This is a genomic window from Faecalibacterium sp. OF03-6AC (assembly GCF_003478175.1).
In the GTDB taxonomy this organism is placed as follows: Bacteria; Bacillota; Clostridia; order Oscillospirales; family Ruminococcaceae; genus Faecalibacterium; species Faecalibacterium taiwanense.
Window position 1 is genome coordinate 66,362 of record NZ_QUEN01000004.1, and the last position, 57,252, is coordinate 123,613.

A 57,252-nucleotide genomic window follows, 5' to 3' on the forward strand; every position below is an offset into this window, starting at 1 on the left:
ACCATTGGCAAGGAGGACAGGCTGTACCATATCGACCCGGAGACGGCTCCCATCGTGCAAGAAATCTTCACCCGGTACGCCGACGGCGAACCGGCTGAGAAGATTGCAGCATCCCTGAATGAGCGCGGCCTGCGTACCCGCACCGGGAAGCCGTTCGTAAAGAACAGCTTCTTCCAGATCTTCCGCAACCGCCGCTACATCGGCGAATACCGCTACAAGGACATCGTGACGCCGGGCGGCATTCCGGCCATTGTTGACAAGGACTTGTTCGACCGGGTGCAGCAGCGTTTCGAGCAAAACAAGATCGCCCACGGTCGGCCTGCAAAAGAGGATGTGAGCTATCTGCTGACGACCAAGCTGTTCTGTGGCAAGTGCGGCACCCTGATGGGCGGCGAAAGCGGCACCAGCCACATGGGAAACACCTACTATTACTACAAGTGCGGCAACGCCAAACGCCACGGCAAGGCGCACTGTGACCTGAAAGCCATTCGCAAGGAGCCGCTGGAACGGTTCGTGGTGGATACCGCGATCAAGGTGATTTTTAACGATGAAATCATCGAACGGCTGATAGATTTGGTCATGGAAGCCCAGCAGAAGGAGAACACCCGGCTGCCTGTCCTGAAAGACCAGCTCAGGGACACGGAGAAACGACTGGCAAATCTTCTGGAAGCCATTGAACAGGGCATCCTGACCCCGACCACCAAGCAGCGATTGGACGAGCTGGAAGCCCGGAAAGAAGCCCTGAACACCAGCATTCTGGAAGAAGAGCTGAAAAAGCCCGTCCTGACCCGTGAGTGGATTCGGTTCTGGCTTGAAAAATTCCGCAAGGGTGACGTGGGCAGCACGGAACACCAGCGGCAGATCATTGATACCTTTGTCAACTCGGTCTACGTCTTTGATGACCGGGTCGTACTCAATTTCAACTTCACGGACGATGCCAAGACGGTTACCCGTGAAGAGGTGTTAGGTTCGAGTGCTGTGGAGAATGCTCCGCCAAATCGAATGGACAGATGAATTTTATTCGTCTGTCCATTCTTTTTTGCCGGAACATCGCCCGTCCACCCTGTCTTTGGGGCGTATGGCATCATGCTGACGCATTGCCATAGGCCATTTTATCACCCCATGGCAGATTTCAGGTAGTGCAGACGGTATTTCAGATACTGGCGGATCGCGGACGCTCTTTTTTCGCTCAGCAAGGCAAGAATCGGAGAGATTGCCTGAAGAATCTTCTGATAATCTGCTGCCCCCGGCCTATGAATTTTGCGTTTTTTCACGCAAAAGGGGCCACCGGTCTTCAGGCAGAAGGAGCGTAGAGATTGCACCGCCCCACCACCAGAAAAGCCACAGCGGAACAAGTCCACTCGTCAATTATGTACATACCTTAAAATCGTTTTTATAACTTCATCCATCACAATCGGCTTTGACAAATGTGCGTTCATCCCTGCATCCAGTGATGCCTGAACATCTTCTGCAAATGAATTAGCTGTCATTGCTATAATAGGAATGTTTTTTCCATCCGGTCTGTCATTCATTGCCCTGATTGCTTTTGTCGCTTCATAACCATTCATTTCAGGCATCATGACATCCATCAGGATTACATCAAATGTGCCTTTCGGATGATTTCTGAACATCTCAACAGCATTCTTTCCATCCACAGCTCTTTCTACATTCATCCCGAGCTCTTCCAACTGCACGGCAGCAATCTCTGCATTCAGTTCATTATCCTCTACAAGAAGGACCTTCACACCTGTAAGATCTACCTTTTCAGAAAAACCTGTGTCTGACTTATTACATTCCTTATCTGTAATTTCCAAAGGAATATCCACAGTAAATGTGGTTCCCTCATGCTTTTTACTCTGCACAGAAATGGTTCCGCCCATCATATCCACATACTTCTTTACGATAGCCATCCCCAGTCCAACTCCGTGGTACTGCGTTCTCACATCGGAATCTTCCTGTGTAAATTCCTCAAAAACTTCTTTTGTAAATTCATCACTCATGCCAATACCAGTATCCGAAATGCGGTAACGTATATTTATATATCCATCCCCGCCCTTTTCCTGACACTGGGCTTCAAATGTAATCGTCCCTCCATCCGGAGTGTATTTTACGGCATTGCTCAGAATATTGACCAGCACATCGCGCAGGCGTGCAGGATCCGCAAGTACATTTGGAATCTTTGCGTCTTCACGCTGAATCTTAAAGTTGATATCCCTGTTCGTAAGAAAGCCTTTTATAATATCCAATGCAGAATCTGTAATGTTTTTCACATCCGCCGGTACCGGATCGTATTTCACTTTTCCACTTTCGATATGGGTCAGATCTAATACATCATTGATCAGCGACAGTAAATACTCTGAGCTTTCGTCAATCTTTTCCAGACAATTTTTCACTTCGTCTGACGGATTGTTTTTCATTGCAATACCGGTAAATCCTATGATTGCATTCATCGGTGTCCTCATATCATGGGACATATGTGACAAAAATGCTGTTTTTGCCTTGTTTGCAGCCTGTGCATGCTCTGCCAGTTCCGCCATTTCCTCAGCTTTCTCCTGAGCCGCCTTCTGAGCTTTTTTTCTTGCACTGAGACGCACCATTATCACAGCCATAGCAGTCAGCAGCCATCCAAAAATAAGTAGAGCCCAAACAGTAACAACAGGATACAGACGGATCCAGTCAACAAATGTCAGCTCTGTTGCTTTGTATGTGGTATACTGTGCTGCAAGATCTTCAACAAGATTTTGGGGCATGGCATACATTGCTTTCGTCAGAATACCAGCCAGCGCATGGTTCTCAGTTGATGAAATCACCATGCGGTAGGTGAATGTAGGCTGTTCCAGCAGAGTATATGTCATTGTGCCCGTAGTGTCACTGTTCACAAACGCCTGTGCCATGTAATAGTAGACGAAGGCAGCATCTGCTTTACCCTTACGGACAGCTTCCATCATTTCCTGTCGGGTACTGCACATCAGTTTTTCTGCACCGGGTGCCATTGCATCTTCAATTGAATTAGATGCTGTCTGGTCAACAGTAGTAACAACATTGATTTTTCCATCAAAGTCACGCCGTGTCACCCTTGCCAGCTGCATCGTAATGAAAGGTGCAGTAATCCCCCATTTTTTCGTCTCAGCATAGTTATCTGTTTCCAGGCGCGCATCGATGCTAATATCTGTAGTTTCCTTATTTTTCTGATAAGCAATATACTCATCTCTGGTGGCAGGTGTAAGAAACTCATAGGAAATCCCGACATAGTCTGCAATTTTCCGGAAGTAATCCGGGATAATACCCTTCATCTCACCATTTTCATTATAAGAATATGGATAACGGGTCGGATCACACAGAACATGAAGCGGGTTTTCCTTGGAATACTGTGAAATTATACTTTTTTCTTTCTCCGTATATTCCAGATTCTTAGTTTGTATGCTTTCATAATTTTTATTACGAAGCGTCGTTTTCCAGTCACCCTCAACTGCATTCATCTGGTCGATTGCATAATTGATCTCATTCAGCAATTCTGTATTACCTTTTTTAACAATGACATAGAAATCGCTGCTGTCAAATTTATCCACGATACGCTCATTGTTTGTTTTTCTCATAGAAGTGGCAGCAATCGCATCAACATTTCCGCTCTGAAGAGCTTCCTCCATCTCTGCTGTCGTATCAAAATAAAATGGATCATATGTAAATCCTTTATTGTCTGCAAAATCCGCAAACTCTTTATCTCGTGAGCTTCCGTTCAAAAATGCCACACGCATACCGTTGTAAGTACTGTAATTGCCATCCACAATCGTGCTGTTGTCACTGCGGACGGTCAGAATCCCATTATTGGTTCCGATCGGACGTGAAAAATCAAACGTTTCTTCTCTTTCCGGTGTTTTGCGGGGAGATGTTACCATATCAATCTCGCCATCTTCAAGCATCTGCTGCATATCATCCCAGCTCTTATCATATCCGACATATTCGTAATCTACATCCCAATAACGGGCCATCAGCCGAAGAAAATCATAGCCATACCCACTGCGGTTGCCTTCTTCATCCATCACATGATAACCATCCATGGCAAAGAAACCGACTTTGACAGTTTCATGCTGCGAACTGTCCTCGGCTGCATATGCAGTCAGGGGAAAAAACATCATACACACGCATACAAAAACCAGTAACACTGCCACATATTTCTTTGCTCTCAAAATCATATTAAATCTCCTGTCTGGCAAATATATTTCTCTATGTGTCCTTTTCCTGCTTCGCGCATGTACGGCAGGACCGCCTTGTTCCCATTGACTGTGCCGAAGAAGTTCACATCGAACTGTGCCTTTGCCTGATCAAGCGGTGTAATGATACAGTGGAACAATTAAAACAAAACGGTTCGTCCGTTTTGTTGCGGTGCATTCATAGCAAATCGCACGGCATCACGGTCGGTCATGGGATCTACAATGCCAATCGTCAGGTGCTCCTTGTGAAGCAATAAGAGCGCCCATAGATCAACTTCCTTCAGAACAACCTCTACGGTCTGCGTTTCGCCGGGCATCAATTTCGGAAGAGAAAGAGGAAGCTGCACCGTGCTTAGCGTGGTACCGTCTGCGCTCTCCAGATAAAGATTCGCTGCCCAATCCCAATAAAATGGGGCGGCACCCTCATTTGCCACAGTCAAGCTGACCACAGCTTCTCCGTCATGCGGCATCAGCTTCAGTGTTGTCACACGGAGCCGGTAGCCCAAACGCTTTAAGACCGCCTGATATCCCTGTGAATATGCAGGCTGTGCTGCTTTCGGACCAAGAAAGCTCATGTGAGAAGCATCCAATAGTTGCAGTGTGCGGGAAAGCTCTGTGTCCAGCAGCTCCTCCATCGGCAGGCTGCTGGTAAACTCGCCGCCTACGGGCGCATCCTGCCAGAAATTCTGCATAGCAGAAAGTCCATTCGCTTCTTTGCCGTACCAGCCGCCGTTTTTGATCCAGTTCAGCCACTCATTGGTGTCCTTTTCGTGGCCGGTCATATCGTTGTAAAGACCAAGCCGGTTACTTACAGCGATGTTGAACGGTCGCCGCATCAGGAGCTTTGCATTGGAAAATGCATTCAGATAGTCTGTTGCATATTGATCCCGAATGGTTTCGTCCGGCATAGGTACAAGACCATCGCTGCTTTTGATATGCCATTCGCCCCAGTGGCCGAGACTGCCCAGTTCTACATAAGTCACAAAGCCATCTGCGTCAAAATGCTCGGCCAAGGCTGAAACAACTTTATGGTGTGCGGCACGAAGGATATCGTTTGCATAATCCGGGGAATAACCTTTGCCGTACGAGGTACTGTACCAGCTGCCATCGGCAGTCTGAGCATATAACCACTCCGGAATATCAAGGTGCTTCTTCTGGCCGGGTACGTCACAAACGAACCGCAGTACCAGATGGATGCCCTGCTCGCGCAGGGCGGCAAGTCCGTACCGCTGTTCGATAGCATCCCACGCATACTGGCCTTCCGTTGGTTCCACCTCTCGCCATGTCAGCTCCAGATAGCGCAATGTGGCATTCGGATGGTCCGTACTGCCTACCATTGGAGCGTAGCCGATCTGTGCGTTGGAAAAGGCAGACGGATCTTCCTGATAGGTACGCGTGCAGATCATATTCCGAACCATACCAAACCCCACCCCAAGCAGACAAACCGCAGATACGAAACCTTTTGAAAGCTTATCCATGGTATTCGCCATTATATTGGATCAGTGTAACATCCTGTACGCCATTTACGGCGCGCAGGCGATCTGTAAATTCCAGATTCGGGTCTTTGCTGAATACCTCTACCGCCATTTCGGTGCTATCCTTGCGCATGGTCTTGGACTTTACCACAAATTTGCAGCGGCCAAAGGCACGAACGATATCGTCTTCTGCGTCTGTACCAAGATAGTGAATGACCGCAATGTACACTCTGCCTTTGGCCTGCCAGTGGTAGAAAAAGAGGATCATCCCGATCATGACAACGGCTGTTACAAGGCCCAATGCGTACATACCGGCACCGGCTGTAATGCCGGTAGTGATCGACCAGAACAGGTATAACAGATCCAGAGGGTCTTTGACGGCAGTACGGAAGCGGACGATAGACAACGCACCGACCATACCAAGGGAGATGACAACGTTGGTACTGATGGCCAGTGTTACCATGCAGGTCAGCACACACATGCCAACCAACGTGACAGCAAAGCTGCGGGAATATACAACGCCGGTATAAAACTGCCGATAGACAAGATAGATGAGGATTCCCAATGCCAGTGCAGTCAGCAGGGCAAGCGCCAGTTTGGGAGCATCGTATTGGGTAAAGGTGTTCAGGACGGATTTTTTGATAAAGTCTTTTGTGCTCATGGGCGAAAGGTTCCTTTCTATAGGGCTCAGGTCTCCTGCCAGTAAGCAAATCCGTTCATATAGGCGGTTTTGTCACAACAGAGGACATATTTTGATACAGCCGTAAGCTCCTGCGCACGGGGCGGCAGAAGATTCCGGACGATTTGGGGCAGATATTCTGTAAATTTTACTTCCATTACCAGCTTACCCGGTTCCAGCACCGGAAGCGCAGGAAGCGTGGAGTCGAAGATATCCCGGCTGCCAACCGCGGCGCGTACATCCGTATCAAAGGTGATGCGTACCGTACCGGCATCCATGATCCATGGCTCGCGGTCGTAGTCTACAATAACACGGGGACGCAGCATGTTACAGATACACTCGGTATAGAACTCCTGACACAGGCGGTAACGGCTATGCAGGAGAAAATCATAGTCCCCGGCGAGAATGGAATCAAACTCTGCGTGGGTCAAAGGCGCGGCTTCTTTATAGATATAACTGCCAAATTTTTTCTTTCGCTCCAGCTTGATGCTGCGGTCGCTGCAGTTATAAATGCGGATGCGGTATTTCTTGCGCAGCAGCACGCCGGCATCCTTTTCTTCATAAGCGGTGTTCCAGTAATCGTCAAAATATAAGCTGCGAATGAAGTAGCCGCCGTTCGTTGCATGGGGGTCCAGTTTGAGGATAGGGGACATCCGCGCGGTCAGCTCGGCCTTGTCGGCCCACGAGATAAGATACTTTAGTTCATGACGATAGTGCTCTGTGCCTGTGCATCGTGGAGGGGCCAACAACTGATGATACAGCATCGATATCTGAGGCTTAGACATCTTCATAGGTGTCCTCCGCAATGCTGCCGTCCGGCTGGACGTAAAAGCAGAGCATGCCATAATGCTTGCCTGCTTCGGTAACATAGTAGTCAAAGGCATCCTGCGTATAACCAGAGGCATTGGTCGCTCTTACGCGCAAAAAATACTGCCCGGCCGGGGGCGTATCCATGGTAAGCTCTGGCAGGATCAGATTCTCCTGCCGAAAGAACGTAGTCGTAAACAGATAATCCTTTGCAAGCTCAACAGTATAGTAAATGTTTTCAATCTCGAAGTTATAAGAGGGGTCCCAGGTCAGCAGAAGGGAGCCGTTTACCACCTGCGGCTCGCCAATATAAAATGGCATGGGTTTGCGGTAGCTCTCCCAATAGTAATTATAATTTTCATCAATTTCCGGCCAGATACTTTTCAGGACCTCTTCGTATTCGTCATGTGTGATGGGAACGTTCATTCGGTCCGGCATCTGCCAGACATATTTTTCCGTTACGCTTCGGTAATGCTCCATCATGGACTGAATGCGTTCCTCATTCATGTAAGCATAAAGCTCCTTCATGGCGGTATCCAGCAGATCGCGGTAACTTTGCGTTTGCAGACAGCGCCGGAACAGGACATTGCCCCAGTAATTGCTTACACCACGTTCCCAACTTTCGGAGTCGGAGAAGTTAATGATCTCACGTTCCCGGCGGCGGAGCATACCGTCATTGTCCCAGTCCCACAAGTACCATTTGCTGGAGTTTTGAGGGCTGTACAAGTAGACGTTGCGATTTTGGGTGTCCGTATTGCCGGTTAACAACTGAAATGCCATCCAATATGCAATGTTTTCTTTATCAAAGTACGTTACAAATAGCTCATCGTCCATAGAAGAGGATTCATCATTGAGAACATCCAGCATTTTGATCAGTTTGGAATGGTCGCTGTCTCCTTTTATCTCCAAGTGCTTTTCGAACGCAGTTTGGTCATATGCTGGGTCTGTTGTAAGACGAATGACATCTTCATATCGGTAGAACTCAAAAGAATTGATTTTATACAGCTGTCCGTTTGGATCCACACCGTGCGCCTTAAGGGCTGTTTTATTCAGCTGTTCTACCTGCGTGTACAAACCATAATCCTCAAAAACACCGCTGGCGCTATCGGTCAGATCCTTCACATAAAGATGAACGAACTGGGTGCGCAAGCCCATCATCTGGTCGATGCCTTTAATAAGGTCATAGGCCATTTTGTTACGGAAGCGCAGTCCCTCACCCTGATGCTTATTCAGTGCGATCGTGCGCTGGCCTCGCCAGCTGCCTTTGTTTTTCTTTAATTTGACCTTGTAGTTTTTCTGAGTATAACGGCTGGAAGTCTGACCGCGTATTTGTACCGTGGCATTTGGGGCAAGTGTATCGTAACCAACTTCGCCGGCAAGGGGGCCGTTTTCATCGCCCACCTGCAAAAGACCATTCACCTGATAGCGTGCTACGCCCATCGCCGTGTAGTCGTAAGCGGAATAATGGTTGATCTCTGCCCAGCTGTGGTTTGTATTTTCGCTGTCATTGCCGCGGCTCACGGTAAGATACATCGTCACAATGCCGCTGTCATCGTAGACGTTGTACAGCTCTGCGTTGTCGCGCAGGTGGACACTGTTGATTTCAGATGCGGGAGCCTTTTCAATGGACTGGTTGCTTTCTGCACTGGCGGCAGCGGATCCGGCGCTGTCACTTTCCACAGGTAAAACTGCGCAGCCTGCGCACAGACCAGCCAGCGCAACGCTCAACCCCAGAATCCTGCGGCGCGAAATCAGAAACTCCTCATTCATGTGATCGATTTTCCCTCCTGATGGTCTGCCTTGCTGTTTTTGGCATCCTGTTTTTCAAGAAAAATGCCAAGGCGTGTAAAAAGATGTTCTTTGGTTTCGGCTACGATAGGCTGCTGACCCAATACCCGATAGGGCAGGTTGGCGGTAAAGGCATCCAGACGAAACAGAGCAACCAGATAAAAAAGCGCTGCACCTGCCAGAAATCCGAAACCATAAAATGCTGTGTTGAAGAGCAGTGAGAGCAGGGTAAAGGCAGTGGTGCTGGCTGCAAACACAGCTGCCGCCAGAACAGCACCCAGATAATCTGTAAAGTAAAGCAGGATCAGCAGCACCGTATTACCAACGGCGTATAAGCCGTATCCCACGCACAATGTCCGGAAATAGCCATGCATCAGATCATTGAAGCCAAGCGGTAAAAGATTCAGCAGCGTGCCCGCCAGTGAAATGACCCCTGCCGTACAGAACAGCTGCTTGAGGGCAGTGAAGCGAAGCTCCCGGTTGAGCACTGCCAGCATTTCTTCTTCAGCGGTAACGATATCGCCCACAACACCGCCATCGTTGAACAGGCTGTAATAATCCCGGTATTTCGGATAGAAGTTTACCTCTACAGACACCACAAAGTTGATGCTGGTGATCAGGATGCTTAAAAAGGCGATCAGAGCCGGAACGTCGTAGTAAGGTGCACCGTAAAACAGGCCTTTTACCTGCACGCCGATCGGCCCGGACCAATACAGGACCAGATGGGAGAACAGGCCGAGGTTTGTGCACAGGCCGGTAAACGCCAGAGGCAGAAACCGATCGACCCAGCGCAGAAAGGTCCATGGGCTGTCATCGCTTTGCGGGAAATAGCGGTAGAGCAGCACCACATCCCACACCATCATCAGGCCATACCCCATCGTAATGGAAAACAGCATGCCTTCCAGTACAGGAGCACCCAGAATAAAGACGAGCAGATATCCCAGCCCGAAAGACAGCGCGATCGCCGCCAGAAAGGAGCACAGGATGCCCCGGTAATCCTTGATAGCGGTCAGGTAGCTCATGCCGTTCCAGTTCAGGATCATCTCGGCAAACAGCCATAAACATAACAGCCCCTGCAGGAGCGTTGCTCCGGAGAACAACAGAAAGATGCCGTACAGGGTGCAGCCAATCAGCAGCATCAGGACGCTGGATCCCCAGAAAGAGGGGAGAATTGCATCCTCGCGTTCTTCGTACAGCATATCGGCCAGATAGCGGGTCACAGGCATGGAGAAAAAGCTGGTGACAGTCAGCGAGGACAGCAGCGTATAGGTGACCATACACACCAGCAAGTCCTGCTGGGTACGCTCGGCCCCGGCCCAGCTGCACAGCAACAGAATACCAAGCTGCAGCGCAATACCCAGCAGCATCGGTCCGGTGCAGATGATGCCGGCATAGCCGTAGGCGCGCAGCCATGCAAACAAACCCTTGCGCCGAAATAACTTTTTTAATTCAAATCCGATTCCTGCCATTTGTTACTCCAAATGAAAATGCTCTGCAGTTGCCTGGTACATCTTCCGATAGTTGTCTAACATTTGTTCGTGATGAAAATATCGGTCTACGCGCTGCTGACCGATGCGCCCCATTTCTTCCCGACGGGCACGGCTGGCACACATCCGCTCCATGGCATCTGCCAGACCCTGCCGGTACATGGGCGGCACACAGTACCCCGCTACACCCAGATCATCGCCGGGCGCGCCTTCCAGCAGTTCCCGACAGCAGCCCACTTCAGTCGTCACGCAGGGGCGGCGTGCAGCCATGGATTCCAGTACGGAAAGTGGCTGACCTTCCGAGATACTGGTCAGGATAGTAAAGTCCAGCTTTTGCATGTACTGCACCACGTCCACACGGCCGGTAAAGATCAGATTGTCCAGCCGGAGCTGCTTCACCAGGGCATAACACTCCTGCGCATAGTCCTCATCGTCCACGCCGCCCATGATGTGCAGGCGAACCTGCGGAACCCGGGAGGAAAGCTCAAAGAAGGCGTAGATCATGGTTTTGATATCCTTGATAGGGGCCAGACGCACTACAGCGCCAATATCGACCCAACCGTCCTCAGGCTTGAGCGGGATGTCGCAAAAGCGCTGATACTGCACGCCATTGGGGATAACGATGCATTTGCTGCCATCACAGCCCATTTCGATCTGAGTACGGCGGGCGTTATAGAACAGACTGCTTACCCGGAACGCTCTGCGGTAGATATCCTCGGACAACATATAAAAGAAGCGGATCCAACGGCTTTTGAAAGAGGGAACGACCCAGTCGGCACGGATGATCTCTTCTTCACGCTCGCGCGTATAGATGCCGTGCTCTGTCAGAAGCACCGGCGCATGGTTCATGCTGCCGCCCAGACAGGCCAACAGGCCGCCATATCCGGTAGAGATCGCATGATAGATCTGCGCTTTTGGCACGCGTCCGGTCAGCAGGTACAACACCGGCAACAGCATGGAGCGCATGGTGTGAAAAGCGTCGGCATAGGGGACATAGGGATATTCCTCCAAGCAGATATCGGTAAACAGTTTCATAAACTCCCGGCTCTGCAAAAAGGAGAGAGGATGCACCTTTTTCTGCTGAAACAGCCGGAACAGCACGTCCCAGTCCGGCGTTCCGAGCCGCAGTAATTCCCGCAAGGCAGTACGCTCTTCTTCGGTAAACAAAACAGGCACATGTTCTCCGTGCAGGCGTAAGGCATCGTCCAGAAATACCTCTTCCACCTCAACAACATTGGATGGAAGGTCGTAGACGAATTTGCCGCGTCCTTCCGCTTTTGCGCCAATGACCCACAGCACAAACTCGTGCTCCTGCATGGCCTGAATATAGGCGTGCATCCAGGTGGAAACACCGCCATGCACATAAGGGTAGGAGCCTTCCAGAATCAGACAGATCCGCATTCAGCTCATGCTCCTTTCCGCTCAATGTGCACCGTTCCGGCGGTGGCCTTCAGCAAGTAGAGATCTCCGGTCAGATGGGTCAGCTCGCCATTTGTTACGCGGCCGGGCGTTCCTTCATTGGCACGGAAGAAAAGCCATGCTTCATCGATAAAATTGCCGAGATGCAGGGTCCACGCGGTGTCGGTGCTGTCCAGCGCAACGGTCAGCTGTGCGTACCGTTGGATGGCACCGGAACACTCGGTCCCGGTCTGACGGCGAAGATCCGGTGCAGAGGTGCTGAGCCATTTCAGATAGTCCTCCAGACCGCCTTTGTACACTTCCCAGCCTTCCGCTGCACCGCGGTCTTCATCCAACAAGTCATCCGGGTGCATAAAATGCGTGCTGACATAGTGCATATTCAGCTCACTCATAGCCGCTAGGCGCATATAAGTATCACCAACCATACCACCGGACACGATACGAGGCTGCTCCACGATACCATCCGTTGCCACACCGAACTCCTGTACATAGGGCAGATCTGTGCCGTCTTTAAAATAGGTGCTGGCAATGGTACGGATCTGCGGAACTTTTGTGCCAAGCACCCGTCGGCCTTCGGCAGAGAGAATGTTGGAGGGCGGAACATATACCGTGCCATTCGTGTAAGGGAGAACGGTTTGCTGAAATTCAATCAGCTCTTCCATGGCGGCTGTAATGGCTTCTTCGCTGGGCCACTGCCGATAGGCGTACAGACCCTTGTAATCGGTATTTGGCAGCACCAGAGGCTGGTGGTTGTAACCGTGAAACCCTATCTCGCCGCCCTGCCGCAGCAGAAGGCTTCCAAAATAACGAAACTGCTGTGTATCTTTTTGACGTGTCGGTTCATCCACGGTGTCATCCTCGTAGTTTTCAATCATGACACCGGTAAAACGAACTCCGTATTTCTGCGCCAGCTGCACCAGATCCGGCCACCAGACTTTGCTGTAAAAGTCGCTGATGCTCATGCTGTAATCTCTGCGGATATAGGTACCATCACCGCCGGGAACAGGAGAAGGAAAATCGTCCAGATAGAACACGGAACCGTTAATGACAGGGTAAGCAGTGGCATCGCATAGCAAGCTGAAGGATGCTGCATAGATACCGCGCATGATTTTGTCGTAAATGCCGATATTGTCTACCACGATTCTTCCGCTGCCCAGTGAAACACTCCACACCAGCGGCGTGCCCTCGTCTCCGGTACGGGCATGCACTGTGGCTTCTTCCCGGAGGCTGACACTCAGAGCGGATTCAAACGGGTCGCTGAATTCATAGCGCTGTCCACCGCCAAGCATAAATTCCTCCGCAGGAACGATGCTCTCTGCAAGTTTATAGTTCCAGGAAGAGGAAAGCACACCCAGTTTCAGAGAAATCACGTCAAAATAGGAGGTTTTGCTCGGCGTCATAGCAAACAGGATGCTGCCGCCCTGTTGTGCCCAGTTCATCAAAGTGATCAGATCCTGTCCCAGTACATCCAGATCAGGCACTAACACCACAACCGTCTTGTAATTGGAAAAGTCCGGAAGGAGAGTGGACGATTTGGAAATATCCACTGCTTGTGTGCTGACTTTCATGTCCAGAAGGATCTGATCAAACTGCTTTTTTGCCTCGGACACATTGTCTTGGGTACTGTCATACAACAGGAGATTGGTGACCGGCTGGCCAAATAACGCATTTTGAGCCGGCAGCACAGAGGTCCGGCTCAGGTAATCGATCTTGAAATTGGTTGATGCATACTTTATGCCGCAGCGCTCTGCAAAAAGCACGCCGGCAATCAGCAGAAATACCAGCCAGATCAGCAGCAGTTTGCTCCAGCGAAATTGTTTTAGTTTTGATAGAAAGCGGAGTTTCATTTGGAATCCTCTTTGCCATACCAGAAATTTACGATTTCCTGTCCTTTGGAGGTAAGATAGACATTCTGCTCCTTGATTTTGTGCAGAATGTCCTGGATCGCAGTGCCATTGTGCAGTATGGCGGCCATTCGCAGCTGGAGCAGCCAAGGCTCTTCTCTCTGCGGCCAGCGTTCGGAAAGTGCGTCAATGGTCTGGCGGGCGGTATCATATTCCGCTAAGTCTAACTGAACAGAAGCCAGCTTGCACCCCAAGGTAAAATCCCGACGCGTGCCGATGCGTTTTTTCAGCAGCCGCTCCAACTGGCGCTGCTGGATCTCGGCCGCACGGCCCTGCACATACCCGGATTCGATGTAGCTTTCCAGATAATCGCAGTAACTGCACAGGATATCAGGGTCGTCCGGGTCAGAAGCATATTGCTGTTCATGCTGTTGCAGTGTGAGATCAGCTTCCTTGGAAATTTGCGCCAGAGCAGTGGAAGCATAGTGCACAACCTCACTGTCGTTATTCAGCCGGGCCTGCTGCAAAAGGTGATAATAACTGGTAGGAGCTTCTGTCAGAACTGAGAGGATCAGCTGCCGCTTTTGAAGGGGGTTGTTTACCAGAAGAGCTTCTTCCAGCGGAATGACCTGCTCCTCGTCTGCGTTTCCGGGAACAAGAATGCTTCGGTGGATCTCTTCGTTGATGTGCATTTTTTTCAACGTCTTTTCCAGCAGGTCATCGCCAAATAATGCCCGGTTGGTGTGCAGGATCAGAACACACAAAGGTCCCCAGATGGGGATCAACAGAATCACCGGAAAAAAGTATCCCTTTATATCCAGAATACCGCAGCGTATAAGCAGCCATAGCACAAGACAGACCAAAAGATGAAAAAGTAACAATACCAATGTTGAAATACTAGCATTCATTAACAGGATCCTTTTTTGCAGCAGCGATCAGGCGGTGCTGTCCATCCAACGATACAGATGTGACCTGAAATCCTTTTTCGGCCATGCGCTGGGTAAGGAGCGGCAGGTTTTCCTCTGTGGCCTGATTCAGCAGCAGGTAAACGTTCTCGTCTGTGCCAAGTCCGGCAATATCGCTGCTGCGGATGCTGCGCTCCAACTGCGCATAAAATTCCTCTGAAGTTGCAAACTTACCGGAGACGCGCAGCAGCAAATGCTGCGCCATCTTGTCCTCCTGTAAGGTGCAGGCGTTTGCGAGCTGCTCCGCGAATGGCACGGGCCGCATCAGACAGGTGCCCGGAAGATACCATGTTTCCTGAATGGCACTTTCATATTCAAAAGCGCGGATCAGTGCGGTTTCTACCAGACCACACAGGATGCGGAACAGGTTCTGATAATAGAGTGTCATCTGGTTTTCCCCGGCTGTCCGCAGGCTGATGAGCACTACGATCGAACCGTTCTGGCGTACACCGGCTGCATACATGGGAAGATCCGGAGCAAACGTCCGATTGACCCACACACCATCCTGTTCAATGGCACGAAACACATCGATGTATTTATCAACGGCAAGTGAACGGGCAGGAGCAGGCTGCAATCCGGAGCTTGCTGCGGTCAGCCGCGCAAAGGCATACCCCTTTTCCAAGTGATAGATCGTGAGGCTGTGGTTTTCCAAAATATCTTCCATGACCTGTATGGTCTTGCGGTAAATCTCCTGCGGCTGCAGGGTGTTCAGCTGCTGCGTTACAGTATAGATCTTTCCAAAACTGTCTCTGCGGCCAAGGATCTGATGCCGGAAAAGCTGCTTATCCTCCAAGGTGTCCTCATAGAGCTCCTGCGTAAATTGAAGCCGCTGCCGCAGCAGGTTGTTTTCATTCTGTACAAAGCGCGAGGTTTCCGTATTGCGCAGCTGCACATATCCGCAGGAAGCACCTATTATGAAATAAACAAGGAACGGCAGCCAGTAGGACGGCTCGTAAAACAGCAGTACAAGCGTCATTCCCTGCCGAAAGTATCCGAAAATCAAAGAAAGAGACGCGAGAAAAGCTGCAAACACACCGGCGTTCAGGCCGTATACAGTGCCGATAAGCATTACGAAAGCCAACCGGAAATCAACCATCTGGAATTGCGCGTCTGTGCGGGTAAGCTGTACCAGAAGTTCCGTGACCCCCGATGCCAACAAGATCTCGAGAAAGCGCAGCAGCCGGATCTGATTGCGCAGAGTATCGATTATCCGGTGGAGCAGCGGCTTTTTCGGCGTTTGGCTTTTCTGCCATGCATGATAGATCTGCGGCAGGTCGTCCAGCAGACAATAGCGTTGAAACCACCCATATCGGTTGCGTACCACCTTGTCGTCTGCAGGATACGTCTGGAGCGTATCGGTACCGTAGGTCACTTCCAGTGTCGGGCGTAGTTTTTGCAGCGCGGTGCCCAGCATCCGGCAGTCGATGTGAAATACCTCCGGAAGCGTGAAAAGCTCCGGCTGAGGCGTCCATGTATCAAACACGCGATTTACAAGGCTGGCCAGTTCGTCAAAACAGAGTGCGTAAACAGGCTGCGCGGCTTGCTCGTCAAACGAAACATTTTCGGTGGGGATCTGCTGGAAAAGCCGCTCAAAGCATTTCGGCCCAGCTGCCGAAATGCTGTAGATGTAGGGAAGCCGGAAAACCTTGACCTGGATCTTGCTTGTTTTTGCATAGTGCAGACAAAGCTCTTCTGCCGTTCGCGTCAGTATGGATTGACTTGTGGGCGGTGTCAGGACGCTCTCCGGGCCGGAAAAGTAGATCAGTTCCACTTCCTTCTCCCGGAACTCCTGCAAAACGCGGCGAAGCCGATCCAGCTCGCCTTCCGGGTTGTTGTGAGGCAACAGATATTCTGAAAAGTAGACGATCCGGTCAAAATCGTAGGTAGTGTAAAGCCGATCCAACAGCTGCCTGCTATCCAGAATAACTGATTTTATGCGAGTGTCCGAAAGCATATCGTCTTTGCGATGTGTCGTCAGAACGTGATCATCGGGAAAGGCTTCCTCGATCCATTCCTTTGTCAGAAACATCGTGTTTCCTGTAAGCAAAACTTCCATGTCATTTTACCGTTATTGTTTAAGCTTCTGAGAAGAATAAGAGATTTTATAGAATAGTATCATATTGGGTAGAAAGTTGCAAGGACGGGTGCTGAATACAGGGAGATACAGCGAAAATCTTCTAAAAAAGACCATCCGCGGTGATATGTATGAAAATCAATCAATGTTTGCAATTCAAAATCTTTTTCAGTGTTTCTGAAAACTTCATGTCCTGCTCCTTCGTCCGCTTTGCACTCCCTTTCGGGTGCTTGCCGGCACGAAGGAGCTTTTTGTTTTCGTACCGCCGCAGCATGAGGGCATCCATGTTGTCAGCAGTGTACTCCAAGCCGTTCTGATTCAGCACTCTGGCACACCGGGCAAGGCACATACTCGCCAGCCCATAGTCCTGTGTTACGACAATATCTCCCGGCTTTACTCGGTTGACCAGCGCAAAGTCCACACTGTCAGCACCCTTGTCGAATACCAACGTCTGCGCCCCCTCACGTTCGATCTGGTGCGAGGTATCACACAGGATAATGACCGGGATGCCGAACTGCTTTGCAATCTGCAAAGTCAGATCAACCACGGGACAGCCATCCGCATCAATCAAAACATTCATCGAATATCCTCCATCACCCATCGAAACGCCCTTGCCGTGCGCAGGTCGGTATCCTTGAAATGCCCGCCGCTGTTCCATTCAAGCGTGCAGTCTGTGCCACGCTCTATAAGCCGGCTGTGCAGGGTGCGGATGTTATCACCTACCGCAGCCATGACAGCGTTTTTCGTATGCTCTTCCTTGTCGCCAAGGCTCAGGTAAATGCACTGTGCCTGCATCGGGTGCTGCTGTTCAAACTCCATCCATCCCGGAAACCAAACAGAGGGCGAGGCGGCGGCGATACCATAGAACAGATCAGTCTGGGTGGATGCCCACAATGCAAACAGCCCGGCCAGCGAGTAGCCGCCCAGAATGATCCGGACGTTTCCCGGCAGTGCAAACTGCTTTTTCAGAGTGGGGATCACCTGCTCCGTCAGAAAGCGCAGGGTATCCGCTGCATTGCCGCCGAAACTTTCTTTGCCCCACACCGCAGGAGCTTCCCACGGGGACAGTTCATTGTTCCAGCTTTTCGCTGGAATGGCTGCAAACAAAAAGTGGTGCGCACTCTGTGCAATAGCGGCAACCTCGCTTTCCATGCTTTGCAGCTCGTGTTCGCCGGTCATTTGGAGCAGCAGGTATTTTGCATGAGCTTCGCCGTAAATGCGGCAAGGTCTGTTCCTGAGTTGCATTGTATGTGCGGTCATTGCAGCATCCTCCCGAAAATTTTCGATAAGCCCAGTATAGCAACCGAAAAATCATTTTGCAATTCGAAAAGCGTTCGCATTCGCAAGCAGTGTCTTCGTAAAAAAGCTGGCACCTGATTTGAAGTTGTGCGAGGCTTCCAGAGTGATGTATCAGCAGTTTTTGAACGATCATGCCGTAGCCCATAAGCGGCAGACGAACCGGGCACGTGGGATTTGAACAGGGCAGCGTTATTCAATACCGCTAAGCTCGCGGTACAGCGTGCGGGCATAGGAATCTGTCATGCCGCTGATATAGTCGGTGACCATCAGAAGCCGGAGGTACAAGTCAAAAGATTCCGTGCCGGTTCGGGTGTTTTGGTAATCCTGCTTGTAATTGCCGGAGAAGATGGCGAGAAGCTTTTTGTCGGCCTTGGAAGGTGCCTGTCCGTCGGTGCAGTATGCAGAGTCATAGTACAGCACGGCGGGAACAAAATGATCCAGCAGAAAATCGAGAATGACCTGTCCGGACAGCTCCAGTTTCAGGATACCGGGCGTATCGAAGGCAAATTTCCGCATGGCCCCTTTCAGAATGTCAATGGTGATGGCGTGATTGGTTCCTTCAAACAGATCACCGCAGTAGGTCCCGGCCATGATCTCTTTATATTTGCAGGAAAAACGGTAGATGGCTACATACATCAGCCACTGACGCGTTTGGGTGAGCCATTTTTTAAATGCAGCGCTGTCGTTTTCTGGGGTGTGGTCTGCACCGCGCTGCTTGGAAAGCTCTTGGATCTGCTCATCGGAGAAGTACTCAGGGCTTCTGTGGGAAACGATCTTTGAATGGTCATAAGAATTTGTGTAATATTCAATGAACTGGTCAAGGGTGAACAGGCCCTTTTTAAAGGCATCTTCCAGATCGGCAGTAGAGTATGCAATGTCGTCGGCTGCTTCCAGCAGGTAGGTCAGCGGATGGCGCACGATGCCTTTGTCGGGAGTGGCGGTCCCAACCGCTTCCGAGATCTGCTCAAAAGTCTCCTGTTCTGCAGCGAAGAAGCCGAGTTTGTGCTTTCGGATATCCGCACTGTCTTTATCAACGGAGCAGGAGTCGGTGGGGTATTTTACCAGCGTGCTGATGATCGCTTTGGACAGATTGAGGCTGGAACCGTGTTTTGCTTTCAGCAGGATCCGCAGCGCCTGTGCATTGCCCTCAAAATTTTCCAGATCAGCGATCATCTGCTCGGATAACCAGCTGCGAAGGGGCTGTCCTTTGTATTTTACATGGTCGAGGTTCTCTTTGAACCAGTCACCGATCACGGTCTCGCCGAAATGCCCGAAGGGCGGATTGCCGAGGTCGTGCAAAAGGCCGGCGCAGAGCAGGACGGATGCGATGGCTTCGGCATCCTCCGGCACGGCAATATCAGTTGGCTTGTACTGTGTTGTGTTTTTGGAGATCATGATGCCAAGCTGCCGGGCGATCGTGGAGACTTCGATCGAGTGCGTCAGGCGGGTTCGGATGAAATCACTCTTATCCAGAGGAAACACCTGCGTTTTATCCTGCAGCCTGCGGAATGCAGCGCTGGAAACGATCCGGCTGTAGTCCTTTTCAAATGCATTGATGGGATACTCCTTGAACGAATCGGGCTCAGGAGGTTCAGAAGAAAGTTTTTCAGTTGACAGCAATTTTGCCCATTCCATAATCAGTACACCTCGCTTTTGAAACGTCGTGATCAAAAATCTGCAAAAGGCATCGGCCTTCCATCACTGCCATTATACAAAAGAAACGCTGCTCCGGCAACAAAAAACGGATTCTCTGAAAAAAACACAAAAACTGCAGCTTGAACATGTGCAGAGTTCCAATTTATTTCGGGATCCGAAAAAAGGAAAGCGGAGTGTTATGCTGCGGTGTACTACTTCCGTCAGATGCACCCGAAATTGAATCAGACAAAAGCTTCCCTTTCCGTGGGCTGCGTGCCTGCGGGGCAGGAACGGCGGGGTATCAGCCAGATTGCACAAAACGCATTGCACAAAATTGAACAGCTTTTCAGGAAAAAATCTTGCTATTCCGCTTGCGCTCATGTATAATGGACTTAACTTGAAAGGTAGGATGTTTAAAAACACTCTGCCGTATGCTGCTGCAGATGACTTGAAAGGTGGAACATGGGATGTTGTATAAGAAAGCTTCTGAGATGAAACCCACTCCGATCCCCCATTGCATGGGCGGCGAGGGCACCGTGATGATGGAACGCCTGCTGGATGCGCCTGCCGAAATGCTGGGCAAGGGCCGCGCCTACGTGCGCCACACGCTGGCACCGGGCGTGACCATTGGCAGGCACACGCATGAGCACGAGATGGAAAGCATGGTCATCGTCTCCGGCCGCGCTGTCCACATCATCAACGGCGAGGAGCAGATCTTGGAGAAGGGCGACATCATTGCCGCCATGCCCGGCGACACCCACCAGATCGCCTGCCTGGGCGACGAGCCGCTGGTGCTGATCGCACAGGTGCTGTACGAATAAAGGAGGAGCTTCAGATGGAACAGATCCGCAGTGCCGATGTTCTGGCCAGTTTTCCACAGGTGGATGAGGAAAAACTGAACGCCGCCCTTGCCGCCGAAGCTGCCGCCAGCAACCGCAAGATCATTGTGCTGGACGACGACCCTACCGGCGTACAGACGGTACATGATATTTATGTTTATACAGATTGGACGGTAGAAAGCCTGCGCAAGGGCTTTGCTGCGCCGGAAAAGCTCTTCTTTATTCTGACCAACAGCCGCGGCTTTACCGTGGCCGAGACCACCAAGGCCCACCGCGAGATCGCGGAGAACACCGCCAAGGTGGCCCGCGAGTTCGGCATGGACTACCTTATCATCAGCCGCGGCGACTCCACCCTGCGCGGCCACTACCCGCTGGAGACCGATCTGCTGCGCGAGGTGACGGAGGCTGAGAACGGTTACAAAATGGATGGCGACATCCTGTGCCCCTACTTCCGCGAGGGCGGACGCTTTACACTGGACAACGTGCATTATGTGCGCTACGGCGCAGAGCTTGTGCCCTGCGGCCAGACCGAATTTGCCAAGGACGAGACCTTTGGCTACCACGCCAGCAACCTGTGCGAATACATTGAGGAAAAAACCGGCGGCAAAGTCCGTGCAGGAGACGTGACCTGCATCTCGCTGGAAAGCCTGCGCGCCATGGACTTTGACGGCATCGAGGCCCAGCTGCTGGCGGTGCACGATTACGGCCATGTGATCGTGAATGCAGTGGCGGACTGCGATGTGAAGGTGTTTGCAGTGGCACTGTACCGCGCCATGGCAAAGGGCCGTCACTTCACCATCCGCAGTGCGGCCGCACTGGTCAAGGCCATCGGCAATATTTCCGACCAGCCGCTGCTCACCCGGGAAAAGATGGTCACGCAGGAAAGCAAGGCAGGCGGCATCATCGTGGTGGGCAGCCACACCAAAAAGACCACTGCCCAGCTGGAAGAACTGAAAAAAGTACATGGCATCGAGTTTATTGAGATGGACAGCGACAAGGTGCTGGTGCCGGGCGAGCTGGAAAAGGAAGCAGCCGCCATCGTGGCCCACTGCTCACAGCAGATCGCAAAGGGCATCACCTGCTGCGTGTCCACAAAGCGCGTGGTGCTCACCCTGCCGGACGACACCCCGGAAGCAGCCCTCGTGCGCAGCGTTGCCATCAGCGATGCACTGCAAAGCTGCGTGGGCAGGCTGACCGCTTCCCCGACTTTTGTGGTGGCAAAGGGCGGCATCACCAGCAGCGACGTGGGCGTGAAGGCCCTGCGCGTAAAATGCGCCAAGGTGCTGGGCCAGATCCGGCCGGGCATCCCGGTATGGCAGACCGGTGCCGAAAGCCTGTTCCCCGGCACGCCGTACATCATCTTCCCGGGCAATGTGGGCGAAGTGCCCACTCTGCGGGAAGCGGTGGAAATTTTACTGGGCTGACACTCTGATGATTTAGAATGCCCTCCGCTTCGCTCTGGGCATATTCAGCGGAAAAATTATAATGATTGCAAAACAGCCAGACCGCGGTTGCGCAGCAATGAAAGCCCCAGTGGGGCTTTCAAGCGGCAGAACGTTCTTGCGGGAGCAAGATGGAGGGGCCTTGCCCCGACAAGTTCCGCGGGTCTGGCTGTTTTGCTTTTTACGAAGATAAGCTGCTTCTTGTGCAGCGGGTATTCGTGTGGGGCAGGTTTGTATGGCTTTTATAAAATGCATTGCCGCCGGATACGTTCTCTTTTGCGCGCCAAAAGAGAACCAGAAAGGACGGCGGTGCCCGCAGGGCATGAAAGCCCCAGTGGAACTTTTGAGCCGCAGACCGGGTTGCGAAGCAAATGCCACTACCTGTTACGACCCCTTCCCGTGAAAAAGCAAAGCCGGAATGACCGCAGTCATTCCGGCTTTGCAATATACAAAAATAATAATTCTGCTGTTTATGGCGCAGCGCACGCGGAGCCATTTTAAAGGAACGATCACTCTTTTTTGGCTTTCTTTTTCTTCTTTGCTGCCTTTTCCTCCGGCTTGTTCTTCATCAGCCTGCCGAGGGATGCGGCAGTGTATACGCAGAAGCAGCCCACCACCACGATCAGCACGACGGCGCTTGCGTCCAGCGCCACGGTGCCGGCGCGGACAGCGGCCAAATACAGTGCCAGCAGCACCACGCCGCCGCCCAGCCACAGGCTGCTGCTGTTCACCTGCTTTTGCCACTCCTGCTGCGGCGTGAGCGGATGCTGCTGCGCCTTGCCCTGACGGGCCTTCTTTTTCCAGATGTTATCACTTTGAAACGGATTCATGTTCCGGTGGCTCCTTCCCTGTCTTTTTCTTTAAGGGTATTATACGCCGCAAGATGGGATGATGTCTAGAAAGAAGTGAATTTTTCACCACTTGCATCCCACATTTGTGCAGAACGACCAAAACCGGTCCGAAATATCGGCTATTCGCCAATTTACTTTTTGCGGGCCGAAGAGTAATCTAATGGTAGGATGTAAAGACGGACAAGCTGTTGAGATTGAACTAAAGGTAGGATGTAGCAAAGAACCTTTGCTGCGGGCTTGTCCGGCACGAGAACGCGAAAAACAAAAGGAGGCTTTTCCGTTATGAAGGTAGGTCTGATCTATACCAGCACCACCCCGGAACTGATCGAACTGGTGGAGCAGGAAGTCAAAAAGCAGCTGGGCGATGATGTGGAGCTGTACAGCCTGCAGGACCCCAGCATTCTGGCAGATGTCCGCGCGGCAGGCTATGTGACCACTGCACCGGCAGCACGCCTGATCGGCATGTACATGAAGGCCGCTGAGGAAGGCGTGGATGCCATGCTGAACCTGTGCAGCAGCGTGGGCGAAGTTGCCGACAGTGTACAGGATGTGGCAAAGTACATTGGTGTGCCCATCGTCCGCGTGGACGAGGAGATGTGCCGCGAGGCCGTCCGCAAGGGCCAGCGCATCGGCGTTATGGCCACCCTGCCCACCACTCTGGAACCCACCAAGGGCACCATCCTGCGCATGGCCCGCGAGTGCAACAGACACGTGGAGCTGGTGGACTGTCTGGTGGACGGTGCATTCGGTCTGGATCAGGACCAGTTCAAGGCCCGCATGACCGAGATGGCCGGTACCATTGCCGACAAGGTGGATGTGATCGTGTTTGCACAGGGCAGCATGGCCTACTGCGAACAGTATATCGCCGATAAGTTTGGCAAGGTGGTTCTCAGCAGCCCCCGCTTTGGTGCAGCCGAGCTGAAAAAGGCGCTGGAAAAGAAGGGCACCATTTAAAAAAGGAACAAGAGCCGGAGCACGAGACCGGCTCAGGAGAAGATATTTTTTTGAAGGAGAATTCTTATGAAAAAGATGATTTCCCGTCGTGACTTCCTGAAGGTGGCTGGCATTTCCGCTGCTGCTCTGGGTCTGGCTGCCTGCGGCGGCTCCGGCACCAGCACTGCTGCTTCCACTGCCTCTACTGCAGCTTCCACCGGTTCTTCCGCTGCCGCTTCCGGCTCGGCTGTCACCCTGAAGCTGGGCTTCTCCACCAACGAAGAAGACCCCCGTGCAAAGGGCGCTAAGCAGTTTGCAGAAGAAGTTGCCGAAAAGACCGGCGGCGCTGTGGAAGTTCAGCTGTACCCCTCCGGCCAGCTGGGCGGCGATGCTGACCTGATCAACTCTATCGCTCTGGATTCCGGCACGGTGGATATCATCATCACCGACGCTTCCAACTTTGCCACCTACGATGCAAAGATGGGCATTTCCGCACTGCCGTTCCAGTTCGAGACCTTCGACGATGCATGGGCATTCATGGACAGCGACATCGAGGCTGCCGCCGAGGAAGGTCTGCTGAGCCAGAATATGCGTGTGCTGGCCCACTACTGCAACGGTTTCCGCTGCGTGACCAACTCCAAGGGCCCCATCAACAGCCCTGCCGATATGAACGGCCTGCTGATCCGCACCCCCGAGAACCCTGTCATCATGGCTACCATGACCGCTCTGGGTGCCAACCCCCAGCCGCTGAGCTTCTCTGAACTGTATCAGGCTCTGCAGCAGAAGACCTATGATGCACAGGAAAACCCCATCCCCGTTATCTACAACAATAACCTCTACGAGGTTCAGGAGTACCTGAGCATCACCAACCACATCTACTCCGGCATGTGCTTTACCATTGCCGAGAGCAGCTGGAACAAGCTGAGCGCTGACCAGCAGCAGATCGTTTCCGACGCTGCAAAGGCATCTGCCGATTACGACCGTGAGCTGAACGAGCAGCAGACCAACGACCTGGTCTCCGCTCTGGAAGAGAAGGGCATGAAGATCAACAGCCCGGAACTGGCTCCGTTTGCAGCTGCGACCGAAAAGGTCCTGACCGACAACGCTGATACCTACGGCGACCTGCTGGATCAGCTGAAGGCATGGAAAGAAGCCCGCTGAGATCACTGACCAGAAAACCTTGAAATAAAACCGAAGCAAAGGGACGAGGGGGCGTGCCCTTCGTCCCTTTGCATTTTATCTGAATCGCACTTGAAAAGGAGTTTGTACTGTGAAAAAACTGCAAACCACTCTGGACAAGATCACCACCCTCATTTCCGCCATTCTCTGCGCAGCTATGATGGTAATTCTGTTCGCAAACGTTGTGCTGCGCCTGATCCCCGGCATCGGCGGCTTCAAGTGGTACATGGAGAGCAGCCAGTATCTGAACGTCTGGTCCATGCTCATTGCCTGCATCGGCATCAACGCCATGGGCACCAACCTCCGCGTGGAAGTGGTGGACGCTGTTCTCGGTAAGACCCCGCTGGGCAAAAAGATCGTTGTCATCATCCGTGATGTGTTCATCATCCTGTTCTACGTCATGGTCACCTACGGCGGCTACCAGCTGTGCACCCGCGCAAAGCAGGCCGTTTCCACCATGCCGCAGTTCACCATGGGTCAGGTGTACACCATCTTCCCCATTGCCGGTGTGCTGTGCATCCTGTCCGCCGTTCTCAACCTGATCGTTGAACTGACCGCAAAACCGGAAGGGGGCAAATCCAAATGATCGCATGGCTGCTGATCTCATTCTTCGTTCTGCTGTTTCTGGGCGTGCCCATCGCCATGAGTCTGGGCCTGTCCGCCATGGGCGGCATCCTGTTCCTGGGCGGCGGCAGCACCGTCACCATTGCCCAGCGCATGTTTGAGGGCATGAACAGCTTTGCACTGCTGGCCATCCCTCTGTACACCTTTGCCGGCTTCACCATGTCCAAGGGCGGTATTTCCAAGCGCCTGATGGACTTCTGCTACTCCATTGTCGGCCACATCTACGGCGGTCTGGCTCACGTGAACGTGCTTTCCAGCATGATCTTTGCGGGCATCTCGGGTTCCGCTGTTGCCGATACCGCAGGCGTTTCCGGTATGTTCATGCCGGAAATGGTGCGCAAGGGCTACTCCAAGAACTTTACCGTTGCCGTTACCGCCATTTCCTCCACCATCGGCATCATCATTCCTCCGTCCATCCCCATGGTGGTCATTGCCGGTATCTGCGGCATTTCCACCGGTAAGCTGTTCCTCGGCGGCATCATCCCCGGTGTCCTGTGCGGTCTGGCACAGATGATCGTCAGCTATTTCATGGCCAAGAAGGAAGGCGTGCCCAAGGAGCCGGGCCACTTCACCATCGGCCCCGTGCTGCATGGCCTGTGGGAGAGCTGGCCCGCCCTGCTCATGCCCATCATCATCGTGGGCACCATCACCATGGGCATCGTCAGCCCCACCGAGGCAGGCGTGATCGCTGTTGTTTACGGTCTGTTTGCCGGCGGCATCATCTACCGCGAACTCAAGTGGGAGGACATCAAGTTTGCCTTTGCAGAGACCGTCCGCACCAGCGGCCGTATCTTCATCGTTATCGGCGCTGCAAAGCTGTACACCGTCATGCTGACCACTGCGGGCTTTGATAAGTGGGTGGCCAAGACCATGCTGGGCTTCTCCACCAATCCCACGGTCATTCTCATCATGATCCTGCTGATCTTCTTCATCGTCACCATGTTCATGGAGTCCATCGCAACGCTGACCCTGTTCATGCCCATCCTGTATCCCATTGCTCTGGGTGTGGGCATCGACCCCATCGTGCTCAGCGTCCTGATCACCGTGGTCATCGGTGTTGGTCTGGTCACTCCTCCGGTGGGCATGTGTATTTACGTTGCCTGCGATCTGATGGATGTTACGGTCGGCGAGGTGTTCCCCACATTGGTGCCGTTTATTGCAGCTACCTTCGTCTGCATTGCGCTGATGGTCGCCTTCCCCCAGCTGATCCTGCTGCCCACCTATTTGATGGCGTAACCGTTGCGTCCGCTTTTCAGATATGGTAAAATAGTGGCGGAAATTCAACGTGTGATGTTTGGAGGCTTTCTGCCCCGGAACGTTCCACGCTGAACGACCCCGAATATCCACAAAACCGGATTTGGAGGCGGAACTATGTCAATGGAACATCCTGAAAAACAGAAGAATGCGGTAAAGTCTGTAGTCGATCAGGTCATGGATGGGATCATCTCCCAGATCATCGACGGCACCCTGCATCCGGGCGACAAGCTGCCTACCGAAATGGAACTGTGCAAGCAGTTCGGCGCGGGCCGCAACTCGGTGCGGGAAGCTGTGAAAAAGCTGCAGGCCTACGGCATCCTGTACATCAAGCGTGCCGACGGCACCTTTGTGAGCGAAAACTACAACCAGAAAATGCTGGACCCGATGCTGTACAGCATCATCCTGCAGAAGAACAGCTGGCAGGAATTTGTGGAGCTGCGCTCCGTAATTGATATCGGTACGCTGAATATTATCATTCAGCGCAAGGATATCGCATCCTTTCTGCCGGACCTGTACCGCACCTTCGGCGAGCTTTCTGCCGAAATGCACTCGCCGGAGCCTTCGGTGGATAAGGTGCTGGAGCTGGACAGCCGGTTCCACACCCAGATCGCCAATGCGGCCCAGAACCCCATGCTGGCCACCATCACCGAGTACATCACCCGGCTGACGCTGCCCAGCCGTCTGGAGACCACCCGCAAGGTGCTTGCCAAGGGCGAAGCGGAGATCGAGCGGTTCGTAGAGCTGCACCGCCAGCTGCTCAGCGTGATCGAGCGCAGGCAGGTGGACGAGATCGCCGCTACAGTGCAGGATCACTACATCTTCTGGAAGAAGTAAGCATACAGGCCTCCTGCCTGCCGTAAAAGGCGGGCTGGGGACTGTGAGTTTACAAGATGGGATGTTTGTGCTAAAATAACGTTAGCATCCTGTGTTAAGCTTCTCCAATGCGACATGCAAGGAGTGTTCATCCAATGAAAAAAATCATGATCTCCGTGGCCCCCGTTGCGGCCACAGACATTCTCATCAATCCGCGGGCCATTGCCCGGGATGTGTATGAGTGCTACAAAAACGGCGCGTCCATGGTGCATCTGCACTGCCGCGACCTGAACGGCAACCTCACCCCGGATCTGAGCCTGCTGGAAGAAACGGTGGCCTACATCCGCGAGATGTGCGACATCGTGGTGGAGATCTCCACCGGCGGCGTGTCCAACCTGACCATTGAGGAACGTGTGCAGCCTTGCTACCCCTTCTGGGTGGAAGCCAACAGCCTGAATGTCGGCTCGGTGAATCTGGGCACCTCGGTGTACCAGAACCCCATCAAGGATGTGGAGTACTGCGTCAAGACCATCATGGACAACAAGAAGATCCCGGAGACCGAGGTCTTTGAGCTGGGCATGATCAACACCGTGCGGGAACTGAACGACAAGTTCCACTTTGTAAAACCCATCCTGTTTGCACTGGTGTTCGGCCATGGCGGCGAGATGCCTGCCACGGTGCCGGCCCTGCGCCACATGATCCAGGCGCTGGAAGAGAACTTCCCCAATGGCGACTACCTGTGGGGCTACACGCAGGCCCACCGCGAGGACTGGGAAATGGTCAAGACTGCGCTGGATATGGGCGCTTCCACCGTGCGCATCGGCTTTGAGGATTCGGACATGATCGCGCCGGGTGTCCATGTGGACAACAACGCAGCGCTGATCGCAAAGGTGTCGGACATCGTAAAGTCCAAGGGCATGATGCCCATGACTCCCGACGAGGTGCGCGCCATGCTCAAGATCCCGCCGCTGCGCCGTTAAAAAGGAGGAAAGAAACGTATGGTGATTCAAGGCGTTGCTTACCTCTCAGACTTTGAGGCAAAAAAAGCCATCATGGAAATGGCCCGTCGGCTGGAAGCCAAGGGCTGGCTGGTGGCCGGTGACGGCAGCATGAGCGTCCGTGTCGGCCCGCAGGCCGTGTGGGTGACCGTTGCCGGTGCCGACAAGGCCGCGCTCACGCAGGATATGCTGGTGCGCGTGGATATGAATGGCAAGGCGATGCTCAGCGCAAAGCCCAAGCCCCTGCCCGAAGACCTGCCCATCCATCTGAAGATCTATCAGGAAAACGAGAACGCCCAGTGCGTGATGCACACCTATCCGGCCTGCGCGGCTGTGATGGGGATGCAGGGCCAGACCGTGCAGCCTGCAGCGTTCAGCCCCGCAGTGCGGGCGCTGGGACGGGTGCAGCTGCTGCCCGCCCAGAACGTGGACGCACAGGCACAGGCTGTCAGCCTGTTGTGCCGCACCGATAAGGCTGTTCTGCTGGAAAATGACGGCTGCCTGACCTGGGGCAAGACCCCGGCAGATGCGGCCCATCTGGTGGAAGCACTGGATTACTACGCAGCCGTCACCGCAAAGCTGGGCTGCGCAGGCTGCTCCAAATGCGGCAGCTGCGGCGGTCACTGCACCGGCTGCAGCAAGTGCGGCGCACCTGCCGTGCAGCCCATGGCTCAGCCCGCTGCACAGCCTGTGGCAATGGCAGTACCCGCCGCACAGCCTGCCCAGCCGGTGAGCCTGCCGGGCGTTACCGGGCTGATCCAGCCGGGCATGGCGCTGCCCACCCTGCCCAAACAGCAGGCGGCTCCTGCCCCTGCCCCGGTGCCTGCCGCACAGCCTGCGGCAGTCCCTGCAATGGAAGCGGCCCCGGCCGCACCGAAGTCCGCAAATGCCCGCGATGCCGCAATGGCCGAGGTCATCCGCCGGACGCTGAAGAGCTTTCAATAACAAAAAGTTTCGTTTGATCCAACGGATATGACCTTTACGGAAAGGAACGAAAACCATGGATATCAGTTCGCAGGAAATTGAAGCGATCGTCAAGCAGGTGCTTGCCGGTATGGGCGGTGCACAGACAAGCGCCGCCCCTGCAGCCTATACCGCTGCACCCGGCGGTGCAGCAGGCGACCGCGGCGTGTTCGAGAACGTAGACGATGCAGTGGAAGCTGCATGGAAAGCCCAGCGCGACTGGGCGGCAAACTACAAGATCGAGGACCGCCAGCGCATCATTGAAGCCATCCGCCGCTGTGCCCGCGCACATGTGGAGGAGTGGTGCCACAAGATCGTGGAAGAGACCGGCATGGGCCGCTATGAGGACAAGGTGGAAAAACATCTGGCCGTCATCAACAAGACCCCCGGCCCCGAATGCCTGACCACCGAAGCCAAGAGCGGTGACGCGGGCCTGATGCTGGAAGAGTACGCACCCTTTGGTGTGATCTGCTCCATCACCCCCACCACCAACCCTACCGAGACCATCATTAACAACACCATCAGCATGATCGCAGGCGGCAACACCGTGGTGTTCAACGTGCACCCCCGCGCAAAGCGGGTGTCTGCCGACTGCCTGCAGGCGCTGAATACCGCCATCATCGAGGCGGGCGGCCCTGCAAACCTCATTACCATGACCCGTGAGCCGACCATGGAGAATGTGGACAAGATGGCCGCAAACCCCAAGATCCGCCTGATGGCAGGCACCGGCGGCATGGGCATGGTGAACGCCCTGCTGCGCAGCGGCAAAAAGTGCATCGGTGCCGGTGCAGGCAACCCGCCCGTCATCGTGGACGAGACCGCAGACATCGAGCTGGCAGGCCGCAAGATCTACGAGGGCGCTTCGTTCGATAACAACATCCTCTGCTTTGCAGAGAAGGAAGTGTTCGCCGTGAACACCGCCTACGACGGCCTGCTGCACGAGCTGCAGAAGCAGGGTGCCTACCTGCTGAACAAGGCCCAGACCGAACAGCTGGTGAACATCGTGCTGCAGCCCAAGAAGGGCGGCGGCCACGAGGTGAACAAAAAGTGGGTGGGCAAGGATGCCGCCCGCATTCTGGAGACCATCGGCGTGCATGTGCCGGATACTTGCCGCCTTGCCATCTGCGAGGTGCCTGCCGACCATCCGTTCGTTCTGGTGGAGCAGATGATGCCGGTGCTGCCCATCGTGCGCTGCCAGAGCTTTGAACAGGCTGTGGAAGATGCCGTGGTGGCCGAGCACGGCAACCGCCACACTGCTTCCATCTTCTCCAAGGATGTGGACCACATGACCCGCTTTGCCCGGGTCATTGAGACCACCATCTACGTAAAGAACAGCGCCACCAAGGCCGGTGTTGGCATTGGCGGCGAGGGCCACTGCACCATGACCATTGCCGGCCCCACCGGCGAGGGCATCACCTGCGCAAAGAGCTTCTGCCGCCGCCGCCGCTGCATGCTGGCCGAGGGCGGGCTGCGCATCATCTGAGTTTTTGAAGGACGAAACCATCACATACAATTTTTTCAGTGTTCTGACAGGAGGAACAACTTATGAAAGCTCTGGGTTTTATCGAGACGAAGGGTCTGGTTGGCAACATCGACGCTACCGATGCAATGCTGAAGGCTGCTGACGTTGAGTTCATTGGTTCCGACACCATCGGTGCCGGTCTGACCACCGTGATCGTTACCGGCGAGGTGGGCGCTGTCAAGGCTGCTACCGAGGCTGGCGAAGAGGCTGCTTCCCGCGTGGGTGAGCTGTTCTGCGTCAACGTCATTGCACGCCCCCACGCAGATCTGGCCCGCATCATGCCTGCCAAGGGCCCTGCGACCGGCAAGTCCGGCCTGCCCGCAGGCGAGCAGGTGCCGCTGGATGCCGCTCTGGGCATGATCGAGACCAACGGCCTGACCGCTTCCATCGAGGCGGCCGATGCCATGCTGAAGAGCGCAGATGTCTCTCTGGTGGGTCAGGAGAAGATCGGCGCAGGCCTTGTTACCGTGTTCGTGCAGGGCGACGTTGGCGCTGTGAAGGCTGCTGTTGAGGCAGGCCAGACCGCTGCTTCCCGCATTGGCGAAGTGGTCAGCGCACTGGTCATTCCCCGCCCGCACGCAAGCGTGTCCGAGTGCATGCCTGAGCTGCGCTGAGAACTGCGCTGACGCTGCATAAGAAAGGAGCGCTGTGCCTTGGTTTACCATGACATCAGTCAGGAACAGCTGCTGCTCCTGATCACGCAGGCCGTGCAGGCAGAGCTGCAAAAGCGCAGCCGTCAGGTGCCGGTAGGCATCTCGGTGCGGCACATTCACCTTACCCGCGATGATGTGGACAAGCTGTTCGGCTATGGCTACCAGCTCACCCCCAAAAAGGCGCTGAGCCAGCCCGGCCAGTTTGCCTGCGAGGAATGTCTGGACATCATCGGCCCCAAGGGCGAACTGAAGCATGTCCGCATCCTTGGCCCGGAGCGCAGTTCCACTCAGATCGAGCTGGCGCAGACCGACTGCCGCAACATCGGCATCAAAGCGCCGGTGCGTTCCAGCGGTGATACAAAGGGTACGCCGGGCGTGACCCTGCGCGGCCCCAATGGCACCCTGACCGTGCCGGAGGGTGTGATGATCGCCGACCGCCACATCCATATGACCCCTGCACAGGCAGCGGCCTTCGGCCTTGCCGACGGCGACCGCGTGCAGGTAAAGATCGACGGCCCCAAGCCGGGCGTGATGGGCGGGGTGCTGATCCGCGCAAACGACAAATGTGCACTGGATTTTCACATCGACACGGACGATGGCAATGCCTTCCTGCTCAAGCAGGGACAGCTGGTCACCGTACTGGGCAAAGAGGAGTAAGCTATGATTTTAGGGATCGTCAAGGGGACCGTTGTCGCCACCCGCAAAATGCCGGAGCTTGTAGGCTATAAGTTCCTGCTGGTGGAGCCGGTGTTCGGCTCCAAAAAGGATACCATCGTGGCGGGCGACAACATCGGCGCGGGTGTAGGCGAGATGGTTCTGGTCACCACCGACGAAACCACCCAGCATGGTCTGGACCATCCGTCGCCCATTGATGCTTTCATCGTGGGCATCGTGGACAATCCTCCCACCCTGAGTAAGTAACACCCTGCAAGTTTTGCCGCAGAGAGGGGCTTCCTCCCGGCGGGATCGTGAGGCTTAAACAATGAAAATTATTATCATCGGCAGCATTGCCGCCGGGGTTTCGGCCGCCGCCAGACTTGCCGCCGCCCAGCGCGGAGCGCAGATCACCGTCTACGAAAAAGGCGGCTTCTACTCCTGCGGCACCGGCGGCCTGCCCCATTACCTGTGCGAGGATCTGGACAGCCTGAACAAGGCCATTCAGGCCAAGGAGACTGAGCTGAACGCGCAGGGCATCACCGCACATCTGCGCCATGAGGTGCGCGGCATCGACGCAGCCGCCCGCAAGGTGACGGTATGTGATCTTGCCACCGGACGCGTGTTTGAAGACCACTACGACAAGCTGGTGCTGGCCACCGGTTCTTCCAACCGTGTGCCGCAGGTGCCCGGCAGTGACCGCGTGGGCGTGCAGACCCTCAAGACCGTGGAAGATCTGATCTTCCTCAAGGAGTTCGTCCGCACCCCCTATGTGCGGGACATCGTGATCCTGGGCGGCAGCTGGGCCGGTTTGGAGATCGCAAAGTCCTTCCTCAAGCTGGGCCGCAATGTGCGTATCATTGAAAAAGAGCAGCAGCTTTTGCCCCAGTTTGACCCTGAGGTGAGCAAGCTGATCCAGAAGGAGCTGGAAGCGCAGGGCGTGCAGTTCAATCTGGGCGAGCAGGTGCGCTCCTTCCCGGGCCGCACCTTCGTGGAGCAGGTGCAGACCAACCGCGGCACCTACCCCTGTGACCTTTGCGTGGTAGCCATCGGCGTTACCCCCAACACCGGCCTGCTGGCCGGTACCGGGGCGCAGCTGGCACCCAATGGCGCTGTGCTGATTGGTGCCGACCTTGCCACCAGTGTGCCCAATCTCTATGCCGTGGGCGACTGCGCGGCCTGCCGCGACGGCTCTCTGCGCACCAGCAGCCTGAAGGTGGCGGATCTGGAGATCGCCCGCACCGGCCTGACCGAGACCGAGGCCCGCAAGGCCGGTCTGCGGGTCAAGAGTGCAATGGCCACCGGCACCGACCGTCCGGGCATCTGCCCGAACCCCCACCGCATCACCATCAAGCTGGTGTATGAGGCCAATACCCGTCAGGTGCTGGGTGCGCAGGCATGGGGAGAAAAGAATGTTTCGGCCCGCATCAACGCCATTGCCGTTGCCATCCGCGCCGGCATGACCGTGGAAGCACTGGGTCAGGTGGATTTCGTCTATTCCTCCTCGTCCTGTTCCATTTGGGACCCGGTGCAGATCGTCTGCGGTCAGGCACAGTAAGCGGAGGGTGAACACATGGCAGAACGCATCAACGCCGTCAAGACCAGCTTTTTTGGCAAGGGTGCCATCCGTCTTCTGGGACCGGAGCTTCAGAAGATGGGCATCCGCCGTGCTTTGCTGGTGACGGACCGCTTTCTCTATGATTCCGGTGCCGCTGCCCGGGTCGGTCAGGTACTGTCCGATGCCGGTGTGGAGTACGCCGTGTACTACAATGTGCAGCCCAACCCCACCGTACAGGTGGTGAACGACTGCATTGCCGCAGCCCGCACCCTGCAGGTGCAGCTGCTGGTGGCTCTGGGCGGCGGCAGCGCCATCGATACCGCTAAGGCAGCCAGCATCGTGGTGGCCTGCGGCGGTACCGTGGAACAGTACGAGGGCGAGAACAAGTCCTCCAAGCCCGGCCTGCCCATCGTGGCGGTGAACACCACCGCCGGTACCGGCAGCGAGTGCACCTCCTTCTACATCGTCACTGACCCTGTCCGCCACAGCAAAATGGCCATGGTGGACCCCAACTGCATGGTCAGCATTGCGGTGAACGACACCGACTTCATGTCCTCCATGCCGCCCAAGCTCACCGCAGCCACCGGCATGGACGCGCTGACCCACGCCATCGAGGCGGCGCTTTCCAAAAACGCCAACCCGCTCACGGACAAGGATGCCTACTGGGCCATGCAGGCGATCGTGCAGAACCTGCCCCGGGCCGTTGCCAACGGTCAGGATGAAGCCGCCCGCACCATGATGGCCTACGCCGAAAATGTGGCAGGCATGGCTTTCTCCAACGCGGGCCTTGGCATGGTGCATGCGATGGCACACGCGCTGGGCGGACACTACAACCTGCCCCACGGTGTGTGCAATGCGGTGCTGCTGCCCTACGTGCTGGCCTTCAACAGCCGCAGCCCGGTGTGCCGGGAGCGGTTCATGACCATTGCCGCTGCCATGGGCCTGCAGGGCACTTTTACCCCGGACACTGCCGCACCGGCAGTGATCCAGTTTGTCCGTCAGCTCAGTGCAGGGGTGGGCATCCCCGCCAATCTTGCGCAGCTGAACAAGGTGGACCCCACCGATTTTGCCGCGCTGGCAGAGCTTGCGCTGCACGACACCTGCATGTCTACCAACCAGATCACCCCCACCCGCGACGAGGTGGTGGCGGTGTATACCGCCGCATTCCGCGGATGAACTTTGAGACCTCCTCCATTTTCTCCATACCCAAACAAAGCCGCCGCTCTCCCTCTGCAAGGGAATGCGGCGGCTTTGTGCTGTAAAAAGGGGTGGTGGGATTGTTTTTAAAGAGGATTCTGTTATAATAAAATGAAAATGCGGTGCAGAAGTAAGAGGAGAAAACGATGGAAACAAGTGAAAAACAGGCGTACATGCTTATGGCACATCAGTGCAATGAGATGTTTTGGACTTTGCTTCGGATGCTGGATGCACCGTGGAATGATATTTTCATCCATATGGACAGCAAGAATGAAAACTACCAGCCAGAAACCGTTGAACGATATGTAAAATATGCCAAGGTTTTTCACGCACAGAGAACGAGCGCTGTTTGGGGTGGTATTACTTTAGTAAAGGCAGAGTTTGTATTGCTCAAGGCAGCGGTAGATCATGGCCCATACCAGCATTACCACCTGATCTCCGGTGTGGATCTGCCCATTCAAACACAAGAAGATATCCGTGCATTTTTTGAGGCAAACCCGGACGTGGAATTTGTTCATTTCGACCCGCACCCATTCAGCCCGTTCAATGATGAGCGCGTTTATTACCGGCACTTTTTTCAGAATATCGATCTGCGCCGCCATCCGGTGCTCGGCGTGATCAATGGAATCCTGCTGTCGGGCCAGAAGCTGCTGAGAATAAAGCGCAATCAGGACGTTCACTTCACAAAGGGCAGTCAATGGTTCAGCTGCACGGATGGCTTTGCACGGTATCTGCTGACAAAAGAAGAGTGGATCCTGCAGGTGCTGGACAAGACCTTTTGCTCGGACGAGTTCTTTGTGCAGACACTGATCGTGCAGTCGCCGTATCAGGATAAGATCTATCAGGGGCCGGGTGATACCAGTGCCCGTGCCATCGATTGGGACCGAGGCAATCCGTGGGTCTGGAAATACGCTGATCTGGAACAGCTGAAAGCATCGCCCTGCATGTTTGCCAGAAAATTTGATATCGAAAAAGAACCGGAGCTTGTGCATGAAATAGAACGCCTGTATGCACCTCATATATAAAAACAGTGCCGGACAGTTTTCAGGCTGTCCGGCACTGTTTTTTACGGTTCATTCTTTTTCGCCAGATCCTTGGTGTACAGGGCACGGGTGGCGTTGAGCACAGCCAGCACCATCACGCCCACATCGGCAAAGATGGCGGTCCACATGCTGGCCATGCCGATCGCGCCCAGCACAAGGCAGGCAAACTTGATGGCCAGTGCAAACACGATGTTCTGGTACACGATGCGTAATGTGCGGCGGGCAATGCGCATGGCCAGTGCGATCTTGGCGGGGTCGTCGTCCATCAGCACCACGTCAGCGGCCTCAATGGCAGCGTCAGAGCCAAGAGCGCCCATTGCAATGCCCACATCGGCACGGGACAGCACCGGGGCATCGTTGATGCCGTCGCCCACAAAGGCAAGGTTCTCTTTGGGCCGCTTTGCGGCGAGCAGCGTTTCGATCTGGTCTACCTTGTCGCCCGGCAGCAGGCCCGCATGGTATTCATCCAGCCCAAGCTCTGCGGAAACGGCCTTTGCAACCGGCTCGGCATCGCCGGTCAGCATCACGGTCTTGCGCACACCGGCATCCTTCAGGCCCCGGATGGCCTGTGCGCTGTGGGGCTTCACCACATCGGCGATCAGCAGATAACCGGCGTACATGCCCTCGATGGCCACATGCACGATGGTGCCGGTCCCGCTGACGGCGGGAGCCTTCAGGCCCAGCTTTTCCATCAGGCGGGCGTTGCCGGCAGCAACGGTCCTGCCGTCCACCTTGGCGGTCACGCCGTGGCCGCCCAGCTCCTGCACATCGGTGACACGGTTCGGATCGATCTCCCTGCCGTAAGCGGCCTTGATGCTGAGGGAGATGGGGTGCTTGGACCAGCTCTCGGCCAGCGCGGCAGCTTCCACCAGCTGCTCCTCGCTGGTGCCCTCTGCGGGGTGGATGCCGGTCACTTTAAAGGTGCCCTGGGTCAGGGTGCCGGTCTTGTCGAACACAACGATGCCGGTGCGGGCCAGCTCTTCCAGATAGGTGGAACCCTTGACCAGAATGCCGCAGGCAGATGCACCGCCGATGCCGCCGAAGAAGCTCAGGGGAATGCTGATGACCAGTGCGCAGGGGCAGCTGATAACAAGGAAGGTCAGGGCACGGTAGACCCAGTCACCAAAGCGGGCGGGCTGGCCCATGAGCAGCAGCACGATGGGCGGGATAAAGGCCAGAGCCAGTGCGCCATAGCACACGGCGGGGGTGTACACGCGGGCAAAACGGGTGATGAAGTTCTCGGCGCGGGCCTTCTTCATGCTGGAATTTTCCACCAGATCGAGAATTTTGGAAACGGTGGATTCACCGAATTCCTTGGTGGTCTTTACCTTCAGCAGGCCGGTCATGTTCACGCAGCCGCTGATGACCTCATCGCCGGTCTGCACATCGCGGGGCAGGCTCTCGCCGGTCAGGGCGGCGGTGTTCAGGGCAGAAGCGCCCTCCACGATCACGCCGTCGATGGGCACGCGCTCACCGGGCTGAACCACGATCACGGTGCCGATCTCCACATCGTCCGGGTCCACCTGCTCCAACCTGCCGTCCTCGCCCTCAATGTTGGCGTAGTCCGGGCGGATGTCCATCAGGCTGGAAATGCTCTGCCGGCTCTTGCCCACGGCCACGCTCTGGAACAGCTCGCCGATCTGGTAGAAGATGATAACGGCACAGCCCTCCACGTAGTCGCCCAGTGCAAATGCACCCACGGTGGCAACGGCCATCAGGAAGCACTCGTCAAAGGGCTGGCGGTTCTTGATGCCAAGCAGTGCCTTGCGCAGCACGTCCCAGCCGACCACCAGATACGGGATGCAGTACAGTACCAGCTCCACCGGCGTGGGGAACTGGGGCAAAAGCTTGAGGATGAGCACCAAAATCAGCGCAATGATGATGCGCTGCAGGTTCTTTTTCTGCTTTTTGTTCATACAAAACGCTCCTTTTTGCGGGATCCATGGGCCGCATCACGCTGCGGCGGGCGGGGATTTCAACAACTTTTCCCCATAAAAATGGATATTCCACGGTTTTACCCGTGTTTTCCACACAGTTTTTCAGGCGTAAAAGCGCTTTTCCACGTTTATTTTACGCCTTTTCCGCAAATGGTGTTGAAAACTGAGTGGAAACTGTTGAAAACTGTCTGATTTTTCAACAGAAAAAGTTATTGCACAACACAATTGCACACAAAGTAAAAAGCATCTGCACATTCGTTTGAGCTCTCAGAAAATCTACGAATTCTTGCTGCAGATGCTTTTTTCTTTAGCGGGCTCGCCCTCTCAGTCAAATCCTTTGGATTTGCCACCTCTCCCTTTGGGAGAGGTGTCACCGTAGGTGACGGAGAGGGCGAGGCTGTTGATCGTGTGCAGCAACCTGACGCGCATCAGATGTCAAAGATCTCGCAGTCGTCCTCCACCTTCTTGCAGGCGGCCAGAACGTTCACCATGGTGTCGTGGAGGTCTGCACCTTCAGAGAACTCCACCTTCATCTTCTGGGTCATAAAGCTGACGGTAGCATTTGCCACGCCTGCAACGGTGTTGGCAGCGTCTTCCATCTTCTGAGCGCAGTTTGCGCAGTCCACTTCGATCTTGTAGCTCTTCTTCATAAGTAATACCAGCCTTTCGTTATTCTTCGATATGATCCATCCCCATGGAGAGGATGCTGCGCACATGGTCATCGTCCAGTGCGTAGTAAACGGTTTTGCCCTCGCGCCGGAACCGCACGAGCTTGGAATCCTTGAGCACCCGCAGCTGATGGCTCACCGCCGACTGGCTCAGCTGCACGGCGTTTGCAATGTCCTGCACGCACAGCTCGTTGTCGTGCAGTGCATACAGGATCTTGATGCGGGTGGAGTCGCCGAACACCCGGAACAGGTCGGCCAACTCGTACAGCACCTCGTCGTCCGGCATATCCAAGGCTTCCGGCTGCGGCGCGGGCATTGCTTCCTTTATTTCCGCCATGTTGACATCTCCCTTCGTTGTGGATTCACATGAACGCTTGTTCATGTGTTCATAGTAGCACGCGGAATGCTCCTTGTCAAGGCTTTTTTAAAGATTTTCAGCGTCTGCTCTAAATTGATGAAATTTGCCTTAAAACGCAGAAAATTTGCGTTTTTGAATCGCAATAAGGATGCGGATTGGAGGGAAAGGCGAAAACAAAAAAGAGGTCGCCGCATGGTCAGTGTCCTCGCCTTTTCCGTCACCTTCGGTGCCACCTCTCCCAAAGAGAGAGGACTTGGCAGCCCGTTTGCGCAAAAAGAAAAAGAGAAATTCACAAAAAAGTGCAAAATAGGGTGCGTTCTGGTGCAAAATGTGGTATCTTATAAAGGTGTTCAAAAATAAAATGCGCCATACGGCGCGCAAAAGGAGAGGAAAGTATATGACATTGGAAACCGGTATCCGCGGGGAACAGAGCGTGCTCGTCACCGCAGCCAATACCGCAAAGACCATGGGCAGCGGCACGCTGGATGTGTTTGCCACCCCGGCACTGGTGGCGCTGGCGGAAAAGACCTGCTGGATGAGCGTGGCCGATGCGCTGGACGAGGGCAGCGGCTCGGTGGGCACAAAGCTTGAGCTGGAGCACACTGCCCCCACCCCTGTGGGCATGACCGTTATCTGCGAGAGCGAGCTGGTGGCTGTGGAAGGCCGCAAGCTCACCTTCAAGGTGGCCCTGCACGACGAAAAAGGCCCTGTAGGCGGCGGCACCCACGAGCGCTTTGTGGTGAACGACGCAAAGTTCGCCGCCAAGGCGGAGGCAAAGAAGGGCTAAAAGGCAAACGGGCTCGCCCTCTCAGTCACCTTCGGTGCCAGCTCTCCCAAGGGGAGAGCCCTTGGCAAAACTGGGAACTTTACCGTACTGCCAAAGGCTCCCACTTTGAGGAAAGACTTCCCCCGGCCGGGACAGATTCTCCCCGGCCGGGGAGAAATGTCACCGTAGGTGACAAAGAGGGGAACGGATGCCGCATAAGCGGCAAAAGGGGGAATCTGTCGAGCGTATGCGAGACTGAGAGGGCGAGGACGCTGACCGAAGAAAACTATTCTTCATCCGTTTGCTCTGTTTGCTCCAATCGTATCGGCGGCGGGTCAGCTTCCAGCAGGTGCTGCTCGGCACGCTTCTGCGCGTCCTGCAAGAGCTGGGCGGCCTGCACGCTGGCCCGGAACAGCTCAAAATACATCGCTTTATAGTCCGGCGCGGCGCACACCTCCCTTTGCATTCGATGGGGATAGTTTTTCCTGCGCAAAGAGGGGTATGCATCCCCGGAAATTTGAAAAAAGAGGAATCCGTTATGAAAAATAAGAACCTTTCATGGTTCGCAGCTCTGCTGGTGTTTGCCCTGCTGCTGTGGTGCACAGCGGCAACGCCCGGCAAGATCGCGGACCCGTCCACCTATACCTGTGCGGTGTACAGCACCATCTTTTCGCTGCTGCCGCCGGTGATCGCCATTGTGCTGGCGCTGAACACCAAGGAGGTGTACACCTCCCTGCTGGTGGGCATCGCATCCGGTGCGCTGCTGTATGCCAACGGCAATCTGGAGCTGGCCATCAACACCCTGTTCTTCAATGAGGACGGCGGCATGGTGGCCAAGCTTTCGGACAGCAGCAACGTGGGCATTTTGGTGTTCCTTGTCATGCTGGGCATCCTTGTGGCCCTGATGAACAAGGCCGGCGGCTCTGCCGCCTTTGGCCGCTGGGCCTCCACCCACATCCACTCCCGGGCCGGTGCGCAGTTTGCCACCCTGCTGCTGGGCGTGATGATCTTTGTGGACGACTACTTCAACTGCCTGACCGTGGGCTCTGTCATGCGCCCCGTCACCGACCGGCAGAAGGTGTCCCGCGCAAAGCTGGCCTACCTGATCGATGCCACCGCAGCACCCGTGTGCATCATTGCGCCGGTGTCCAGCTGGGCAGCTGCGGTCACTTCCAGCGTGCCCGAAGGCTCCGGCATCAATGGCTTTACCATGTTCCTGCGCACCATTCCTTATAACTATTATGCCCTGCTCACCATTGTGATGAGCCTGTTCCTCATCTTCACCGGCACGGACTTCGGCTCCATGAAGCTCAACGAGGATAACGCCAAAAACGGCGACCTGTTTACCACCGCCGACCGTCCCTACGGCAACGATGTGGACGATGGCACCGATACCTGCGGCCATGTTGCAGACCTGATCGCCCCGGTGCTGGTGCTGATCGCGGCCTGCATCTTCGGCATGATCTACACCGGCGGCTTCTTTGAGGGCGTGGACTTCGTTACCGCCTTTGCGGACTGCAACGCTTCTGCAGGTCTGGTGCTGGGCAGCAGCATTGCCCTGCTGTTCACCTTTGTGTTCTACCGCGTGCGCAATGTGATGACCTTTCAAGACTTTGCCGCCTGCATTCCCGAGGGCTTCAAGGCCATGGTCAGCCCCATGCTGATCCTCTCCCTCGCATGGACCCTGTCCGGCATGACCGGCCTGCTGGGCGCAAAATATTACGTTGCCAACCTGCTGAGTGGCTCTGCTGCAGCGCTGCAGTACATGCTGCCGGTCATCATCTTCCTTGTGGCGGTGTTCCTTGCCTTTGCCACCGGCACGAGCTGGGGCACCTTCTCCATCCTCATCCCCATCGTGTGCCATGCCTTCCCGGAGGGCGAGATGCTGGTCATTTCCATTGCAGCCTGCCTGTCCGGTGCCGTCTGCGGCGACCACTGCTCCCCCATCTCGGACACCACCATCATGGCATCCGCCGGTGCCCACTGCAGCCATGTGAACCATGTGTCCACCCAGCTGCCCTACGCCATTACGGCGGCTTCCTGCGCGGCAGTGTGCTATGTCATCACAGGCATTGCACAGGCTTTTCTGGGTGCCAACGGCAGCCTGTTCACCTCGCTGATCCTGCTGGCCGTTGCCATTGCCGTAGAGCTGGTGGTGCTCAGCGTGATCCGTGTGCGCACGAACAAAAAGGCAGCAAAATAAATTCCTGCCAAAATTTCAGCTGTTTCGCTTTGCGCCGCGGCCAAAACGTGGTATTTTTAAATAAAATGAACTATCGGAGGCACACGACCTATGCTGGAACAGGCATTTCAGGACGTATACACCAAATTCAAGCTGCATTTCTACCAGAATGTTTTTCAGCGTTTTGCCACCCGCGAAGCCACGCTGACCACGGTGGAGTCCTTCTGCATGGAGGGCATCATGGCTATGGGCGAACCCACCATTGCGGAGTTTTCCCGCATGATGCAGATCTCCACCCCCAACGCGGCGTATAAGATCGGCAGTCTGGTGAAGAAGGGCTATGTGGAAAAGATCCAGTCCACCACCGACCGGCGCGAGTACCACCTGCGCCCCACCCAGAAGTATATCGATTACTACAACATCAGCTATTCCTATCTGAGCACCGTGATCGAGCGGGTGCGCAAGCGCTTCCCGGAAGAGGACGTGGACAAGCTGGAGCAGATGCTCACCATCATCAGCGATGAGCTGATGCCGGAGCTGGACCTGATGAACAAGACCCGGCAGCGGCTGTCGGAATAAAAAATGCGCCCGGGAGTATCCCGGGCGCATTTTTGGTAGGGCGGCTTTACAGCACCATAAACAGGGTGCCGGCGGTGATCAGGGCACAGCCCACCAGGTTTTTGGCGGTAAAGGGTTCCTTCAGGATCACAAAGGCCAAAGCCAGGGTGATCACCACGCTGAGCTTGTCCACCGGAACCACCTTGGAGGCGGCCCCGATCTGCAAAGCGTGGTAATAGCACAGCCAGCTGGCCCCGGTGGCCAGGCCGGAAAGGATCAAAAACAGCCAGCTGTGGCGAGAGATATCCCCCACGCCGCCCTGGGTCCCGGTGAGGAACACCATGCCCCAGCTCATGACCAGCACCACCACCGTGCGGATGGCGGTGGCCAGGGTGGAGTTGACCCCCTGGATGCCGATCTTGGCCAGGATGGAGGTAAGGGCCGCAAACACGGCACTGCCCAGTGCAAACACGAACCACACAGTAAGATGCGCCTCCCTTTTTGTCTAGTGTAACACCGCAGCCCTCCCGGCGCAAGGGTGCACAGGCAAAACCGCCGGGCAAGCACTGGCCTGCCCGGCGGCTTTATCCTCAGTGGTAGAAGGTGTCAAAGTTCACCTGACGGTAGAACCGCTGCTGCAGCTGGTCAAAGCTTTCGCAGTTCTGCGCCAGCAGCCACATACTTTTGGTCACTACGGCCTCGATGGTCATATCGTGGGCTTCCAGGAAGCGGAAGCGGTTCTTCACCCGTTTGCCCACCTCGTAAACGCCCACGTCGCTGCCCTCGTAGGTGACCTGCGTGGTCATAATGAGCACCTTGTGGGTCTTGTCGTAGTCGCCCAGGCCTTCGGCAAAGGCATCCATCAGCTGCTGCGGGATGCCGCCCACGCCGAAGCTTTCCACGATCACGCAGTCGTACAGGCGGAAGATCTCCGGGATGAGAGCCGGCGACATGCCGGGGGTCAGCTTGAGCAGGAACACCTTGGGGTCCAGCACGCGGCTGAACTCCACCGGGCCGGTGGGCCACGGCGAAGGAATGTACCGCACCAGCCGGTCGCCCTGCACGAGGGCCAGCTCCGGAAAGTTGACCGAAGCAAAGGCATCGTAGCTGATGGTCTTGTTTTTCTTGGCGCGGGTGCCTGCGATGACATGCCCGCCAAACACCACCATCACGCCACGGCTGCCCTGATCCAGCGCGCAGATCACGCTGTCGCGCAGGTTCTTCTTGGCATCGGTGATCTCGTTGGAGATGGGCTGCTGTGCACCGGTGAGGATGATGGGTTTATCGGCGTTCTGGATCAGGTAGGAAAGCGCTGCGGCCGAGTAGGCCAGCGTATCGGTGCCGTGGCAGATAATGAAGCCATCGTACAAAGCGTAGTTCTCCTGCACGGCCTTGGCCATCATGAGCCAGTGCTCCTGACCGAGGTCGGTGCTGTCGATGCTGCACAGGGCCAGCGTTTCCGGGATGCACAGGTCGTTCAGCTCCGGCAGATGGGCCAGCAGCTCCTCGCTGGTGAGCACGGGCTTTAAGCCCTGCTGGGTGCGCACGCTGGCGATGGTGCCGCCGGTGGTGATGAAAAGGATGCGTTGCTGGGTCATAAAATAAGCCTCCGTGGCAGAAAATTCAGATAACTGAAACAGTATAACATACTCTTTTCCGCTTGAAAAGCGGCCAGCCGCTGCAAAGCGCAATTTTTGCGACCCGGTCACGGAAATTTTTCAAAAAAAGGTGTATACTGTAGAAAAATGCATCCGAAGGAGGGTTTTCCCATGCCCAGCATCATCATTATAGGTTCCGGCCCGGCGGGCATTTCCGCCGCGCTGTACGCTGTCCGTGCCGGTGTGGATACCACGGTGCTCACCAAAGGCCCCGGTGCGCTGGACCGCGCCGAAAAAATTGAAAACTATTACGGCTTTGCCGAGCCGGTCTCCGGTGCGGAACTGGAACGCCGCAGCATCGAGAATGCAAAGCGCCTTGGTGTGAGATTCGTCACAGCCGAAGCCGTGGGCCTGACCTATACGGATAAACTCACCGTAGAAACAGTGAATAAAAATTACCCGGCGGACGCTGTGATCCTTGCCACGGGTGCATCCCGGACGGTGCCGCGCATCCCGGGCCTTGCCGGGCTGGAGGGGCACGGCGTGAGCTATTGTGCCGCCTGCGATGCCTTTTTCTACCGTGGAAAGGACGTGGCGGTGCTGGGCAGCGGCGAGTATGCCCTGCACGAGGTGCAGGCCCTGCTGCCGGTGGCAAAAAGCGTTGCCCTGCTGACCAACGGCGCACCGCTGACGGCGGACTTCCCGCCGGAGGTCACAGTCTATCCGCAGGCCGTGGAGGCTGTTCTGGGCGAAAACGTTGTCACCGGCGTGCAGCTGTCCGGCGGTGTGCAGCTGCCTGTCAGCGGTGTATTTGTGGCACTGGGCGTGGCGGGCAGCACCGCACTGGCTAGGAAGATCGGCGCAGAGGTGGACGGGAACCGCATCGTGGTGGACGAAAAAATGCAGACCACCGTGCCCGGCCTGTATGCGGCGGGCGACTGCACCGGGGGCCTTCTGCAGGTGGCAAAGGCCGTGTATGAGGGCGCGCAGGCGGGCACTGAAGCCGCCAAGGCCCTGCGGAAAGGATGAAAAGCAATGTCGGAAACAACAAAGGAACACCGCGATTGTCTGGCCAAAGGTTTTCCCTTCTGGAACGACCTGACACCCGACGAACAGGACATGCTCTGCCGCTATACCCGGCCGGTGCACTACGCAAAGGGCGCCCGGGTGCACAGCCCGCTGGAAAGCTGCGTGGGCATCCTGCTGCTGCGCTCGGGCCAGCTGCGGGCCTACCTGCTCTCGGAGGACGGGCGGGACGTGACGCTCTACCGCCTGTTCGGCGGGGAGGTGTGCATCCTGTCGGCCTCCTGCGTGATGGACTCGGTGAACATCGACCTGTATATTGATGCCGAAGAGGACACCGAGGCCTACTGCATCAGCGCGGGCGTTTTCCGCAGGCTGATGCAGCAGAACGTGCATGTGCGCTGCTACGCCTATCAGATGACGGCGGAGCGCTTTTCCGACAGCATGTGGACCATGCAGCAGGTGCTGTTCATGAGCGCAGACCGCAGGCTTGCCATTTTTCTTACCGATGAGCTGGCCAAGACCGGCGGCGACGAGGTGCGCATGACCCACGACCAGATGGCAAAATACATGGGGTCTGCCCGCGAGGTGGTGAGCCGGATGCTGAAATACTTTGCGCAGGAGGGCTGGGTGCGGCTGTTCCGGGGCGGCGTGCAGGTGCTGGACAGGAAAAAGCTGCAGCAGCTGGCAAGAGGAGAATAACAAAAAAGGGACGATGTGATGTTCACATCGTCCCTTTTTGGGTCATAGGTTATCCTTTGCAGCCCTGTTCTTCCCAGTCGCCAAAGTCACTGGCTTCGGCGATCTTGGTGGGGTCGAATTTTCCGCTCTCGTCTTTGGGAGCAACAGCGGGGCCTGCTTCCACAGGGTTCTGGTTGGGAGCTTCCGGGTCGAACACCGGCTTCTCGCCGCCCTCTGCGGGTGCCGCCGGGGCAGAGGCTTCTTCGGCGGGCTGGGCAGCAGCTGCCGCTTCTTCGGCAGGAGCTTCCGGCGCAGCTTCTTCTGCAGCCTTTTCGTTGGCAGCATCGGAGGCTTTGGTTTCCGCTTCGGCGTAGGCTTCGGCAGTCTTGGCGGCTTCCTCAGCGTTCCGCTCGGCGTCCTCCGGGAACTCTACTTCCTCCACATGGAGCGGGTCTTTCTGGTTCAGGATCTTGTCCAGTGCCACAATGGCAGCACCGGTAACGGCTACCGCAGCGGCCGTGCCAAGGATACGAAACAGTGTTTTCATGCCGGGACCTCCTTGAAAGATCAGATCAAGAGAATGTTACCACATCGTTCAGCGGCTTTTCGGCAGGCTCCACCGAAATGGCGGTGAGCACCGGGCCTTTGCCGCGGTAGATGTTGTGGAACTTGTAGCCTACCTTTGCGGTCACCCGCACCCATGCGCGCTGCTCCAGCGCCTTGTAGCCATCGTAGCTGCAGGGAAAGCCAACGAACTGGATGTCCTGCACACAGCAGGTCATGGCGAAACGGCCCGGCACGAAGCTGTTCTTGCCGGCACGGTTGGTCTGACACACCTGTGCAAGGAATTTGACCGTTTTGCCGGTATACTTCTGGGGCTCGTCCTGACAGTCCATGTACCAGATGCCGAAATCGTCATCCGGAATGTCGATGATGTCCGCGTTGATGTCAAAGGGCAGCGGATCAGGGATATCGTCATAGGCCACGCTGCCGTCGGCAAACTCGTAGGCGATGTCGCACTTGCGGGAAGCCTGACGCACCAGCTTGTGCAGCTCCTGACGGGCGGCATCGTTGTTCACTGCCTCGGCGCGGTTGAACACGATCAGCTCGCTGCGGGCGATCTTGTCCAGCAGCAGGCTGCGCATGGAGTTGTCGCGGGCGTAGGTCAGGGCGGTGGTGCCGTCGGCGGTGGCGATGCACTGGTACACGATCCAGCTCTCGGGCAGAGCTTCGGCCAGATCCTGCAGCAGCCACATGCCGTTGTACTCAATGACCACACGGCCTGCGCCGGATTCCTTTTCCAGCTTGAGCAGATTCTGCGGGTTCAGCTCGGCCTTGTCCTCCAGCACCTTGACGGTCACGCCGGGAAAGGCGAACTTCTTCTCGTTGTACTCCTCTTCGCCCTCTTCGCAGATCAGCAGCAGGGTCTTGTCGCCGGAGTCGAAGTTGGGGTCTTCAAAGGTCTCCTGAATGAATTTGGTCTTGCCGCTTTCCAGAAAGCCCACAAACAGGTAGACCGGAATTTCTTTTGCCATAGGAATGGTTTCTCCTTTTTACTTTAAGCTCAGCAGCCGAACAGCTCTGCAATGGCCTTTTCGTTCAGCTTGGAGCCGATCACGACCAGCTTGCCGCCCACATCTGCACCGCGGGCACGCACTTCCCATTCGCCGGGCACATAGTCGAACTCCAGCCAGCCGTCTGCGCCGCCGTTCACGATGCCCTTGCTGCGCAGGATCATGCCGTAATTGCCGGTATCCAGCTCGGTGAGGGCGTGCTCCACTTCTGCCTTGGTGAACTTGCGGGCCGTCTCAACGCCCCAGCTGGTGAATACCTCGTCGGCATCGTGGTCATGATGATGGTGGTGATGGCCGCAGCAGCAATGGTCGTGGTCGTCATGATCGTGGTGATGATGGTGCTCATGCTCATCGTGATCATCATCTTCATCGTGATCGTGGTGATGCTCGTGCTCGTCCTCGTCGTCATCATCGTGGTCGTGATGATGGCCGCAGCTGCACACACCGTTTTCGTCATCGTGGTGATGATGGTGGTGATGCTCTTCTTCCTCGTCCTCGTGGGCGTGCTCCTCATTGGCCTTTGCAGCCATGGCGATCAGCTCTGCCTTGAAGTCGTCCTTGGTGGACATGGCTTTCAGGATCTGCTCACCGGTCAGCTCGTCCCATGCGGTGGTCACGATGGTAGCGGTGGGGTTCTTCTCGCGCAGCATGGCGACCGCAGCGGCGATCTTCTCCTCGCTGGCGGTCTGGGTGCGGCTGAGCAGGATGCAGCTTGCGTGGCTGATCTGGTCGTCGTAGAACTCGCCGAAGTTCTTCATATACATCTTCACCTTGTTCACATCAGCCACGGTGACAAAGCTGTTCAGCTGCACATCCAGATGCTCGGCCACGCCTTCCACAGCGCGGGTCACATCGGAGAGCTTGCCCACGCCGGAGGGCTCGATGACGATGCGGTCGGGGTGGTACTGCTCCACCACCTGCTGCAGGGCGGTGCGGAAGTCGCCCACCAGAGAGCAGCAGATGCAGCCGGCGTTCAGCTCGTTGATCTGAATGCCGCTTTCCTTCAAAAAGCCGCCGTCAATGCCGATCTCGCCGAACTCGTTCTCGATCAGCACCACCTGCTGGCCGGCAAAGGCCTCTTTGATGAGCTTTTTGATCAGCGTAGTTTTACCGGCACCAAGGAAGCCGGAGAAAATATCGATTTTGGTCATGATTCAATTGCCTCTTTCTTCGAATAGCACACAGAGCCGCAGAGTGCTGGCTCAAAAATCTTACACTCCTATTATAACAAGGCTGTCAATGGGAAAACGGCCTTTTTCAAGAAAAAATTGTAACTTTTTTTGCAAATTGGCAGTTTGCCCCCTCAGACACGGCTTTGACGCAGGCGATGACGGAAGGGGTGCGGCTTCGCAGGGCAGCGGGCTCGCCCTCTCCGTCATTGCTGACGCAATGCCACCTCTCCCAAAGGGAGAGGCTCTGGCGAAACCGCACACTTTGCAGTTCAACCGGAAACGATACCGCCATGCCAAGGGCTCTCCCTTTGGGAGAGCTGTCACCGCAGGTGACTGAGAGGGCGAGGATGCTACCCGCAGAGCGCATTCCAAACCGTCCCGCCCCTGCATTGCAATCTTTTTCCCGGAATGATACAATAAGGCCAAACAGAAATGCACCGCTGCCGGGCTTTCCGGTGAGAGAAAAGGAAGCAAATCATATGAGCATGAATACCGTACCCGAGCGCCTTGCCGCGCTGCGTGCCGCCATGGCTGCAAACGGCGTGGCCGTTTATCTGATCCCTGTGGGTGATCCCCACGCCAGCGAATACCTGCCCTGCCATTACACCAGCCTGACCTGGTTCTCCGGGTTCCACGGCGAGAACTCCAACTTCGTGGTCACCCGCACCGAGAGCGCCCTGTGGGCCGACGGCCGTTATTTTGTGCAGGCCGAGAAGGAAATTGCGGGTACCGAGATCAAGCTGCAGCGCATGGGGGAACCCGGCGTGCCCACCGTGGAGGAATACTGCGCAAATGCTCTGAATGAGGGCGAAGCACTGGGCCTGTGCGGCCTGACCGCCAGCACGGCCCTCGTGAACGACCTGAAAAAGGCACTGGAAAAGAAGGGCGCTTTCATCAAGACCCTGAACCTTGAGGACGAGCTGTGGACAGAGGGCCGCCCTGCCCTGCCGGATACCCCAGCGTGGATCCTGCCGAAGGAATATGCGGGCTTCTCCCCGGCGGAAAAGCTGGATCAGCTGCGCAGCAAGCTCAAGGAGCTGGGCTGTACCGCTCAGTTTGTGGGCAAGCTGGATCATCTGGCATGGCTTTTGAACCTGCGCGCCATGGACATTGAGTGCACTCCCTATGCCATGGCCTACTGCTATGTGACCCCCAGCCGCGCGGTACTCTTCATCAACACGGCCCGCGTCACCCCGGAGGCAAAGGCAGAGCTGGAAGCCAACGGCATCACGCTGGCGGAGTACGACGATGTGCTGAAGTTCCTCGCTGCTGAGACGGAACCCCAGACCGTGCTGGCCGAGTGCTCCACGGTGAACTACGCCGTGTATCAGGTGCTGGAGCAGAACCCTGCCCTCACCGTGAAGGACGGCACCGACCCGCTGCTGATGATGAAGGGCGTGAAGAACGAAACGGAGCTTGCCCACACAAAGCAGGCCCATATCCGGGACGCTGTGGCCATGGTGCGGTTCCAGATCGAGCTGGAAAGCCGCCTTGCTGCCGGTGAGACCCTGACCGAGCTGACGGTGGATGAAATTCTACACAAGTACCGCAGTGTGGACGATAAATTCCTTGTGGAAAGCTTTGGCACCATTGCGGCCTACGGCGGCAATGCAGCCATGATGCACTACCACGCCACCCCGGAAGATCACGCTGTGCTGGAAAAGAAGGGCTTTCTGCTGGTGGACAGCGGTGCCACCTACATGGACGGCACCACCGACATCACCCGCACCTACCCGCTTGGCCCGCTGACCGAGGATGAAAAGCGCTTCTACACATGGACTCTGCAGAGCCACATCGACCTTGCCAAGGCCGTCTGGCTGGATTACTGCGAGTGTAAGATGATCGACACCATTGCCCGGGAACCGCTGTGGCGGCACCTCATCAACTACCGCTGCGGCACCGGTCACAGCGTCAGCTTTGTGGGCAACGTGCACGAGGGCCCCCATGCCCTGAACAGCCGCAACACCACCCGGATGCGCCCGGGCATGGTGGTCACCGACGAGCCCGGCGTCTACGAGACCGACCTCGTGGGCATCCGCATCGAGAACGAGCTGGTGTGCGTGCACAGGGCCGATAACCAGTACGGTACCTTCCTTGGTTTTGAACCGCTGATGTTCGTACCCATTGCCACCTCTCCCATCCTGCCCGGTGTGCTGGATAAGGACGAGATCGCATGGCTGAACGATTACCACCGTCAGGTGTTTGCAAAGCTGGCACCGCACCTGAACGACGAAGAGCGCAGCTGGCTGGCGGAGAAGTGTGCCGCCATCGGCTGCTGAGAAAGCGCAAAAAACACCCGGAGCCGTGCAGGAGCCAGAGCGGCTCTCGGCGGCAGCCGGGTGCTTTTTATAGGGTCACAGCTTGCAGCAGTGCGTCTGTGGGGTGTCCAGCGGCGGAAGAGTGAACTCGTTTTCGCCAAAGGGCGAACGCAGGATGGCCGCCCGCGTTTCCGGGTAGATGCCAAGTTCGGTGTAGATGTCCCGGTACAGGAGCATCACCCGCCGCCGCAGCGAAAGGATGTCGGCGGTGGTCACTCTGGAGTGGGAGACGCTCTGGCTGTTCTGCAGGTAGTAATAGCCGATGTCCGGGATGGAAACGGCGGTGCGCACATAGCGCAGATATTCGGTGTTGAACAGCTGATCCTCCGCAAACAATTCTTTGCGGAAATGGAGGCTGTGCTTCCGCAGGAGGTCACGGCGGTAGAGTTTGTTGCAGGGGCTGCCATAGTAGAAGGTGTTCGGCTTCTGGATCAGGTGCTTTGCGTACTCCTGTCCGGTGTACACCCCGGCAGGCAGATAGCCATAGGCCCGGGTGCGGGGCGGATTGCGCTGGAGCACATGCTGCAGCGCCTTTTCCCATGGGCGGATGTGCTCCACATAGTTTTCCGGGTACACCATCCAGAAGGGCGCGATCACAAGATCGGCGGTGTGGGCCTCGGCGGCGGAGACCAGCTTTTCCGTAAAATCGGGGGCCAGCCAGTCGTCGCTGTCCACAAACTGGATGTATTTGCCGTGGGCCAGCGCAATGCCCTGATTGCGGGTATCCGCTGCGCCGGTGTTGGTTTTATCCACCAGTGCAATGCGGTGGTCGCTGGCGGCAAGGGCGCGGCAAACGGCAAGGGTGTCGTCGGTGGAGCCATCGTTCAGCAGCAGGATCTCAATGCTTTTATAAGTCTGGGCGCAGATGCTTTTGACACAGCGGGCAATGCACCCGGCAGTGTTGTACATGGGCACGATGATGCTTACAAGGGGAAATTCCATAGGTTCTCCTTTTCTCAGATGCGGCTGTGGGTGCGGGCAAATGCGTCGGAAAGCTTCTGCACCGGGCCGTTGGGCAGAGGGCTTTCAAACAGGCTCAGATAGATGCCGTGCAGCCGCAGGCGGAATTTATCGTACACGCCCAGCTGGATACACATTTCCTTGTAGGTGTGGTACATCTGGCTGCGGTGGCGCAGCATGTCCGCCGCGCTCACCTGCGTATGGCATACGCTCTGCGGGTTCTGGATGTAGCAGTAGGCGGCTTCGTCGATGGCGGCAAACCGCTGTGCCACCTGCAGATACCGGGTGTTGAACAGCTGGTCCTCGGCGTATACCACATGCTCGAACCGGATGTGCGCCATCTGGATGAGATCCCGGCGGTAGAGCTTGTTCCAGAGCACGCCGTAGTAAAAGGCAGCGGCATTGCCGGTGAGCTGCCACAGGTAATCCACCTTGTTGTACACCCCGGCGGGCAGCAGGCTGTACTCCCGGGTGTCATAGCCGCCATCCTTGCGGGGCACCATCATCCGGTAGGGAGCCAGCACAAGGTCGGCATGGCTGCGCTGCATAGCAGCCACCAGGTTTGCGGTGCAGCCCGGCAGCAGGTGATCGTCGCTGTCCGCAAACTGGATGTATTCGCCGTGGGCAAGGGCAAGGCCGCAGCTGCGGGTGTCTGCTGCGCCGGTGTTGGGCTTGTCCACCACACGGATGCGGCTGTCGGCGGCAGCAAGCTTCCGGCAGACAGCAAGGGTGTCGTCGGTGGAGCCGTCGTTCAGCAGAAGGATCTCAAGCTCCGGGTAGCTCTGGGATGTGATGCTCTCCACACAGCGGGAGATGAAGCCCGCCGCGTTATAGGCGGGCACGATAACGCTGACAAGCGGCTGCGGCATGGCGGGTCCCTCCGTTTTTTCTTTTTTCGATGCAGCAAAGTTTTATTTATCATACTCCAGCCCTGCGCAAAAATCAAGGCGGGCGGCTGGCAGAAAGGAGGATGTGAAATGGTATTTCACATTGCGGTATGCAGCCCGGACGCGGCCTTGCGCAGCGGGCTGGAACGCCAGTGCATGGAATATTTTGCCCGGCGGCAGGATGCGTGCATCGTGCAGCAGCTGCCGGATGCAGATGCGCTGCTGCGCCGGGACACCGAGGGAGAACGGTTTGACCTGTATCTCATCGAGCTGGGCGCTGTAGCGGCCCCGGCAGGGCTTTCGGCGGCTGCGGAGCTGCGCCGCCGGGGCCGCAGGGCTCCGCTGGCCTTTGCGGCCCGCACACCGGCCCACGCCTACAGCGCTTTCCGGGTGGATGCCATGCAGTATCTGCTTCTGCCGGTACACCAGCAGGAGCTTTCGGCCCTGCTTGCCCGCGCCACCGAGCCGGAGTACGGCCCGGCAATGACCGTTGCCACCGCCGAAGGCATGCGGGCGCTGGCCTATGCGCAGATCGAATATCTGGAGTGCACCCACCATGTGGTGCACTTCCATCTGCTCAGCGGCGAGGATGTGGTGTCCCTTTCGCTGCGGGTGTCCTTTGCCGAGGTAGCAAAGCCGCTGCTGGAAGACGGGCGTTTTTTGCAGCCGCACCGCTCCTATGTGGTCAATCTGGCGGCGGCACAGCTGCTGACGGCGGGCGAGCTGCAGATGTGCAGCGGTGCGCGCATCCCCATCCCGCGCGGACGGGAGGGTGCAGTGCGCGAAGCCTTCCGCAGCTGGATCGACCGGTAAAATGGCAAACAAAAAAAGAGCCGCTTTCACGGCTCTTTTTTTCGTGCCCGGAGATCAGGCATCGGGTTCGGTTTTGTGTTTCTTTTCCTTGTCGGAAGCATCCAGAACACCAAAGCCCCAGCGGTTGGCCATGTCCATGATGATCTTCTGGGGAGAACCGGAGGGATAGGCGTTCTCGGAGAACGCGGTCAGGAATTTATACAGCTGCGGCTGCACCTGATCGTACAGGCCCAGCTTTGTGTACAGCTCCTTGTAATAGCGGAACACCTGCAGTTTGTTCTGCACGATGGAAGCCAGATTGATCTGGGTGTGGCAGATGCTCTGGGGGTTCTGCACATAGTGGTAGCCCGCTTTGGAAATGGATACGAAAACATTGGCGTACAAAATGTATTCCAGATTGAAAACCAGATCTTCGGCCCAGCGCACCTCGCTGGTGAACTGAAGATGATGGTCTGCCAGAATATCCCGGCGGTAGAGCTTGTTCCACAGCACGCTGTAGAAGAAGGATGCGGGCTTCTCCATCAGGCGCAGGGCAAAGGTATCGCGGTCATAGATGCCCTCGGGCAGAAAGCCGTATTCACGGATATCATCAGGCTTTTTCTCGGCATCGATGCCAAGGTTCTCCTGCAGGTTTTCCAGTGCCTGCGTGGCCTTGGAAGAGTTGGCGGGAATCACCATCCAGTAAGGTGCAATGACCAGATCGGCGTTGTTCGCTTCGGCAGCAGTCACCAGCCGCTCGGTAAAATCAGGGTCGAGATAATCGTCGCTGTCCACAAACTGCACATACTTGCCCTTTGCAAGGGACATGCCGCAGTTGCGGGTCTCCGACACACCGGAATTAGATTTGTCCACCAGAACGATGCGGGGGTCCTTTTCACGGAATTGCTCACAGATGGAAAAGCTTTCGTCCCGGGACCCGTCGTTGACCAGAATGACCTCGATATCCTTCCATGTCTGGGCACAAATGCTCTCCAGACAGCGGGCAACACTATTCTGCACGTTGTACACAGGCACGATAATGCTGACGAGTGGGTTGTTCATGACGGAAGGTCTCCTCTTTACGGATATTATACCTTTATATTGAAAATCACAGAGTGTATTCTCACAAATAAGGACACTTCCCCCTTGGGGCAGTCCTATTTATAATATCATACTCTTCTTGCGAACAAAATGCAAGAGCAAAGAAGGATCAGATAGAGAAAAGAACCGCACGCTGCGGCCCTTTTTTATTACACACATGTCCAGTCCAGCACATCCCACCGGGGCACGAACTGGCTGCAGATGCGGCGCATCTCCGGCTCGTCAGCGGCAGAGGTGCGGTCTGCGATGCCAATGACGTAATACCCGGCCTTGTGGGCGGTGGCGGCGGCGTATACGGCATCCTCGCACACGGCGCAGGCGGCGGGGTCTGCACCGCCCAGACGGCTCATGCACTCAAAGAACACCTCCGGGCGGCTTTTGTGCAGCACGCCCTGCGCTTCCACGATGAAGGAGAAATACTGCGCGATGCCCAGCCGGGTAAGCACGGTGCGGCACTGTTCGGCCCAGGTGTTGGAGCAGATGCACATGCGTGCGCCCTCGGCCTGCAGCTTTGCCAGCATCGTGCGCACGCCGGGCTTCAGCTCCACGGTCTCGTACAATTCGGCGATCACCTCGCGCATCACGGAAAAATAGCTTTCCTCGGTCAGCGGCAGGCCGTACTCCCGGATCAGATACTGTGCGCCCTCCTGCATTCCCATGTTCAGCAGTGTGGCGCGCAGATCCCCCCGCGGGGTGCGGCCATAGCGGCGCAGCAGTGCGTCGGGGGCACCCTCCCACACCACGGTCATGCTGTCGGTCAGGGTGCCGTCCATATCAAAGATCCATTGCTTGCAGTGCATGAGAATGCCTCCTTTTGAGATCCTGACAAGTATACCATGTTTCTTTGCCGGGAGAAAGGCATCAATTTACAAAAAACGGAAGAAATTTCTCTGGAAATATGCTATAATCTGAACAAAACCGGAAACGATCAAAGGAGGCGGATGCAATGGATGAACGCAGTGCTCCGTGCAAAGCTCTGGTGCTGGCGGGCGGCGGAGCCAGGGGCAGCTATCAGGTGGGTGTGTGGCGCGCGCTGATGGAGCTGGACTGGCACCCGCAGATCATTACCGGCACCAGCGTTGGCAGCCTGAACGGTGCCATGTTTGTGCTGGACCAGTACGAGACGGCCCGCGATATGTGGCTGGCCATCCGCAGCAAGGATGTGATGGAGCTGCCGGAGGAGGATGCCGACCTTTCGGCCCTGCACCAGTTCCTGCGCAGCGTGGTGAAAGCCGGCGGCATGGATGTGACCCCGCTGGAAGAGATCGTGGAGCGGGTGCTGGACGAGGATGCCCTGCGCGCGGCTCCCATCCGCTTCGGCCTTGTTACGGTGGAGCAGCGGGGCTTAAAGCCCCGGGAGCTGACGCTGGACGAGATCCCGGCAGGAAAGGTCAAGGACTACCTGATGGCCTCCGCTGCCTGCTTCCCGGCGCTGCGTGCGCGGGAGATCGACGGGGTCAAGTTTCTGGATGGCGGCTACAGCGACAACATGCCCACCGGTCTTGCCAAACGCATGGGCGCGGATGAACTGGTGTGCGTCGATCTGGAAGGCGTGGGCATCACCCGCCCCAACCTCACCGGCCTGCCCACCGTGATGGTGCGCAGCTACTGGGAGCTGGGCGATATCCTGCACTTTGACCCCGACACCGCCCGCCGCAACATCGAGCTGGGCTACTATGATACCCGCCGCGCTATGGGATATCTGCGGGGGTGTGCCTATGCTGTCTCCTGTGATGCCCAGAGCTGCGCGGACGCTGCTGCGTTCCACGCAAAATTTGAGCGGGTGCAAAAGGCCGTGCGGGAGAAATACCCGGTCACCCTGACGGCGGATGCGGCCCTGCTGCTGGCCAAGATGAAGGATGCCGACCTTGCCCCGCTGGAAGCCGCCGCGGAAGATGCCGGTGTGGACCCGGCCCATTACTACACCACCCATACTTTGTGCGATGCATTCCTTGCAAAGTGCGATCAGGCACGGATGCAGAGCTTTGCACCGCTGTTTGAGGGCAGTGCCGATGCGGCGCGGGCCGCACTGGCCGCGCTGCTGCCCAATACCTTTTTGCAGGCGCTGGTCTGGCGCACCCTGACCACGCCGGAAGCCGAGCTTTTGCCGGAGGTGACCGAACATGAAAGTGTATAAAGGTTCCTGCGCTTCTCCCGGCCTTGTGCTGGGGCAGGTGAGCCGTCTGGAGCACCATGTGGAGACCACGACCGTGGGCCCCTTTAAACCGTCCCGGGAGCTGCAGCTGCTCACCGATGCCATCCGCACGGCGCAGGACGAGTTGGAATCCATGGCAGACCGTGCCGCACCCAGCGAGCAGGCCATCTTCCAGTTCCAGAGCATGATGCTGGACGACGAGGGCATGATGAACGAGGTGCGCTTCTGCATCAATGCAGGCATTGGCGCGGCAGCGGCCATGAATCAGGTGGGCCAGCGCTACGCCGACCAGCTGGCCAACATGAAGGATAAC

The 57,252-nt window shown here is 56.0% G+C and carries 55 protein-coding genes (1 of these 55 running past the window's edge); 27 read left to right on the forward strand and 28 right to left on the reverse strand.

Annotated features, from left to right (window positions below; genetic code table 11):
• Positions 1-1,014, forward strand: a 1,014-nt coding sequence (locus DXA66_RS05915; protein WP_243089044.1) for a recombinase family protein, incomplete at its 5' end; no start/stop codon positions are given.
• A gap of 101 nt (positions 1,015-1,115) precedes the next feature.
• Here DXA66_RS05915 and DXA66_RS14265 read toward each other — a convergent pair.
• The 14 genes from DXA66_RS14265 to DXA66_RS05985 all read right to left on the reverse strand — a co-directional run bounded on the left by DXA66_RS14265 (position 1,116) and on the right by DXA66_RS05985 (position 19,683).
• On the reverse strand, positions 1,116-1,274 hold the full coding sequence (locus tag DXA66_RS14265) for a hypothetical protein (RefSeq protein WP_158576332.1): 159 nt from the start codon (positions 1,272-1,274) through the stop codon (positions 1,116-1,118).
• A gap of 90 nt (positions 1,275-1,364) precedes the next feature.
• A complete protein-coding gene (locus tag DXA66_RS05920; RefSeq protein ID WP_118527513.1) occupies positions 1,365-4,193 on the reverse strand; it encodes a transporter substrate-binding domain-containing protein in 2,829 nt (942 codons plus the stop codon).
• A gap of 158 nt (positions 4,194-4,351) precedes the next feature.
• The gene (locus tag DXA66_RS05925) at positions 4,352-5,689 is read right to left on the reverse strand and encodes a DUF4832 domain-containing protein (RefSeq protein ID WP_158576333.1); all 1,338 of its coding nucleotides are present in this window, start codon (positions 5,687-5,689) and stop codon (positions 4,352-4,354) included.
• Entirely contained in the window at positions 5,682-6,347 is a 666-nt protein-coding gene (locus DXA66_RS05930) for a DUF4956 domain-containing protein (RefSeq protein ID WP_097776860.1), read from the reverse strand. The genes DXA66_RS05925 and DXA66_RS05930 overlap by 8 nt, the downstream gene beginning before the upstream one ends.
• Positions 6,348-6,373: 26 nt before the next feature.
• The gene (locus DXA66_RS05935; RefSeq protein ID WP_097776861.1) at positions 6,374-7,156 is read right to left on the reverse strand and encodes a polyphosphate polymerase domain-containing protein; all 783 of its coding nucleotides are present in this window, start codon (positions 7,154-7,156) and stop codon (positions 6,374-6,376) included.
• Positions 7,143-8,942 carry a CotH kinase family protein gene (locus tag DXA66_RS05940; protein ID WP_118527515.1) on the reverse strand — a complete coding sequence of 600 codons (1,800 nt, stop codon included), beginning with the start codon at positions 8,940-8,942 and terminating at the stop codon, positions 7,143-7,145. Before DXA66_RS05940 ends, DXA66_RS05935 begins: the two co-directional genes overlap by 14 nt.
• The gene (gene pelG / locus DXA66_RS05945; RefSeq protein ID WP_118527517.1) at positions 8,939-10,429 is read right to left on the reverse strand and encodes an exopolysaccharide Pel transporter PelG; all 1,491 of its coding nucleotides are present in this window, start codon (positions 10,427-10,429) and stop codon (positions 8,939-8,941) included. The genes DXA66_RS05940 and pelG overlap by 4 nt, the downstream gene beginning before the upstream one ends.
• Positions 10,430-10,432: 3 nt before the next feature.
• Positions 10,433-11,848: a GT4 family glycosyltransferase PelF gene (gene pelF, locus DXA66_RS05950; protein ID WP_118527519.1), complete on the reverse strand. Its 1,416-nt coding sequence runs from the start codon at positions 11,846-11,848 to the stop codon at positions 10,433-10,435.
• Positions 11,849-11,853: 5 nt separating this feature from the next.
• Entirely contained in the window at positions 11,854-13,713 is a 1,860-nt protein-coding gene (locus tag DXA66_RS05955; protein ID WP_118527521.1) for a DUF2194 domain-containing protein, read from the reverse strand.
• Complete coding sequence (locus tag DXA66_RS05960) at positions 13,710-14,618, reverse strand: hypothetical protein (RefSeq protein WP_158576335.1); 909 nt, start codon at positions 14,616-14,618, stop codon at positions 13,710-13,712. The genes DXA66_RS05955 and DXA66_RS05960 overlap by 4 nt, the downstream gene beginning before the upstream one ends.
• Positions 14,608-16,704 carry a DUF4118 domain-containing protein gene (locus DXA66_RS05965; protein ID WP_118527525.1) on the reverse strand — a complete coding sequence of 699 codons (2,097 nt, stop codon included), beginning with the start codon at positions 16,702-16,704 and terminating at the stop codon, positions 14,608-14,610. Before DXA66_RS05965 ends, DXA66_RS05960 begins: the two co-directional genes overlap by 11 nt.
• Before the next feature lie 187 nt (positions 16,705-16,891).
• A complete protein-coding gene (locus DXA66_RS05970; RefSeq protein ID WP_118527527.1) occupies positions 16,892-17,329 on the reverse strand; it encodes a DUF188 domain-containing protein in 438 nt (145 codons plus the stop codon).
• The gene (locus DXA66_RS05975; protein WP_118527789.1) at positions 17,326-17,994 is read right to left on the reverse strand and encodes an alpha/beta hydrolase; all 669 of its coding nucleotides are present in this window, start codon (positions 17,992-17,994) and stop codon (positions 17,326-17,328) included. Before DXA66_RS05975 ends, DXA66_RS05970 begins: the two co-directional genes overlap by 4 nt.
• Positions 17,995-18,237: 243 nt before the next feature.
• Positions 18,238-19,683 carry a deoxyguanosinetriphosphate triphosphohydrolase gene (locus DXA66_RS05985; protein WP_118527529.1) on the reverse strand — a complete coding sequence of 482 codons (1,446 nt, stop codon included), beginning with the start codon at positions 19,681-19,683 and terminating at the stop codon, positions 18,238-18,240.
• A 467-nt stretch (positions 19,684-20,150) separates the two neighbouring features.
• Between DXA66_RS05985 and DXA66_RS05990 the strand changes: the two genes are divergently transcribed.
• Together DXA66_RS05990 and DXA66_RS05995 are read left to right on the forward strand one after the other, a co-directional pair.
• Complete coding sequence (locus DXA66_RS05990) at positions 20,151-20,504, forward strand: cupin domain-containing protein (RefSeq protein WP_097774654.1); 354 nt, start codon at positions 20,151-20,153, stop codon at positions 20,502-20,504.
• Positions 20,505-20,518: 14 nt separating this feature from the next.
• Positions 20,519-21,946 (forward strand): four-carbon acid sugar kinase family protein, encoded by a 1,428-nt coding sequence (locus DXA66_RS05995; RefSeq protein WP_118527531.1) that lies wholly within the window; start codon positions 20,519-20,521, stop codon positions 21,944-21,946.
• A gap of 527 nt (positions 21,947-22,473) precedes the next feature.
• On the opposite strand, the gene DXA66_RS06005 is transcribed toward DXA66_RS05995, so the two are convergent.
• Positions 22,474-22,794, reverse strand: coding sequence for a hypothetical protein (locus DXA66_RS06005; protein WP_097774523.1), 321 nt, complete (start codon positions 22,792-22,794; stop codon positions 22,474-22,476).
• A 303-nt stretch (positions 22,795-23,097) separates the two neighbouring features.
• On the opposite strand from DXA66_RS06005, the gene DXA66_RS06010 reads away from it, so the two are divergent.
• From DXA66_RS06010 to DXA66_RS06075, 14 genes are all read left to right on the forward strand, one after another.
• Entirely contained in the window at positions 23,098-23,769 is a 672-nt protein-coding gene (locus DXA66_RS06010; protein ID WP_118527535.1) for an aspartate/glutamate racemase family protein, read from the forward strand.
• A gap of 66 nt (positions 23,770-23,835) precedes the next feature.
• Complete coding sequence (locus DXA66_RS06015; RefSeq protein ID WP_118527537.1) at positions 23,836-24,909, forward strand: TRAP transporter substrate-binding protein; 1,074 nt, start codon at positions 23,836-23,838, stop codon at positions 24,907-24,909.
• A gap of 109 nt (positions 24,910-25,018) precedes the next feature.
• Positions 25,019-25,513, forward strand: a complete 495-nt coding sequence (locus DXA66_RS06020; RefSeq protein ID WP_118527539.1) for a TRAP transporter small permease — start codon at positions 25,019-25,021, stop codon at positions 25,511-25,513.
• On the forward strand, positions 25,510-26,787 hold the full coding sequence (locus DXA66_RS06025; RefSeq protein ID WP_097776874.1) for a TRAP transporter large permease: 1,278 nt from the start codon (positions 25,510-25,512) through the stop codon (positions 26,785-26,787). The genes DXA66_RS06020 and DXA66_RS06025 overlap by 4 nt, the downstream gene beginning before the upstream one ends.
• A gap of 135 nt (positions 26,788-26,922) precedes the next feature.
• A complete protein-coding gene (locus DXA66_RS06030) occupies positions 26,923-27,642 on the forward strand; it encodes a FadR/GntR family transcriptional regulator (RefSeq protein WP_118527541.1) in 720 nt (239 codons plus the stop codon).
• A 134-nt stretch (positions 27,643-27,776) separates the two neighbouring features.
• Complete coding sequence (locus DXA66_RS06035) at positions 27,777-28,601, forward strand: 3-keto-5-aminohexanoate cleavage protein (RefSeq protein ID WP_118527543.1); 825 nt, start codon at positions 27,777-27,779, stop codon at positions 28,599-28,601.
• Between the two features lie 18 nt (positions 28,602-28,619).
• Positions 28,620-29,564, forward strand: a complete 945-nt coding sequence (locus tag DXA66_RS06040; protein WP_097776876.1) for a class II aldolase/adducin family protein — start codon at positions 28,620-28,622, stop codon at positions 29,562-29,564.
• Between the two features lie 55 nt (positions 29,565-29,619).
• Positions 29,620-31,065, forward strand: a complete 1,446-nt coding sequence (locus DXA66_RS06045; RefSeq protein ID WP_097781116.1) for an aldehyde dehydrogenase family protein — start codon at positions 29,620-29,622, stop codon at positions 31,063-31,065.
• Positions 31,066-31,127: 62 nt separating this feature from the next.
• Positions 31,128-31,718 carry a BMC domain-containing protein gene (locus DXA66_RS14755; protein ID WP_005939592.1) on the forward strand — a complete coding sequence of 197 codons (591 nt, stop codon included), beginning with the start codon at positions 31,128-31,130 and terminating at the stop codon, positions 31,716-31,718.
• 39 nt (positions 31,719-31,757) lie between these two features.
• Complete coding sequence (locus tag DXA66_RS06055) at positions 31,758-32,414, forward strand: phosphate propanoyltransferase (protein WP_187119380.1); 657 nt, start codon at positions 31,758-31,760, stop codon at positions 32,412-32,414.
• A 3-nt stretch (positions 32,415-32,417) separates the two neighbouring features.
• A complete protein-coding gene (locus DXA66_RS06060) occupies positions 32,418-32,678 on the forward strand; it encodes a EutN/CcmL family microcompartment protein (RefSeq protein WP_005939597.1) in 261 nt (86 codons plus the stop codon).
• Between the two features lie 61 nt (positions 32,679-32,739).
• The gene (locus tag DXA66_RS06065; protein WP_118527545.1) at positions 32,740-33,969 is read left to right on the forward strand and encodes an FAD-dependent oxidoreductase; all 1,230 of its coding nucleotides are present in this window, start codon (positions 32,740-32,742) and stop codon (positions 33,967-33,969) included.
• Between the two features lie 15 nt (positions 33,970-33,984).
• Positions 33,985-35,145, forward strand: a complete 1,161-nt coding sequence (locus tag DXA66_RS06070) for an iron-containing alcohol dehydrogenase (protein ID WP_118527547.1) — start codon at positions 33,985-33,987, stop codon at positions 35,143-35,145.
• A gap of 167 nt (positions 35,146-35,312) precedes the next feature.
• On the forward strand, positions 35,313-36,191 hold the full coding sequence (locus DXA66_RS06075; protein WP_118527549.1) for a beta-1,6-N-acetylglucosaminyltransferase: 879 nt from the start codon (positions 35,313-35,315) through the stop codon (positions 36,189-36,191).
• A gap of 41 nt (positions 36,192-36,232) precedes the next feature.
• Here the strand turns inward: DXA66_RS06075 and DXA66_RS06080 are convergent, their stop codons facing one another.
• The 3 genes from DXA66_RS06080 to DXA66_RS06090 form a co-directional block, all read right to left on the reverse strand.
• Positions 36,233-38,125: a heavy metal translocating P-type ATPase gene (locus DXA66_RS06080; RefSeq protein ID WP_118527551.1), complete on the reverse strand. Its 1,893-nt coding sequence runs from the start codon at positions 38,123-38,125 to the stop codon at positions 36,233-36,235.
• Positions 38,126-38,574: 449 nt separating this feature from the next.
• Positions 38,575-38,796 (reverse strand): cation transporter, encoded by a 222-nt coding sequence (locus DXA66_RS06085; RefSeq protein WP_118527553.1) that lies wholly within the window; start codon positions 38,794-38,796, stop codon positions 38,575-38,577.
• A 19-nt stretch (positions 38,797-38,815) separates the two neighbouring features.
• The gene (locus DXA66_RS06090) at positions 38,816-39,151 is read right to left on the reverse strand and encodes a metalloregulator ArsR/SmtB family transcription factor (RefSeq protein WP_044953513.1); all 336 of its coding nucleotides are present in this window, start codon (positions 39,149-39,151) and stop codon (positions 38,816-38,818) included.
• A 66-nt stretch (positions 39,152-39,217) separates the two neighbouring features.
• Here DXA66_RS06090 and DXA66_RS14095 point away from each other — a divergent pair, with 66 nt between their 5' ends.
• A complete protein-coding gene (locus tag DXA66_RS14095; protein WP_158576336.1) occupies positions 39,218-39,532 on the forward strand; it encodes a hypothetical protein in 315 nt (104 codons plus the stop codon).
• A gap of 37 nt (positions 39,533-39,569) precedes the next feature.
• Positions 39,570-39,959 (forward strand): thioesterase family protein, encoded by a 390-nt coding sequence (locus DXA66_RS06095; protein WP_118527555.1) that lies wholly within the window; start codon positions 39,570-39,572, stop codon positions 39,957-39,959.
• Between the two features lie 265 nt (positions 39,960-40,224).
• Here the strand turns inward: DXA66_RS06095 and DXA66_RS14370 are convergent, their stop codons facing one another.
• A complete protein-coding gene (locus DXA66_RS14370) occupies positions 40,225-40,365 on the reverse strand; it encodes a hypothetical protein (RefSeq protein ID WP_005943803.1) in 141 nt (46 codons plus the stop codon).
• 111 nt (positions 40,366-40,476) lie between these two features.
• Between DXA66_RS14370 and DXA66_RS06105 the strand changes: the two genes are divergently transcribed.
• Positions 40,477-42,141 carry a Na+/H+ antiporter NhaC family protein gene (locus tag DXA66_RS06105; RefSeq protein ID WP_097776881.1) on the forward strand — a complete coding sequence of 555 codons (1,665 nt, stop codon included), beginning with the start codon at positions 40,477-40,479 and terminating at the stop codon, positions 42,139-42,141.
• 90 nt (positions 42,142-42,231) lie between these two features.
• The gene (locus DXA66_RS06110; protein WP_097776882.1) at positions 42,232-42,699 is read left to right on the forward strand and encodes a MarR family winged helix-turn-helix transcriptional regulator; all 468 of its coding nucleotides are present in this window, start codon (positions 42,232-42,234) and stop codon (positions 42,697-42,699) included.
• Between the two features lie 46 nt (positions 42,700-42,745).
• Here DXA66_RS06110 and DXA66_RS06115 read toward each other — a convergent pair whose 3' ends face one another.
• Together DXA66_RS06115 and DXA66_RS06120 are read right to left on the reverse strand one after the other, a co-directional pair.
• Complete coding sequence (locus tag DXA66_RS06115) at positions 42,746-43,159, reverse strand: EamA family transporter (RefSeq protein ID WP_097776883.1); 414 nt, start codon at positions 43,157-43,159, stop codon at positions 42,746-42,748.
• 109 nt (positions 43,160-43,268) lie between these two features.
• A complete protein-coding gene (locus DXA66_RS06120; RefSeq protein WP_118527557.1) occupies positions 43,269-44,276 on the reverse strand; it encodes an asparaginase in 1,008 nt (335 codons plus the stop codon).
• Positions 44,277-44,447: 171 nt separating this feature from the next.
• Here DXA66_RS06120 and DXA66_RS06125 point away from each other — a divergent pair, with 171 nt between their 5' ends.
• Together DXA66_RS06125 and DXA66_RS06130 are read left to right on the forward strand one after the other, a co-directional pair.
• Positions 44,448-45,305, forward strand: coding sequence for an NAD(P)/FAD-dependent oxidoreductase (locus DXA66_RS06125; RefSeq protein WP_118527559.1), 858 nt, complete (start codon positions 44,448-44,450; stop codon positions 45,303-45,305).
• A 6-nt stretch (positions 45,306-45,311) separates the two neighbouring features.
• Entirely contained in the window at positions 45,312-46,001 is a 690-nt protein-coding gene (locus DXA66_RS06130) for a Crp/Fnr family transcriptional regulator (RefSeq protein WP_005943776.1), read from the forward strand.
• A 49-nt stretch (positions 46,002-46,050) separates the two neighbouring features.
• Here the strand turns inward: DXA66_RS06130 and DXA66_RS06135 are convergent, their stop codons facing one another.
• From DXA66_RS06135 to DXA66_RS06145, 3 genes are read right to left on the reverse strand one after another with little or no spacing between them, the layout of a single operon-like run.
• On the reverse strand, positions 46,051-46,527 hold the full coding sequence (locus DXA66_RS06135; RefSeq protein ID WP_118527561.1) for a hypothetical protein: 477 nt from the start codon (positions 46,525-46,527) through the stop codon (positions 46,051-46,053).
• Positions 46,528-46,552: 25 nt separating this feature from the next.
• Positions 46,553-47,515 (reverse strand): GTP-binding protein, encoded by a 963-nt coding sequence (locus DXA66_RS06140; protein ID WP_097774543.1) that lies wholly within the window; start codon positions 47,513-47,515, stop codon positions 46,553-46,555.
• Positions 47,516-47,544: 29 nt separating this feature from the next.
• A complete protein-coding gene (locus DXA66_RS06145; RefSeq protein WP_118527563.1) occupies positions 47,545-48,705 on the reverse strand; it encodes a CobW family GTP-binding protein in 1,161 nt (386 codons plus the stop codon).
• A gap of 500 nt (positions 48,706-49,205) precedes the next feature.
• Here DXA66_RS06145 and DXA66_RS06150 point away from each other — a divergent pair, with 500 nt between their 5' ends.
• A complete protein-coding gene (locus DXA66_RS06150; protein WP_118527565.1) occupies positions 49,206-51,005 on the forward strand; it encodes an aminopeptidase P family protein in 1,800 nt (599 codons plus the stop codon).
• 75 nt (positions 51,006-51,080) lie between these two features.
• Here DXA66_RS06150 and DXA66_RS06155 read toward each other — a convergent pair whose 3' ends face one another.
• Together DXA66_RS06155 and DXA66_RS06160 are read right to left on the reverse strand one after the other, a co-directional pair.
• A complete protein-coding gene (locus tag DXA66_RS06155; protein WP_118527567.1) occupies positions 51,081-51,986 on the reverse strand; it encodes a glycosyltransferase family 2 protein in 906 nt (301 codons plus the stop codon).
• A 14-nt stretch (positions 51,987-52,000) separates the two neighbouring features.
• A complete protein-coding gene (locus DXA66_RS06160) occupies positions 52,001-52,873 on the reverse strand; it encodes a glycosyltransferase (protein WP_118527569.1) in 873 nt (290 codons plus the stop codon).
• Between the two features lie 108 nt (positions 52,874-52,981).
• Here DXA66_RS06160 and DXA66_RS06165 point away from each other — a divergent pair, with 108 nt between their 5' ends.
• Positions 52,982-53,704 (forward strand): LytTR family DNA-binding domain-containing protein, encoded by a 723-nt coding sequence (locus DXA66_RS06165; RefSeq protein WP_118527571.1) that lies wholly within the window; start codon positions 52,982-52,984, stop codon positions 53,702-53,704.
• 54 nt (positions 53,705-53,758) lie between these two features.
• On the opposite strand, the gene DXA66_RS06170 is transcribed toward DXA66_RS06165, so the two are convergent.
• The gene (locus DXA66_RS06170) at positions 53,759-54,745 is read right to left on the reverse strand and encodes a glycosyltransferase (RefSeq protein ID WP_097776892.1); all 987 of its coding nucleotides are present in this window, start codon (positions 54,743-54,745) and stop codon (positions 53,759-53,761) included.
• Between the two features lie 188 nt (positions 54,746-54,933).
• Positions 54,934-55,584 carry an HAD family phosphatase gene (locus tag DXA66_RS06175; RefSeq protein ID WP_118527573.1) on the reverse strand — a complete coding sequence of 217 codons (651 nt, stop codon included), beginning with the start codon at positions 55,582-55,584 and terminating at the stop codon, positions 54,934-54,936.
• Positions 55,585-55,730: 146 nt separating this feature from the next.
• Here DXA66_RS06175 and DXA66_RS06180 point away from each other — a divergent pair, with 146 nt between their 5' ends.
• Both DXA66_RS06180 and DXA66_RS06185 read left to right on the forward strand, forming a co-directional pair.
• On the forward strand, positions 55,731-56,921 hold the full coding sequence (locus DXA66_RS06180) for a patatin-like phospholipase family protein (RefSeq protein WP_097774552.1): 1,191 nt from the start codon (positions 55,731-55,733) through the stop codon (positions 56,919-56,921).
• Positions 56,908-57,252: the beginning of a phosphoenolpyruvate--protein phosphotransferase gene (locus tag DXA66_RS06185; RefSeq protein ID WP_118527575.1), read on the forward strand. The gene runs 1,263 nt beyond the window's last position; the window shows 345 of its 1,608 coding nt (coding positions 1-345); its start codon is at positions 56,908-56,910; its stop codon lies off the right edge, out of view. The genes DXA66_RS06180 and DXA66_RS06185 overlap by 14 nt, the downstream gene beginning before the upstream one ends.

Coding starts and splice junctions, on each gene's coding strand:
- DXA66_RS06135 (WP_118527561.1), bottom strand. CDS start 46,527: ATGAAAACACTGTTTCGTATCCTTGGCACGGCCGCTGCGGTAGCCGTT.
- DXA66_RS05920 (WP_118527513.1), bottom strand. CDS start 4,193: ATGATTTTGAGAGCAAAGAAATATGTGGCAGTGTTACTGGTTTTTGTA.
- DXA66_RS06065 (WP_118527545.1), top strand. CDS start 32,740: ATGAAAATTATTATCATCGGCAGCATTGCCGCCGGGGTTTCGGCCGCC.
- DXA66_RS05995 (WP_118527531.1), top strand. CDS start 20,519: ATGGAACAGATCCGCAGTGCCGATGTTCTGGCCAGTTTTCCACAGGTG.
- DXA66_RS06170 (WP_097776892.1), bottom strand. CDS start 54,745: ATGAACAACCCACTCGTCAGCATTATCGTGCCTGTGTACAACGTGCAG.
- DXA66_RS06085 (WP_118527553.1), bottom strand. CDS start 38,796: ATGAAGAAGAGCTACAAGATCGAAGTGGACTGCGCAAACTGCGCTCAG.
- DXA66_RS06070 (WP_118527547.1), top strand. CDS start 33,985: ATGGCAGAACGCATCAACGCCGTCAAGACCAGCTTTTTTGGCAAGGGT.
- DXA66_RS06105 (WP_097776881.1), top strand. CDS start 40,477: ATGAAAAATAAGAACCTTTCATGGTTCGCAGCTCTGCTGGTGTTTGCC.
- DXA66_RS06025 (WP_097776874.1), top strand. CDS start 25,510: ATGATCGCATGGCTGCTGATCTCATTCTTCGTTCTGCTGTTTCTGGGC.
- DXA66_RS06035 (WP_118527543.1), top strand. CDS start 27,777: ATGAAAAAAATCATGATCTCCGTGGCCCCCGTTGCGGCCACAGACATT.
- DXA66_RS05930 (WP_097776860.1), bottom strand. CDS start 6,347: ATGAGCACAAAAGACTTTATCAAAAAATCCGTCCTGAACACCTTTACC.
- DXA66_RS06060 (WP_005939597.1), top strand. CDS start 32,418: ATGATTTTAGGGATCGTCAAGGGGACCGTTGTCGCCACCCGCAAAATG.
- DXA66_RS14755 (WP_005939592.1), top strand. CDS start 31,128: ATGAAAGCTCTGGGTTTTATCGAGACGAAGGGTCTGGTTGGCAACATC.
- DXA66_RS05960 (WP_158576335.1), bottom strand. CDS start 14,618: ATGAATGCTAGTATTTCAACATTGGTATTGTTACTTTTTCATCTTTTG.
- DXA66_RS05940 (WP_118527515.1), bottom strand. CDS start 8,942: ATGAATGAGGAGTTTCTGATTTCGCGCCGCAGGATTCTGGGGTTGAGC.
- DXA66_RS06110 (WP_097776882.1), top strand. CDS start 42,232: ATGCTGGAACAGGCATTTCAGGACGTATACACCAAATTCAAGCTGCAT.
- DXA66_RS06040 (WP_097776876.1), top strand. CDS start 28,620: ATGGTGATTCAAGGCGTTGCTTACCTCTCAGACTTTGAGGCAAAAAAA.
- DXA66_RS06015 (WP_118527537.1), top strand. CDS start 23,836: ATGAAAAAGATGATTTCCCGTCGTGACTTCCTGAAGGTGGCTGGCATT.
- DXA66_RS06130 (WP_005943776.1), top strand. CDS start 45,312: ATGTCGGAAACAACAAAGGAACACCGCGATTGTCTGGCCAAAGGTTTT.
- DXA66_RS06120 (WP_118527557.1), bottom strand. CDS start 44,276: ATGACCCAGCAACGCATCCTTTTCATCACCACCGGCGGCACCATCGCC.
- DXA66_RS14095 (WP_158576336.1), top strand. CDS start 39,218: ATGCTCCTTGTCAAGGCTTTTTTAAAGATTTTCAGCGTCTGCTCTAAA.
- DXA66_RS06125 (WP_118527559.1), top strand. CDS start 44,448: ATGCCCAGCATCATCATTATAGGTTCCGGCCCGGCGGGCATTTCCGCC.
- DXA66_RS06010 (WP_118527535.1), top strand. CDS start 23,098: ATGAAGGTAGGTCTGATCTATACCAGCACCACCCCGGAACTGATCGAA.
- DXA66_RS06140 (WP_097774543.1), bottom strand. CDS start 47,515: ATGGCAAAAGAAATTCCGGTCTACCTGTTTGTGGGCTTTCTGGAAAGC.
- DXA66_RS06155 (WP_118527567.1), bottom strand. CDS start 51,986: ATGGAATTTCCCCTTGTAAGCATCATCGTGCCCATGTACAACACTGCC.
- DXA66_RS05925 (WP_158576333.1), bottom strand. CDS start 5,689: ATGGATAAGCTTTCAAAAGGTTTCGTATCTGCGGTTTGTCTGCTTGGG.
- DXA66_RS14370 (WP_005943803.1), bottom strand. CDS start 40,365: ATGTATTTTGAGCTGTTCCGGGCCAGCGTGCAGGCCGCCCAGCTCTTG.
- DXA66_RS06090 (WP_044953513.1), bottom strand. CDS start 39,151: ATGGCGGAAATAAAGGAAGCAATGCCCGCGCCGCAGCCGGAAGCCTTG.
- DXA66_RS06045 (WP_097781116.1), top strand. CDS start 29,620: ATGGATATCAGTTCGCAGGAAATTGAAGCGATCGTCAAGCAGGTGCTT.
- DXA66_RS06030 (WP_118527541.1), top strand. CDS start 26,923: ATGTCAATGGAACATCCTGAAAAACAGAAGAATGCGGTAAAGTCTGTA.
- DXA66_RS05955 (WP_118527521.1), bottom strand. CDS start 13,713: ATGAAACTCCGCTTTCTATCAAAACTAAAACAATTTCGCTGGAGCAAA.
- DXA66_RS05990 (WP_097774654.1), top strand. CDS start 20,151: ATGTTGTATAAGAAAGCTTCTGAGATGAAACCCACTCCGATCCCCCAT.
- DXA66_RS06075 (WP_118527549.1), top strand. CDS start 35,313: ATGGAAACAAGTGAAAAACAGGCGTACATGCTTATGGCACATCAGTGC.
- DXA66_RS06150 (WP_118527565.1), top strand. CDS start 49,206: ATGAGCATGAATACCGTACCCGAGCGCCTTGCCGCGCTGCGTGCCGCC.
- DXA66_RS05975 (WP_118527789.1), bottom strand. CDS start 17,994: ATGCAACTCAGGAACAGACCTTGCCGCATTTACGGCGAAGCTCATGCA.
- DXA66_RS05965 (WP_118527525.1), bottom strand. CDS start 16,704: ATGTTTCTGACAAAGGAATGGATCGAGGAAGCCTTTCCCGATGATCAC.
- DXA66_RS06095 (WP_118527555.1), top strand. CDS start 39,570: ATGACATTGGAAACCGGTATCCGCGGGGAACAGAGCGTGCTCGTCACC.
- DXA66_RS05935 (WP_097776861.1), bottom strand. CDS start 7,156: ATGAAGATGTCTAAGCCTCAGATATCGATGCTGTATCATCAGTTGTTG.
- DXA66_RS05970 (WP_118527527.1), bottom strand. CDS start 17,329: ATGAATGTTTTGATTGATGCGGATGGCTGTCCCGTGGTTGATCTGACT.
- DXA66_RS05985 (WP_118527529.1), bottom strand. CDS start 19,683: ATGGAATGGGCAAAATTGCTGTCAACTGAAAAACTTTCTTCTGAACCT.
- pelG (WP_118527517.1), bottom strand. CDS start 10,429: ATGGCAGGAATCGGATTTGAATTAAAAAAGTTATTTCGGCGCAAGGGT.
- DXA66_RS06165 (WP_118527571.1), top strand. CDS start 52,982: ATGGTATTTCACATTGCGGTATGCAGCCCGGACGCGGCCTTGCGCAGC.
- DXA66_RS06005 (WP_097774523.1), bottom strand. CDS start 22,794: ATGAATCCGTTTCAAAGTGATAACATCTGGAAAAAGAAGGCCCGTCAG.
- DXA66_RS06145 (WP_118527563.1), bottom strand. CDS start 48,705: ATGACCAAAATCGATATTTTCTCCGGCTTCCTTGGTGCCGGTAAAACT.
- DXA66_RS06180 (WP_097774552.1), top strand. CDS start 55,731: ATGGATGAACGCAGTGCTCCGTGCAAAGCTCTGGTGCTGGCGGGCGGC.
- DXA66_RS06080 (WP_118527551.1), bottom strand. CDS start 38,125: ATGAACAAAAAGCAGAAAAAGAACCTGCAGCGCATCATCATTGCGCTG.
- pelF (WP_118527519.1), bottom strand. CDS start 11,848: ATGCGGATCTGTCTGATTCTGGAAGGCTCCTACCCTTATGTGCATGGC.
- DXA66_RS06175 (WP_118527573.1), bottom strand. CDS start 55,584: ATGCACTGCAAGCAATGGATCTTTGATATGGACGGCACCCTGACCGAC.
- DXA66_RS06160 (WP_118527569.1), bottom strand. CDS start 52,873: ATGCCGCAGCCGCTTGTCAGCGTTATCGTGCCCGCCTATAACGCGGCG.